Raw genomic sequence first — 57,671 nt, forward strand, 5'->3', positions numbered from 1 at the left:
GGGAGGCGAATTCTACAGCGTTACACGCTGCTGTCAACACCTCTTTTTCTCCGCTTTCGACCGAGAAGATCGAAACGTTAATAGAGCCAAACAACATTGCTCTACCAACTCCTTCCAGGCTTCGATGAACTGAAGCAGGTCGCTGTCGAATCTTGCGTAACTCTTTGTTTACCAAGGAGTTTTCCGTTTCGACTGCGCCGGAAGTGGGGCGAATTATAGACGTCCAGGATTTGCCGTCAAGGGTTAATTACGCTTTTGTTGCAGAAGGTGCTTTTTTCGCAATAAGGCGCGGAATTCGCCGCATCACCGGCGGTATCCGCAGGACAAGAAGCAGCGCACCTATAGAAGCATAGATAGCCCACTCCTTCAGATCCGCCCGCACGATCCACAACATATGCAACAAGCCAAGCCCAAGCACGCCATACACCAGGCGATGCAACTTCTTCCAACGGCTGCCCAACCGACGCTGACTGTAGCGATTCGACGTCAGCGCCAGCACCAACAAAGACAGGAAACCCAGGGCCCCCACAATAATGTAGGGGCGCTTACTCAATTCCACCCCCAACTGCGACCAATCCAGCCCCAGGACAAACACACAATATGCCGCCAGGTGCAGCACCACATAAGCAAAGCACCACAACCCCAACTGGCGCCGCACCGCGATCCACCCTGCCCAACCGCTCAACTTCTGCAACGGTGTCATCGCCAGGGTAATCAGCAGCAGGATCAACGTGCCCAAGCCCAGCCGGTCAACCAGCACCTTGCCTGGGTCCGGCCCCAAGGCAGAACGCCACGCTTCGTACAGCCAGAGCAACGGCCATACCGCGGTGGCGATAAACACGCCGATGCGCCAGATCGGGAAACGCATCAGTAGTTCTTCCGCAGGTCGAGGCCGGTATAGAGCGCCGCCACCTCATCCGAGTAACCGTTGAACATCTGCGTCTCGCGCACATTCGGGCTGAACAGACCACTCGGCAAGCGCCGTTCACGCGCCTGGGTCCAACGAGGGTGGTCGACCGTCGGGTTCACGTTCGCATAAAACCCGTACTCATTCGCCGCAATACTTTGCCAGGTGGTTTTCGGCTGCTCGCTCACCAAGCTGATACGCACGATGGACTTCACGCTCTTGAAGCCATACTTCCATGGCACCACCAAACGCAACGGCGCGCCATTCTGGTTAGGCAACTCGCGCCCATACATCCCCACCGCCAGAATCGCCAGGGGATTCATCGCCTCATCCAGGCGCAGCCCTTCTACATAGGGCCAATCGATCAAGCCAAAACTCGAGCGCTGGCCCGGCATGCTTTTGGGGTCCTGGAGGGTTTCGAAGCGGATGTACTTGGCTTTGGAAGTCGGCTCAACCTGCTTGAGCAACGCCGAAATGGGAAAGCCCATCCATGGAATGACCATCGACCACGCCTCCACACAGCGCAGACGGTAGATTCGCTCTTCCAATTGATACGGCTTCATGAAGTCTTCCAGGGCGTAACGCCCCGGCTTTGCGACCTCGCCATCGATCACCACACTCCAGGGTTCGGTCTTGAGCGAACCTGCATTCGCCGCAGGATCGCCCTTGTCCGTGCCGAACTCATAGAAGTTGTTGTAGTGGGTCGCGTCCTTGAACGGGGTGATGGCTTCGTCCTTGACGGTTACCGCCTGCCATTTCGTACCCGGCAGTTTTTCGGCAAACCAGCCTGGCGCCTTGCCTGGCTCGACATCCGCATAGCGCGCGGCATCGTCAGCGCTGGCCCAGCGCGGCAAGCTGCTGGCGGCAACACCGGCCAGCGCACCACCGAGCAAGCTACGGCGAGACAGGTAGAAGGATTCAGGAGTGACGTCCGATTCATGACAATCGGACGCTTTGGGCAATTTGATTAACATGGCAACTCCGCAGCATTGGAGAACTGATGCACCAATAGACTGCGGAGTATGGGGGAAATTACATTAAGGCAATGTTTTGTCCCGACGCAGTTGCAGCAGATACTGAACTGGCCCGGAAGCGGCATACACCAGGAACACCAGCAGCAGAATACGCGGCGGATCGCTGAAGACCACGGCGAACACCAGCACCACCGCAAGGATGGCCACGAAAGGCACGCGCCCCTTGAGGTCGAGCTCCTTGAAGCTGTTGTACTTGATGTTACTGACCATCAGCATGCCGGCGGCCGCAACCATCAAGGCCACCAGGAACGACATCTTCGATCCCTGGATGCCGTAGTCACTGAACGCCCAGACGATCCCCGCCACCACGCCCGCAGCAGCCGGGCTGGCCAGGCCGATGAAGTAACGCTTGTCAGCGGTCCCCACCTGGGTGTTGAAGCGCGCCAGGCGCAACGCGGCGCCCGCGACATAGATGAAGGCCACCATCCAGCCGACCTTGCCCATGTCACCCAGGGCCCAGGCAAACGCCAGCAACGCAGGCGCGACACCAAAGGCAACCATGTCCGACAGCGAGTCATACTCGGCACCGAAGGCGCTTTGGGTATTGGTCATGCGCGCAACGCGCCCATCGAGACCGTCGAGCACCATGGCGACGAAGATGGCGATCGCCGCAAAACCGAAGTACTTGCTGGCACTCACCGCATCACCCGCCGCCAGCGCACTCTGGGCGCTCATGGAGTTGATGATGGAGTAGAACCCGGCAAACAGGTTCGCCGTAGTGAACAGATTGGGCAGGAGATAGATGCCACGATGCCGGACCTTGCGGCCTTCCGCGTCATGCCCTTCTTCAACATGTTCATCGATCGGTAGCAGGCTATCGGCGTCAGAAGCCTGGTTTGGCTCTTCGGGACGTTCGCTCATGGACTTTACCTTGCAACGGTGTGAAAAAATTCGACAGATACTTGCGGCGAGTGTTCGCCCGCAAACGATGCAGCTTTATACCAGAACCAGCCACCCAAACGAAAAAACGCGGCCTAAGCCGCGTTTTTTCTAGATGCATCCGACTTAGTTTTTGGCTTTGTCGACGATCTTGTTGGCACCGATCCACGGCATCATGGAGCGCAGTTGCTCGCCGATGATTTCGATACCGTGAGCGGCGTTGTTACGACGCTTGGCGGTCATCGAAGGGTAGCCGGTAGCGCCTTCGCTGATGAACATTTTGGCGTATTCGCCGTCCTGAATGCGTTTCAGGGCGTTGCGCATGGCCTGACGGGACTCGGCGTTGATCACTTCCGGGCCAGTCACGTACTCGCCGTATTCGGCGTTGTTGGAGATCGAGTAGTTCATGTTGGCGATACCGCCTTCGTACATGAGGTCCACGATCAGCTTCAGTTCGTGCAGGCATTCGAAGTAGGCCATTTCCGGCGCGTAGCCGGCTTCAACCAGGGTTTCGAAACCGGCTTTGACCAGTTCAACGGTACCGCCGCACAGAACAGCTTGTTCGCCGAACAGGTCGGTTTCAGTCTCGTCCTTGAAAGTGGTTTCGATGATGCCGGTACGACCGCCACCAACGCCGGCAGCGTAGGACAGTGCAACGTTCTTGGCGTTGCCCGACGCGTCCTGGTAGATCGCGATCAGGTCAGGGATACCGCCGCCTTTGACGAACTCGGAACGCACGGTGTGGCCCGGGGCTTTCGGCGCGATCATGATCACGTCGAGGTCAGCGCGTGGCACGACTTGGTTGTAGTGGATCGCGAAGCCGTGGGAGAAGGCCAGGGTGGCGCCCTTCTTGATGTTCGGCTCGATTTCGTTCTTGTACAGCGCGGACTGGAACTCATCCGGGGTCAGGATCATGACCAGGTCGGCAGCGGCAACGGCAGAAGCAACGTCAGTCACTTTCAGGCCGTGGGCTTCAGCCTTGGCAACAGTGGCCGAGCCTTTGCGCAGGCCAACAGTCACGTCAACGCCGGAATCTTTCAGGTTGCAAGCTTGCGCGTGGCCCTGGGAACCGTAGCCGATGATGGCGACTTTCTTGCCCTGGATGATCGACAGGTCACAATCTTTATCGTAATAAACTTTCATGAGGTTCCTCTATATATCCAGGCCTTAAGGCCATTCACTAATTTGGGTTAGATGCTGAGTACTTTGTCGCCACGGGCAATCCCGGTGACACCACTGCGTACGGTTTCCAGAATCGAGGCCGTCCCGATCGACTGGATGAAGCTGTCCAGCTTGTCGCTTGTACCGGTCAATTGCACGGTATAAACGCTGGCGCTCACATCGACGATCTGCCCGCGATAAATGTCGGTAGTACGCTTGATCTCGGCACGTTGGGCGCCCGTGGCCTTGACTTTAACCAGCATCAGCTCGCGCTCGATGTGGGCACTTTCCGACAGGTCGACCAGCTTGACCACTTCGATCAGCTTGTTGAGGTTTTTGGTGATCTGCTCGATCACCTCATCGTGGCCCACGGTGGTCAACGTCAGGCGCGACAGGGTCGGGTCTTCGGTCGGTGCCACGGTCAGGCTTTCGATGTTGTAGTTGCGTTGCGAAAACAAGCCGACAACACGAGACAGAGCGCCGGGTTCGTTCTCCAGAAGCAGGGAGATTATGTGCCGCATGATTAGGTACGCTCCGTCTTGTTCAGCCACATGTCACGCATAGAGCCGTCTTTGATCTGCATCGGGTAGACGTGCTCGCTGGTATCCACCTGAATATCGATGAACACCAGGCGATCCTTCATGGCGAACGCTTCTTCCATCTTCGGCTTCAGATCTTTCAGATCGTTGATGCGAATACCGACGTGGCCGTAAGCCTCGACCAATTTGACGAAGTCGGGCAGCGATTCCATGTAGGAATGGGAGTGACGACTACCGTAGCTCATGTCCTGCCATTGACGAACCATGCCCAACACGCCGTTGTTCAGGCACACGATCTTCACCGGAAGGCCGTACTGCAGGCACGTCGACAGCTCCTGGATGTTCATCTGGATGCTGCCTTCGCCGGTGACGCATGCAACGTCGCTGTCCGGGAAGCTCAGTTTGACGCCCATGGCCGCAGGGAAACCAAAGCCCATCGTGCCCAGGCCACCGGAGTTGATCCAGCGGTTAGGCTTGTCGAACTTGTAGTACTGCGCGGCGAACATCTGGTGCTGGCCCACGTCGGAGGTCACAAAGGCATCGCCCTTGGTCACTTCGCACAGGGTCTCGATCACGGTTTGTGGCTTGATGATGCTGCCGTCGCCCTTGTCATAAGGGAACAGACCGCGGTCACCGCGCCATTCGTCGATCTGCTTCCACCAGCTGGCGACAGCTTCTTTGTTCGGCGTCTCGCCGATTTCCTTCAGCGCAGCGACCATTTCGGTCAACACGCTTTCCACCGGACCTACGATCGGCACGTCGGCCTTGATGGTCTTGGAGATGGACGCCGGGTCGATGTCGATATGGATGATCTTGGCATTCGGGCAGAACTTGCTCGCGCCGTTGATCACCCGGTCATCGAACCGCGCGCCCACGGCCAGGATCACGTCGGCGTGGTGCATGGTCAGGTTGGCGGTGTAGCTGCCGTGCATGCCGAGCATGCCGACGAACTGACGGTCCGTACCCGGGAATGCGCCGAGGCCCATCAGGGTGTTGGTCACCGGCAGGTTGAGCAGCTTGGCCAGTTCGGTCAACGGTGCGGAACCGCCGCCCAGAATCACGCCGCCGCCCGAGTACAGCACCGGACGCTTGGCCGCCAGGAGCATTTCTGCCGCCTTGCGGATCTGCCCCGAGTGCCCACGAACGGCCGGGCTGTAGGAACGCAGCTTGGCTTTCTTCGGGAAGACGTATTCGAATTTCTCGGCCGGGTTGGTCATGTCTTTCGGGATATCGACCACTACAGGGCCCGGGCGACCGGACTGTGCGAGGTAGAACGCCTTTTTCATGACTTCCGGGATTTCCGAGGCATGCTTGATCATGAAACTGTGTTTCACGATCGGCCGGGAGATACCGATCATGTCGGTTTCCTGGAATGCATCGGTACCGACCATGGTGCTAGCGACCTGGCCGGAAATGATCACCATCGGGATGGAGTCCATATAAGCAGTCGCGATGCCGGTAATGGCATTGGTTGCGCCTGGACCGGACGTTACCAGTACCACGCCGGCTTTACCGGTGGCACGGGCATAACCGTCAGCCATATGGGTTGCAGCCTGTTCGTGGCGAACCAGGATGTGGGTAACAGCCGGTTCCTTGAACAGTGCGTCATAGACGTGCAGCAGAGCACCACCAGGGTACCCGTAGATATAGTCAACGCCTTCGTCACGCAAAAAGCGGACGAGCATCTCACCGCCAGATAAAAGCTCCACGTTGTTCACCTCTAAAACGCCAGAATACCGTCCGTTAAAAACCGACGGGTCTTAATAGGTTTACTTCTCAACAGAGCATGAGCGACGGTGGTCGCCGACTACGTCAGCACTGACTGAGCAAGTATTGGGATCGTCCCAAGTGTTGCGGGCTCTTCCCACCCAGCGCGAGGTAACGCGTTGCGGGTGTAACAGGTCGGCGCGGATGTGCGCCTCATGATCTGCTGAGCGGGCCTGCTTCTGGCAGTCCCGATACAGCGGACTTTGGATTCTTCTGTTTCAGGCCCTTCAAGTCAAGCAATAATTGCGCTTTTTTCCAACTAAGCGCATGAGAACGTAGAAGAAAGGGCTTTGAGGAGGGATAAAACTCGCCTGAATGTCGTCAAGCGGTAGAAATGTGCGCAAGACTGCCGGAAAAACCGGCAGCCAGGCAATTAACGAGCGTCGACGATCAATTGGTCGAACTTTTTCAGCGCATTGCGCAAACCCTGGCTTTCCAGCGGCCGGTCGGTGTAGACCATCTCGGCCATCTCCATGATCCCGGAAGCATTTGGCAACGGCAGGTTCTGTTCGAGGATCTGCTTCATTCGCACCAGGAAGATCCACTGCAGCCACTGGTGGAAGTCCAGGGTGTCGACCGAAAAGGGCTCGACGCTGCTGAGCGCCTCGGCGCTGGGGGACACCTCGTCCCACCAGCCCTGCAGGCGCAATTCGCACTCAATCAGCAACAGCTGTTCGGCAATCGCTGGAAAACGCGCATCCATCAGAGGCTGACCTTGGCTTTCTGCCGAGCCTGGGCGGCACCGGCAGCGTCGCCTTGTGCGGCACGCGCATCACCGATCAAGGCCCACAGGCTGGCCTGCAGGTCAGGACGGCCGCTGGCCAGGGTCAGGCCACGACGGGCAAACTGTTCGGCTTGCGGCGCATCGCCCTGGGCCATCCGCACCTGGGCCAGGCGATACAGCACCTGCGGTTCACGCGGCGCAACGCGCTGGGCGCGCTCGAGGCTCGACGATGCACCGTTCAAGTCGCCACCAGCCTGCTGTTGCTGGGCAGTGGTGAGCAAGGCCAGTACCGGGCCGTCCAGTTGCTCGTCAGCCGACAGGCCGCCCGCGCTGGAGGACGACGGAATGCCGCTTGGCGTCGACGGCATGGTGTAGGTGTTCTGGTTGATCGGCGCGGCCTGGACCGGCGTGGAGTCAATCGGCCCCGACGTGCTTGGCCCTGGCGTCCACGGCTCGGCGCTGATCGGCGCCGATGTCGCAGCACCGGCGCCCGGCACCATCACCACCACACCCGAATCCTGCGGCACGGCGCGGGTCGCAGCCTGGGCAGGACGCTTGGTCACGGTCTGGCGGAAACCGCCATTGGCCGAGATCCGATCGTTATTGGAGACGGTTGTGCTCGAGTCCACCACGGGAATGGAGCCGCGCTGAACGCTGGAGCAACCGCCGAGCAAAGCCAGAGCTGTAATAGCTGGAATCCACCACTTGTTCACTTGAAACCCTCTTTGCTTAATTCATCCAGCCCTTGACCCAATCCATCACCGATTCCGCGCTTGCAGGGGCACTGCCACCGCACGCGGCACCGGGAGGTGGTTCGCTGCCGCGAATATACGGCATCTGCACCGCGCCCGGACAGTTGGCATCGGAGCCCTGGCCGGTGTGCGGATCAATCCAGGCCTGCACGATGTTGTCCGGCTGCGGCATGCTCAGCGGCAACGGATCGGCCTTGCGCATGAAACTGGTCCAGACCTGCAACGCACCGGTCGCGCCGGTGAACGGCGTCTTGCCGTTGTCATCACGCCCCAGCCAGACCACGGCCAGCACATCCTGACCGAAGCCGGCGAACCAACTGTCACGCGAATCGTTACTGGTGCCGGTCTTGCCCGCCAGTGTCAGGTTGGAAGGCAGGACCTTGTACACCGAGCTACCGGTACCTTCGCGCATCACACGCTGCATGGCGTTCTGGATCAGGTAGATGGAGCCCGCGTCGAAACGCTGCTGAATCTGGAACGGATAGCGCTTGAGCGGTTCGCCTTCGGCCGTCAGCACGCTGCGAATGCCGCGCATCGGCGTGTTGAAACCACCGTTGGCGAGGGTCTGGTACATGGTCGCCACTTCCATCGGCGTCATGGCACCGGCGCCCAGAAGCATCGATGGGAAGGCCGGGAATTCGCGGGTGATGCCTAGGCGCGCGAGGGTCTTGAGGACGTTCGGCACGCCCACTTCGAGCCCCAGGCGCGAGGTCGAGATGTTGTAGGAATGCGCCAGCCCCTGGTACAGGAACACCGTACCGTGAGAACGACGATCGAAGTTCTGCGGGGTCCAGACCTGGCCGTCAGCACCTTTGACCGACAGCGGGTCGTCCGACAGCCAACTGGTCAGGGTGTATTTGCTCGGTTTTTCCAACGCCGTCAGGTACACCGCCGGCTTGACCAGCGAGCCGATCGGCCGCACCGCGTCCAGCGCACGGTTGAAACCGGCGAAACTGGCCTGGCGGCTGCCGATCATGGCCTGGACTTCACCGGTTTCCGGGTTGGTCACCACCATGGCTGCTTCGACTTCGTCGGAGCCTTTACGGCCCGCCAGACGCTTGAAGGTGTCGTTGACCGACGCTTCGGCTTTCATCTGCAGGATCGGGTCGAAACTGGTGAAGATGCGCAGGCCTTCCTCGGTCAAGTCTTCGTCGCGGTAGTCTTCACGCAACTGGCGTTTGACCAGGTCGATAAAGCCCGGGAAGGAGCTGTCCGCCAGCTTGCCGCGGGTGGTCACGCCCAGTGGCATTTTCTTCGCCGCAGCAACCTGTTCCGCCGTGGCCACGCCCTGCTGCTCCAGCACGTCGAGCACCAGGTTACGCCGCTCAAGCGCGCGTTCAGGATTGCGCCGCGGGTTGTAGTAGGACGGCCCCTTGACCATGCCCACCAGCAACGCGACCTGATGCAACTTCAGCTCGGACAGCGGCTGGCCGAAGAAGAACTGGCTGGCCAGCCCGAAACCGTGGACCGCGCGCTGGCCGTCCTGGCCGACGAACACCTCGTTGAGGTAGGCCTCAAGGATTTCCTGCTTGCTGTAATGCAGCTCCAGCAGCATCGCCATCATGGCTTCGGTGAGTTTACGGGTCAGGCTGCGCTCGTTGGTGAGGTAGAAGTTCTTCACCAATTGCTGGGTCAGCGTACTGCCGCCCTGGGTCATTTTGCCGCCGGAGGTGTTGACCCAGATCGCACGGGCAATGGACTTCGGCGACACGCCCCAGTGGCTGTAGAAATCGCGGTCTTCCACGGCAACCAGGGTTTCAAGCAGATACGGCGGCACCTGATCGAGCTTGATCAGGATGCGATCTTCCAGGTTCTTCGGGTAAATCCCGCCGATCATCAACGGTTCCAGGCGCACCACGGGCAGCTTCGAGCCATTCAGCGACGACAGCTCGGCCACGTAGTCGCCGGAGAAGCGCACGCGCACCGGCTGGGGTTTTTCCAGGCCTTCATAGAACTGGAAGCCGCGGGTGTTCAAGTCCACGGTATTGCCGCTGACGGCCGCAGCGCCGGGGCCATTGCTCACAGGTTCGCGGCGGTAGCCCAAGGCGTCGAGTTCGGTGAGGAAGTCATCCTTGCTCAGCTTCTGGCCGGTGAACAGCTCCAGCGGACGGGCGTACACCTTGGCCGGAATGGTCCAGCGCTTGCCGGAGAATTTTTCCTGGACCACGGCATCGAGGTACACCGCAAAGCCGGCGAGCACCACAAGACCCACCAGGCTGAGCTTGAGCGCCCAGCCCAGCCACGGGCGCAGGCCGCGGGAAGGAGGTTTTTTACGGGAACGGGGAGATCGGGTTCGAGTCATGGCGGCGGATTATACGCACTTTATCGATGATCAACATGAGCCGGACAGCGGTTTGCACAGCAGGCGTCAGCAGCCATAATGCCCGCCATGATTTCCCCTGACTTTGAAGGATCGCCCGTGAGCCAGCCCCTGATTGCCGCCCTGCAGAACCCGGCTTTATACCCCCATCCGGTTGAAGCGTTCCAAGTCATCGAGACCCATATTTCCTGGGTCATACTGACCGGCCCTTACGCTTATAAACTGAAGAAACCGGTGAACTTCGGCTTCCTGGACTTCACCAAACTGGAAGATCGCGGGCATTTCTGCAACGAAGAGCTGCGCCTGAACCAGCGCCTGACCAAAGATTTGTATCTTGAAGTGTTGCCGATCACCGGCACGGCCGAAGCGCCGCAATTGGGCGGTGACGGTCCGGTCATCGAATACGCGCTGAAAATGCGCCAATTCCCGCAAAGCCAGTTGCTCAGCACCTTGCAAGCCAACGGTGAGCTGACCAACGCGCACATCGACGAGATGGCCAAACAGATCGCGCACTTCCACCTCACCGCACCGAAAGTGCCGCAAGAGCACCCGGCCGGCACCCCCGACGAGGTGATGGCACCGGTACGCCAGAACTTCGATCAGATCCGCCCGTTCCTCAGCGACAAAGCCGACCTGCTGCAACTCGAAGCCCTGCAAGCCTGGGCCGAAAGCAGCTTCGAACGCCTCAAGCCGCTGCTGGCACAGCGCAAGCACGATGGTTTCACCCGCGAGTGCCACGGCGATATCCACCTGGGCAACGCCACCTTGATCGATGGTCACGTGGTGATCTTCGACTGCATCGAGTTCAACGAACCGTTTCGCTTCACCGACGTGTACGCCGACACCGGCTTCCTGGCCATGGACCTGGAAGACCGCGGCCTCAAATCCCTGGCACGCCGGTTCATCAGCCAGTACCTCGAACTGACCGGCGACTACCAGGGCCTGGAAGTGCTGAACTTCTATAAAGCCTACCGCGCACTGGTCAGGGCCAAAGTCGCGCTGTTCAGCATGCCCAGCGAAGCGAGCCCGGTGCAGCGCGCCACCACCCTGCGCCAGTACCGCAACTACGCCAACCTGGCGGAGAGCTACAGCATTATTCCGTCGCGCTTCCTGGCGATTACCCACGGCGTTTCCGCTGTAGGCAAAAGCCACGTGGCCATGCGTCTGGTGGAAGCCTTGGGCGCCGTTCGCCTGCGTTCGGACGTGGAGCGCAAGCGCCTGTTTGGTGAACAACAGGGGGAAAACACGCCCCAGGCCGGCATCTATGCTGCCGGCGCCAGCGCGAAAACCTACGCCCGCCTGAACGAGATCGCCGAGACCGTGCTGCGCGCCGGGTTCCCGGTGGTACTGGATGCGACCTTCCTGAAACGCGCACAACGCGATGCCGCCGCCAAAGTCGCCGAAGCGACGGGCGCGCCGTTCCTGATCCTGGACTGCAATGCGCCGCAGGCCGTTATCGCCAGTTGGCTGGCACAACGTCAGGCAGACAAGAACGATCCGTCTGACGCTACATTGACGATCATTGAAGAGCAGCAAGCCCAACGCGAACCGCTGACAGCCGAAGAGCTGTTGCTGAGCAAGCGCGTCGAGACCAATCAAAGCGGAACCCTCGATGCACTGGTCGAGCAAATTCGCCAGCGCATGCCTGGTCTGTAAGAAAAACTTCTTGGTCGCGTCGTCACCTTAGGCGAGCGGCCAAGCAATAGTGGCACTATAATGGCGCCATAAATCCAACAGGTGTCGCTATCATGAGTCAGCCCAAGCTTCTTGATACCCCGCTCTATTCGCTTCTGCATAAAGACGATATCCGCGGTTTCAACCAGGAACGCCCCAAAGACGGCGTCATCGACATGCGCGGTGGCGACTTCCGCGGGCTGGATCTGCGCGATCTGAACGCCAGCGGCGTGGACTTCACCGATGCGTACTTCCGTTCCGCCGATTTGCGCGGGCTGGACTTGCGCGACTGCTCACTGGAAGGCGCGAGCCTGGCCCATGCGCAGATATCGGGCACCTACTTCCCGCCGGAACTGACGGCCGACGAGATCCTCATGTCGGTCAATTTCGGCACGCGCCTGCGCTACCGCACCAAGTAACACGCCCTCCCAAGCCCCCGGTCTCGTGCAAGACGGACCGGGGACTTCGCGCCTGCCCGCAATAAAACGTCGACGCCATCCTTATAAGCTTTTGCGCCATTCCTGACCAAAGAACTACGCTTTTCCTACTGAGCGCTACACTCCTTTTCAGGCTTGCCTGGTCACGACACCCACCGCACCATTCGGCCGTCGCAAGGAGGCTCGATGAACGATGAGCTGCAACACCTGAGAAACCTTGGCAAGACCTCGGCGCAATGGCTGCATGCGGCGGGCATCCACAGTGCGTCAGACCTGCGGCGCCTGGGCGCGGTCGATGCTTATCGAGCCGTTCGCACGCGTGGCTTCCGTGCCTCGAAAGTCTTGCTGTATGCAATCGAAGGGGCATTGATGGATGTGCATTGGAACGACATTCCTGCCGAACGCAAGGAGGCGCTGAACCGCCAATTGGATGCTATCTCGGCGCGCCAGAAGAATTAGATCGACGACCCCACCCGCCGCTGACAAAGATTCCGGACAAGGGCCTGTGAAAACAAATCTTGACTCTCAAATGAGAATTGTTATGATTATCACAACTGGTCGCGAGATCAGCCGATAACTGAAAGACCATTGGTTCGGACTCTCAGATTATCTCCTCATCAGGCTAATCACGGTTATTTGACCCGGCTCTTGCCGGGTCTTTTTTTGCCGGTAAAAAGCCTCAGCGCGCAATGATCAACGGATGCCCGCGCTCCGGATGCGGCTGCACCAGCACATCCAGCCCGAAGACCGCTTTGAGCGGCTCAGGCCGCAGAACCTGTGCCGGGGTATCCAGCGCATGGGGGCGGCCCGCGTCGAGCAACAGAATCCGGTCGCAGTAACGCGCCGCCAGGTTCAGGTCATGCAGAATCACCAGCACTGCTGCGCCACGGTCAGCAAAGCGGCGTATCGCCTGCAAGGTCGTGTGTTGATGCAAAGGGTCAAGCATCGAGGTCGGCTCATCCAGCAGCAACGTCTGCCCCGCCTGCCCGGGCCATAACTGCGCCAGCACCCGCGCCAGGTGAACGCGCTGCCGCTCGCCGCCCGACAAGGCCAGGTAACTGCGACCGCTCAAGTGCCCGACATCCGCGGCCTGCAACGCGGCATCGATAATCTCGTCATCCCGCACGCGCCCGGTCTGATGGGGCAAGCGGCCCATGCCGACCACCTCTTCGACACGAAAGGCGAAATCCAGGGTTGAAGCCTGCGGCAACACGGCCAGGCGTTGCGCGCGTTGCGACCCGCTCCAGTCTTTCAGTTCGTGCTGATCCAGCCACACCTGGCCTTGATCCGGGTGCAGTTCCCCGCACAACGCGCCCAGCAACGTGCTCTTGCCCGCGCCATTCGGGCCCAGTACGCCAAGCACCTGGCCGGGCAACAGGTCCAACGTGACATCCGCCAGTACGGTTTTGCGACCGCGACGAATCCTCAGCCCTTCCACTCGCAGCATCAGGCGCGCCCTCGCAACAACAGGTAAAGAAAAAATGGCGCACCAATCAACGCGGTGACGATACCGATCGGCAACTCCGCCGGCGCCAAGGCCAGGCGCGCGACCAGATCCGCCAACAGCAGCAAGCTCGCCCCCGCCAGCACCGAGGCGGGTAACAGCACGCGATGATCCGGCCCGGCCAACAATCGCACCAGGTGCGGCACCACCAGGCCGACGAAGCCGATCATCCCCGCTGCCGCCACCGCCGCGCCCACGCCCAATGCGGTGCAGAACACCAATTCGCGCTTGAGCCGCTCAACATCGACCCCGAGATGAGCGGCCTCGGATTCGCCGAGCAACAGTGCATTCAATGCCTTCGCCCGCCGCGGCAGCCACAGCGCCACGCCAGCGCTCACCAGCAGCAACGGCCACAGGCGCGAATAGCTGGCGCCATTGAGGCTGCCCAGGTTCCAGAAAGTCAGTGTGCGCAGGGTGGCGTCATCGGCCAGGTAGGTAAACAAGCCCACCGCCGAGCTGGCGAGCGCCGTGAGGGCGATACCAGCGAGCAGCATGGTCGCGACATGGGTCTGGCCGTTGCGCCGCCCCAGCCGGTAGACCAGCGCCGTCACCCCCAACCCACCGAGAAACGCGCACAACGACAACAGATACGGGCCGAACACCTCCGGCAACCCACCCAGAAACGAGCCACCGACAATGGCGAAGGCCGCACCGAGTGCCGCGCCGCTGGATACCCCGACCAACCCCGGATCAGCCAGCGGGTTGCGAAACAACCCCTGCATCGCTACGCCCGACAAGGCCAATACACCGCCCACCGCCAGCCCCAGCAAGGTCCGCGGCAAACGGATCTGCCCGAGAATCAGCTCCGCCTGCTCCAGGCCACTGGCCTCGATCGGCACGCCCATCAGGCGCAAGGCCGCCCTGAGCGTATCCAGCAACGGCAGGCTGACCGGCCCCAGCGCCAATGAAAGCCAGATCGCCAGCACACACAACAGCGTCAGGCCGATAAACAGCGTTCGGGGTTTCACCAGCGTACTCATGGGGCAGACGTGGCCTGGGACGGATAGAAGCCGGCCGACAACTGCACCAGGCTTTGCGGCAGACGCGGCCCGAGCCCGCCGACCAGCAGCGTCGGGTCCACCTCAAACACCCGTGCCTGTTTAGCCGCCGGCGTGGACGCCAGGATCGGGTTCTCCTTGAACAAGGCCGCACGCGCCGCCTCGCCGGTCAGCGCACGGTCGGCAAACACCAGCACCTCGGGGCTCAACCCGGCCAACGACTCCATGGAAAACGGCTTATAACCGCTGTGGGTCGCCAGGTTGCGCCCGCCCGCCTGCCGCAGCATCCAGTCAGCCGCCGTGTCTTTGCCAGCGATCAGCGGCTTGCCGCCGGCATTGCCGAGCAGCATCAACACCCCCGGGGCCTTGTGTGTGGCCTGGGCTGTGGCAACCCAACGTTTCTGCCGGTCAAGCGCCTGTTCATACGCGGTAAACAATGCATGGGCCTTGGCCTCACTGCCCAACAACCTCCCCAGGTGTTCGAGGTTGCCTTTCAACGTCGGCAAATCCGGCTGCGCCGAGAACATTTCCACCTGCACCCCGGCGTTGCGAATCTGCGCCAGCACCGGCGGCGGCCCCATTTCCTCGGTGCCCACCAGGACCTGCGGGCGCAGACTGAGAATGCCCTCGGCCGACAACTGCCGCTGATAACCGACGCTCGGCAATGCCTTGAGCGAAGCCGGATGCTGGCTGGTGGTGTCGACGCCCACCAACTTCGACTCACCGCCCAGGGCCGTCACCCACTCCGATAACGCGCCGCCAGCACTCACCCAGCGTTGCGGCAGTTCCGAGGCGTGCGCCCCAGGGTTGAGCATCAGTCCGACAACAAGCGCGATAGCGCTGGCACTCAAGCGCATAACAGGGTTTCCTTCCAGGGGCGGGGCTGCTGAAACACTCATGGATGTGACAGATACCTCTTGCCGGGCATCGTACTGAGCGCCCAGTCAGCTAACGGGCGAAGCCTGCATTTGATAATTGTTTGCATTTGAACGTCAAGGCACTTAAGGATTGGAATGAAGTTTCTCTGCCCCTCCGACACCCTCGCCCCCAACAGCAGCCGTGGTTTTGATATCGACGGGCACAAACTGTTGGCCGTGCGCCGGGATGGCATCGCCTACTTCTATCGCAATCGCTGCCCCCATCGCGGCGTCCCCCTGGAATGGCAGCCCGATCACTTCCTCGACGCCAGCGCCAGCCTGATCCAATGCGCCACCCACGGCGCGTTGTTCCTGATCGAGAGCGGCGAGTGCATCGCCGGCCCCTGCGCGGGTCAAAGCCTCACGGCCCTGCCCGGCCGCGAAGACGAACAGGGCCTGTGGGTAGAACTCTAGTCGCCGAGCAGCACGTCCAAGCGGCGTTCGACGTAAATTTCCTCGGCCGTGACACGCACACCATACGCCAGCACTTCCACGCCCGCGGCCTTGGCCTCGCGCAGGGCGGCAGCGTAGGCCGCGTCGATTTCCACGGCCGGGCGCACGGCCTCGATCCCGGACAGGTTGACGCAATACAGCTGCACCGCCCGCACACCATCCCGGGCCAGGTGCGCCAGCTCGCGTAGATGCTTGGCACCGCGCTGGGTCACGGCGTCCGGAAACGCCGCAATCGAGGTGCCATCGAACCCCAGCGTCACACTTTTGACTTCGACATAGGCCGCCCCCTCGGGGTAATCCAGGCGAAAATCAATGCGGCTGTTCTCCTGACCGTAAGGCACTTCACGCTTCAACGCGCTAAAGCCGTTGAGTTCGGTGATGACCCCGGCATGCAACGCCTCCTCAACCAGTTGATTGGCACGCGCCGTATTGACGCACGCGAGGCGGCCTTGAGGCGTCTCGGCAATTTCCCAGGTGCCGGGCAACTTGCGCTTGGGGTCAGTGGAGCGACTGAACCAGACCTGCCCGCCCTCGACCATGCAATTGAGCATCGAACCGGTATTTGGGCAGTGAATGGTCAACAACTCGCCGGTAACGGTTTCGATATCGGTGAGAAAACGCTTGTAGCGGCGAATCAGCCGCGCCTCTTCGAGGGGAGGATGAAAGCGCATCAGCCCTGCCAGCTCCGCAGCCCACGGGCGATGCGCTCTACCGCCTCTTGCAGCCGATCAAGGTTTTGCGTGTAGGCAAAGCGCACATGGTGGCCGGCTTGATAACGACCGAAATCCAGCCCGGGGGTGAACGCCACATGTTCGGTCTCAAGGAAATGACGGCAAAACGCGAAGGCATCACCGCCGAACGCGCTGATATCGGCGTACAAATAGAACGCCCCTTCCGGTTCGACGGCAATACCGAAGCCCAACTCGCGCAGGGCCGGCAGCAGGAAGTCGCGACGGCGCCCGAACTCGGCACGACGCGCTTCCAGGATGCTCAGGGTTTGCGGGGTGAAGCAGGCCAACGCCGCGTACTGCGCCATGCTCGGAGCGCTGATGTAGAGGTTTTGCGCGAGCTTCTCCAGCTCACCGACGGCATCGGGCGGTGCCACCAGCCAACCCAGGCGCCAGCCGGTCATGCCGAAATACTTCGAAAAACTATTCAGGACAAACGCATCATCGTCGACTTCCAGCACGCTGGCCGCCTCGGTGCCGTAAGTGAGGCCGTGGTAGATCTCGTCCACCACCAAATGGCCGTTACGCGCCTTGATGGCACTCGACAACCCCGCCAGTTCGTCCCGCGTCAGGATGGTGCCGGTGGGGTTGGCCGGCGATGCGACCAGCGCGCCCACGCTGTCCTGGTTCCAGTGCTTGGCCACCAGGTCGGCGGTCAATTGATAACGCACGTCCGGACCCACGGGCACCAACTGCGCCGCGCCTTCCACCAGGCGCAGGAAGTGGCGGTTACACGGGTAACCCGGGTCGGCCAACAGCCAGTGTTTACCAGGGTCCACCAGCAGGCTGCTGGCCAACAGCAACGCGCCGGAGCCGCCCGGGGTGATCAGGATGCGCTCGGGGTCCACGCTCAGGCCGTAGCGTTGCTGGTAGAAACCGCTGATGGCATGGCGCAGCTCCGGCAGGCCGCGGGCTGCGGTATAGCGGGTTTTGCCATTGGCCAGCGCGGCCTGGCCGGCCTGGATGATCGGCTCGGCGGTGGTGAAATCCGGTTCGCCGATTTCCAGATGGATGACATCATGGCCTGCCGCTTGCAGCTCATTGGCTCGCGCCAGCAACGCCATGACATGAAAAGGTTCGATGGCGCGACTGCGCGCACTGTAGGGCTGAGCCATTAGCCTTCCTTAACGGTGAGGACAAAAACAGCGATTCTACCGAACCCTCGCGGTAAAACATGCTCTATTGCCTGCCAGGCCGTCCACGATGAACCCGGCAAGCGCTTGCAAAACGACTAAAATCAACCTTCGAGACGATTCATACCCAGCCACAGCGGGTTGCTGCTGTTTGCAACCCCTGCGTGATGGGCCTCGACAACCGGGAGTGGCGCACCCTGAATCTATCTGGTAAGTTCGCCCGCTTGCAGCCGCAGGGCCGGCAGGTGTCGGTGACGTTGCAATCCTGCGCAATGGATTAGAAGAGTGAGAGGCGGTCTATTCATGTCCACCCAAGCAAAGCAACAGCAATCCCCAGGCCTCAGCGGCTTCGAACCTTACGTCACGAAGGAAGGTGAGGAGTACATGGGCGAGCCCATGCGCGAGCACTTCACCAAGATCCTTAACAAGTGGAAACAAGACTTGATGCAGGAGGTCGACCGCACCGTTGACCATATGAAGGACGAAGCAGCCAACTTCCCTGATCCGGCCGACCGTGCGAGCCAGGAAGAAGAGTTCGCCCTTGAACTGCGTGCCCGTGATCGCGAACGCAAGCTGATCAAGAAGATCGACAAGACACTGCAGTTGATCAAGGACGAAGAATACGGCTGGTGCGAATGCTGCGGCATCGAAATCGGTATTCGCCGCCTGGAAGCACGTCCTACCGCCGACATGTGCGTGGACTGCAAGAACCTGGCAGAAATCAAGGAAAAACAGGTCGGCAAGTAACCCCTGCCGAGCTGAACGAATGGGGCGTACAAACGCCCCATTTTTGTTTCTGGCGTTTAGCGATTTTCCAGTAGTATCCGGCCCATGACAGCCTCTCCCTATATCGGGCGTTTCGCCCCCACGCCCAGCGGCCACCTGCACTTCGGCTCGCTGGTCGCCGCCCTCGCCTCTTACCTTGACGCCCGCGCCAACCATGGCCGCTGGCTGATGCGTATGGAAGACCTCGACCCTCCCCGCGAAGAACCCGGCGCCCAGGCGGCAATCCTGCATGCCCTGGAAAGCTATGGCTTCGAGTGGGACGGTGAACTGGTCCGACAAAGCGACCGGCACGATGCCTACGCCAAGGTGCTGAACGACCTGTTCAACCACGGCCTGGCCTACGCCTGTACCTGCTCGCGCAAACAGCTGGAGCCCTACCACGGGATCTACCCTGGCTTGTGCCGTAATGCCGGTCATGAGCAGCACGATGCGGCCATCCGCCTGCGCGTCCCGGAGCTGGAGTACCACTTTACCGACCGCGTACAAGGCGAATTCCGACAACACCTGGGCCGCGAAGTGGGTGACTTCATCATCCGTCGCCGTGACGGCCTCTACGCCTACCAACTGGCCGTGGTGCTCGATGACGCCTGGCAAGGTGTTACCGACATCGTGCGCGGCGCCGACCTGCTCGACTCCACGCCGCGCCAGCTGTACCTGCAAGAATTATTGGGGCTGCGCCAACCGCGTTACCTGCACGTGCCGCTGATCGTCCAGCCGGACGGTAACAAGTTGGGCAAATCCTATCGTTCCCCGCCCTTGACCACGGACCAGGCCACGCCTTTGCTGTTGAGAGCCCTGCGCGCCCTCGGCCAGCAACCCGGCGACGAACTGCTGCACGCCAGCCCACGGGAACTGCTGGATTGGGGCATTGCCCACTGGGATGCGCAGCTGATCCCGCGCACACTCACGCTGGCCGAAGCGCAGTTACGCTGAAGGCGCTTGCAGCCGGCCAGGCATCCGTTACCATCGCCGCAGTTATTCAATCAGAGGCCAACATGTACATCTATCGCTTGGTCCTGCTGCTGGTCGTCGGGATCTACCTGTTTTCCCCCGCCATCATGGATTGGTGGATCGACGCCACGGGCGCCTGGTATCGCCCCTATCTGCTGTGGCTGATCCTGATCGTCGTGACTTTCATCCTGCAGAGCCAAAAAGATGCCGATGAGCTTTAGCCTCACCCAGATGCTGCTGATCAGCGCCGCCTACCTGGCCGCGCTATTCGGTGTCGCCTGGATCAGTGAGCGCGGAATGATTCCGCGGGCGATCATTCGCCATCCGTTGACCTACACCTTGTCCTTGGGCGTCTACGCCAGCGCCTGGGCGTTCTATGGCACGGTGGGCCTGGCCTATCAGTATGGGTATGGCTTTCTGTCCAGTTACCTCGGGGTGTCCGGGGCCTTCTTGCTGGCGCCGGTGCTGCTGTACCCGATCCTGAAGATCACCCGCACCTATCAGTTGTCGTCCCTGGCCGACTTGTTCGCCTTCCGCTTTCGCAGCACCTGGGCCGGCGCGCTGACCACGATTTTCATGCTGATCGGCGTGTTGCCCTTGCTGGCCCTGCAGATCCAGGCAGTGGCCGACTCCATCAGCATCCTGACCCGTGAGCCGGTGCAGTATCGCGTCGCCCTGGCCTTCTGCGCGCTGATCAGCCTGTTCACGATTTTCTTCGGCTCACGCCACATCGCCACCCGTGAGAAACACGAAGGCCTGGTCTTTGCGATTGCTTTCGAGTCGGTGATCAAGCTGATCGCCATCGGTGGCGTCGGCCTGTATGCGCTCTACGGCGTATTCGACGGCCCGCAACAGCTGGAGTTGTGGCTGCTGCAAAACCAGACCGCCCTCGCCGCGCTGCACACCCCGCTGCAGGAAGGCCCGTGGCGCACGTTGCTGCTGGTGTTCTTCGCCTCGGCCATCGTGATGCCGCACATGTACCACATGACGTTCACCGAGAACCTCAACCCGCGCTCGCTGGTCAGCGCCAGCTGGGGCTTGCCGCTGTTCCTGCTGTTGATGAGTCTGGCGGTGCCGCTGATCCTGTGGGCCGGCCTCAAACTGGGCGCCACCACCAACCCCGAATACTTCACCCTCGGCATCGGTATTGCGGCCAACAGCCCGGCCCTGGCGCTGCTGGCCTATGTCGGCGGGTTGTCGGCGGCCAGTGGCCTGATCATCGTCACCACGCTGGCGCTCTCCGGCATGGCGCTCAATCACCTGGTGCTGCCGCTGTACCAGCCGCCGGCCGAAGGCAATATCTACCGCTGGCTGAAATGGACCCGCCGCGCGCTGATCGTCGCGATCATCATGGCCGGCTACGGTTTCTACCTGCTGCTGGGCGCCGGGCAAGACCTGGCCAACCTGGGGATCGTCGCGTTTGTCGCCACCTTGCAGTTCCTGCCGGGGGTGTTGTCGGTGCTGTACTGGCCGACGGCCAATCGACGCGGCTTTATCGCCGGGTTGCTCGCCGGGATTCTGGTGTGGCTGGTGACCATGTTGCTGCCGTTGGTCGGCAACCTGCAGGGTTTCTACATCCCGCTGCTGAACATGATCTACGTGCTCGACGACACCAGCTGGCACATGGCGGCGATCGCCTCGCTGGCCGCCAACGTGCTGATGTTCACCCTGATCTCGCTGTTCACCAACGCCAGCCCGGAAGAAACCAGCGCCGCCGAAGCCTGCGCGGTGGACAACGTGCGCCGCCCGCAACGCCGCGAACTGCATGCCGCCTCGCCCCAGGAGTTCGCCACGCAACTGGCCAAGCCCCTGGGCGCCAAGGCCGCGCAAAAGGAAGTCGAACAAGCGCTGCGCGACCTCTATCTGCCGTTCGACGAGCGCCGTCCCTACGCCCTGCGCCGCCTGCGCGACCGAATCGAAGCCAACCTGTCCGGGCTGATGGGCCCCAGCGTGTCGCAGGACATGGTGGAAACGTTCCTGCCCTACAAGGCGAGCGGCGAAAACTACGTCACTGAAGACATCCACTTCATCGAAAGCCGGCTCGAGGATTACCACTCACGCCTCACCGGCCTGGCCGCCGAACTCGATGCCCTGCGCCGCTACCACCGCCAGACCTTGCAGGAACTGCCGATGGGGGTCTGCTCCCTGGCCAAGGACCAAGAGATTCTGATGTGGAACAAGGCCATGGAAGAACTCACCGGCATTGCCGCGCAACGGGTCGTGGGCTCGCGCCTCAATACCCTGGGCGACCCGTGGAAGGAACTGCTGCAAGGCTTTATCAACCTGCCCGACGAACACTTGCACAAGCAGCACCTGGCCCTCGACGGCCAGACCCGCTGGCTCAACCTGCACAAGGCGGCGATCGACGAGCCCCTGGCCCCCGGTAACAGCGGCCTGGTGTTGCTCGTCGAAGACCTGACCGAAACCCAGATGCTCGAAGACAAGCTGGTGCATTCCGAGCGCCTGGCCAGTATCGGTCGCCTGGCGGCGGGCGTGGCCCATGAAATCGGCAACCCGATCACCGGTATCGCCTGCCTGGCGCAGAACCTGCGCGAAGAGCGCGAGGAAGACGGCGAAATCACCGAGATCAGCGGGCAGATCCTCGAACAGACCAAGCGCGTGTCGCGCATCGTGCAGTCGCTGATGAGCTTCGCCCACGCCGGCGCCCATCAGAACCACGACGAAGCGGTGTGCCTGGCCGAAGTGGCACAGGATGCCATTGGGCTGCTGGCCTTGAATCGGCGCAATTTCGAAGTACAGTTCTTCAACCTGTGCGATCCCGACCACTGGGTCGACGGTGACTCCCAGCGCTTGGCGCAGGTGTTGATCAACCTGCTGTCGAACGCCCGCGACGCGTCCCCGGCCGGCAGTGCGGTACGCGTCAAGAGCGAGGCTTTCGAGCACACGGTCGACCTGATCGTGGAGGACGAAGGCAGCGGCATTCCACAGAACATCAAGGACCGCTTGTTCGAACCCTTCTTCACCACCAAGGACCCCGGTGAAGGCACCGGTCTGGGCCTTGCACTGGTCTATTCCATCGTTGAAGAGCATTATGGACAAATCACCATCGACAGCCCGGCTGACACAGAAAGCCAACGCGGCACCCGTATTCGGGTGACCTTGCCGCGTCATGTCGAAGCGACGTCCGCTGTGAACTGAGACCGTCGAGAGAATTGAATCAATGCCGCACATTTTGATCGTCGAAGACGAAACCATTATCCGCTCTGCCTTGCGTCGCCTGCTTGAACGTAATCAGTACCAGGTCAGCGAAGCCGGCTCGGTGCAGGAAGCCCAAGAGCGGTTCAGTATTCCCACGTTCGACCTGATTGTCAGCGACCTGCGCCTGCCCGGCGCGCCGGGCACCGAGTTGATCAAGCTCGGCCAGGGCACCCCGGTGCTGATCATGACCAGCTACGCCAGCCTGCGCTCGGCGGTGGACTCCATGAAGATGGGCGCGGTGGACTACATCGCCAAGCCGTTCGACCACGATGAGATGCTCCAGGCCGTGGCCCGCATCCTGCGTGACCGCCAGTCGGCCAGCAGCGCTACGGCCGAACAGCGTCCCGCCGGCAAGGCGGCCAACGGCGCCGACAAGCCGGGCGTCGACAACAGCAATGGCGAGATCGGCATCATCGGCTCCTGCCCACCGATGCAGGACCTGTACAGCAAGATCCGCAAAGTGGCGCCGACGGACTCGAATGTGCTGATCCAGGGCGAATCGGGGACCGGTAAGGAACTGGTGGCCCGCGCCCTGCACAACCTGTCCAAGCGCGCCAAGGCACCGATGATCTCGGTGAACTGCGCGGCAATCCCCGAATCCCTGATCGAGTCCGAACTGTTCGGCCACGAGAAAGGCGCGTTTACCGGCGCCAGCGCCGGGCGCGCGGGCCTGGTGGAAGCGGCGGACGGCGGCACGCTGTTCCTCGACGAAATCGGCGAGTTGCCCCTGGAAGCCCAGGCGCGCCTGCTGCGTGTACTGCAAGAAGGCGAAATCCGCCGGGTGGGTTCGGTGCAATCGCAGAAGGTCGACGTGCGCCTGATCGCGGCCACTCACCGCGACCTCAAGAGCCTGGCCAAGATCGGCCAGTTCCGTGAAGACTTGTATTACCGCCTGCATGTGATCGCACTCAAGCTGCCAGCCCTGCGGGAACGGGGTGCCGACGTCAACGAGATCGCCAATGCGTTCCTGTTGCGCCAGAGCGCGCGCATCAACCGTACCGACCTGCGGTTCGCCGCAGACGCCGAGCAGGCGATTCGGCACTACTCATGGCCGGGTAACGTGCGGGAGTTGGAGAATGCGGTCGAGCGTGCGGTGATTCTGTCGGAGAGCCCGGAAATTTCCGCCGAACTGCTGGGTATCGATATAGAGCTCAGTGACCTGGAAGACGACGACTTCATCGGCCTGGCCCCGCAACAGGGCGCCGCCGGCAATACCAGCCATGAACCGACGGAAGATTTGTCACTGGAAGACTACTTCCAGCATTTCGTCCTCGAGCACCAGGACCACATGACCGAGACCGAACTGGCGCGCAAGCTGGGCGTAAGCCGCAAGTGCCTGTGGGAACGGCGCCAACGCCTGGGCATTCCACGACGCAAGACCGGAGTGGCCAGCGAAAGCTGAGGGCGCGCGCCCACAGGTAACACCCGCCAATGTGAAAAAACTGTTACCGCGGATATTTCGCGTAACAAAAGCCGGGGCTTACGGTAACGAAGCCCCGGCTTTTTTTCGCCGCCAAACAGCCAAAAACCCCTCAACCCCCTGGTTTTGCTGGTCGGCGCAAAAGTTGGCACGCACCCTGCTATATGCTTAGTACAAAAACAATAACAAGCTTTGTACAAGACAATAAAAATAAGACGAATCGACTCACGCACAATAAAAACAACACGGCGGAGGCGCAGCTAACTGATTCTTTTGGAGAGGCGTTGCATTTGGGGCTTGCCCCGCAACCAGGCCGAGAACAACAAAAACTGCCCTAAGGCAGAGCCTGAACTGGTTGGATCGTAGATCAGCAACACAGCGACCAAAGCAATCCGTTTGCTCTTGACTCCCGATTGGGAGTGTCATGAAGGTCACACTTCATGGCGAGGGCGATCAACAAAAACAAAAAGCCCGAAACCAATAATAAAAATAGAGCACGCAACTACTTCTGGGGGAGCTTCGGCTCCCCTTGTAGTTTCCGGTATTTGACGTTTTTAGGCTTATGGCGCAAGGCCTGTAGCTTGTTCCTACACCATCCCCCGACTAAATGCTAGAATCCCGGCCCATCATGCGGTCATTCTTCGTTATGGCCGAACATTCCTTCAAACAGTGCATCCCATGCTGAAGAAGTTGTTCCAGTCATTCCGTTCTCCCTTGCGTCGAACGCAACACAAACGCAGCACGCCTGAAGTGCTCAACAGCAGCCAACATTCGCTGCAACGCGCTCAGTTCAGCCGTTATGCAGTGAACATCGTCGAACGTTTGCAGAACGCCGGTTACCAGGCTTATCTGGTGGGCGGCTGTGTACGCGACATGTTGCTCAATATCACGCCCAAGGACTTCGACGTCGCCACCAGCGCCACGCCCGAGCAAGTGCGCGCCGAGTTTCGCAATGCGCGCATCATCGGCCGCCGCTTCAAGCTGGTGCATATTCACTTTGGCCGCGAAATCATCGAGGTCGCGACCTTCCGTGCCGGTCATCCGCAAAACGATGAGGAAGAAGACACCAATCAGTCTTCCCGCAACGAAAGCGGACGCATCCTGCGCGACAACGTCTACGGCACCCTGGAAGAAGACGCGCAGCGCCGCGATTTCACCATCAACGCCTTGTATTACGACCCGGTCAGCGAGCGCATCCTCGATTACGCCAACGGCGTACACGATATTCGCAACAACCTGATCCGCCTGATCGGCGACCCGACGCAGCGCTACCAGGAAGACCCGGTACGCATGCTGCGGGCGGTGCGTTTCGCCGCGAAGCTGAACTTCGGTATCGAGCGCCACACGGCTGCACCGATTCGCGAACTGGCGCCGATGCTGCGGGAAATCCCCTCGGCGCGCCTGTTCGAAGAAGTGCTCAAGCTGTTCCTCTCGGGCTACGCCGCCGATACCTTCGAAATGCTCGTCGACCTGCAGTTGTTCGATCCCTTGTTCCCGGCGAGCGCCGAAGCACTGGAATACAACCCGACGTATACCCACACCCTGATCAGCGAAGCGTTGATCAACACCGACCTGCGCATCAAACAGAACAAACCGGTCACCCCGGCGTTCCTGTTTGCCGCCCTGTTGTGGCCGGCCTTGCCCAAACGCGTACTGCGCCTGCAAGACCGTGGCATGCCGCCGATCCCGGCCATGCAGGAAGCCGCCCACGAGTTGATCGCCGAGCAGTGCCAGCGCATCGCCATCCCGAAACGCTTCACCCTGCCGATCCGCGAGATCTGGGACATGCAGGAACGCCTGCCGCGTCGCAGCGGCAAGCGCGCCGACCTGTTGCTGGAGAACCCGCGCTTCCGTGCCGGCTACGACTTCCTGCTGCTGCGTGAAAGCGCCGGCGAGCAGACCGACGACCTGGGCGAATGGTGGACCGACTACCAGGACGCCAATGACAGCGAGCGCCGCGAGATGATTCGTGAACTCGGCAGCAAAGGCGATGGCGTCGGCGAAGGGCCCAAGAAGCGTCGTCGCAGCGGGAGCAAACGCAAGCGCAGTGCCGCCGATGCCTCGGGCGCCGCAGGCGAATAAACGTGGAACGCATCTACATCGGCATGGGCAGCAACCTGGCGGCCCCGGAGCAACAATTGCGCAATGCTATCGAGGCGTTGGCGCAATTGCCGGGCACTACCGTCGCCGGGGTGTCGGCCTTCTATCAAAGCGACTCCCTGCTCCCCGGCCAACCGCGCTACACCAATGCGGTCGCGGCCCTGGACAGCTGCCTGGCGCCACTGGAACTGCTCGATGCGCTGCAAGCCATCGAGAACGACCAAGGCCGCGAGCGCCTTGAGCGTTGGGGCCCACGCACGCTCGACCTGGATATCCTGCTGTTCGGCGACCGCCTGATCGACGAACCACGCCTGCAAGTGCCGCACTATCAGATGCACCTGCGCGCCTTCGTGCTGTACCCGCTGGCCGAACTGGCCCCAGCCACCCTGCAATTGCCCGATGGCCGGCGCCTCAGCGACCTGCTCGCAGCCTGCCCGTTTGTCGGCCTGGAACGCATGCCTGCGCTCAGCACCCAGCGTTGATCAGCCACTGCTGAATCGCATCAGTAACAGCGGTAACACCACCGTCGTAACAATGCGGTAACACATGCAATTGACTTCCCGTGTCCTCCTCACGACTATAGGCGTCCCGCTGCCGCCAACCGGCGCTAAAGGGCGCAATCCAGGCCTTATAAGCACTGCTCTCAAGAAAGTGCGCCTGTATAAACGAAGACTCACGCGCGTTACTCGCTGTTTCCATGCGCCTGAACGAGGACCCTTTTCATGCCAGACGTTACCCTGACCACCTTGCAGAGCCTCAAGCTCAAAGGTGAAAAAATCACGATGCTGACCTGCTATGACGCCACCTTCGCCCACGCCTGCTGCCAAGCCGGTGTCGAGGTGTTACTGGTGGGCGACTCCCTCGGCATGGTGCTTCAAGGGCATGACAGCACCCTGCCCGTCACCACGGATGAACTTGCGTACCACACCGCCAGCGTCAAGCGCGGTAACGACGGCGCCTTTATCATCGCCGACCTGCCGTTCATGGGTTACGCCACCGTCGAACAGACCTTCCACAACGCCGGCAAATTGATGCAAGCCGGCGCGCACATGGTCAAGCTCGAAGGGGCCGCCTGGCTCGCCGACTCGATCCGCATGCTCGCTGAACGCGGCGTGCCGGTGTGCGCGCACATGGGCCTGACACCGCAGTCCGTGAACATCCTCGGCGGCTATAAAGTCCAGGGCCGCAACGAAGCCCAGGCGCGCCAGATGCGTGCCGATGCCATCGCCCTGGAACAAGCCGGCGCCGCGATGATCGTGCTCGAGTGCGTGCCCAGCGAACTGGCCGCGGAGATCACCCATGCGGTCAAAGTGCCGGTGATCGGCATTGGTGCCGGGTCGGCCACCGACGGCCAGGTCCTGGTGCTGCACGACATGCTCGGCCTGTCGATGACCGGCCGGGTACCGAAGTTCGTGAAAAACTTCATGACCGGCCAGGACAGCATCCACGCCGCGTTGAGCGCATACGTCGCCGAAGTCAAAGGCGTGACCTTCCCAGGCGCCGAACACGGATTCTCTGCATGAACACCGTAAAAACCCTACGTGAACTGCGGGCCGCCGTTACCCATGCCCGCAGCGCCGGCAAACGTATCGGCTTTGTGCCCACCATGGGCAACCTGCACAGAGGCCACGCGGCCCTCGTGGCCAAGGCGGCCCAACAGGCGGATTTCGTGGTCGCGAGCATCTTCGTCAACCCGCTGCAATTTGGCGCCGGCGAAGACCTGGACAAGTACCCGCGTACCCTCGCCGCCGACCAGGAAAAACTCCTGCAAGCCGGCTGCAACCTGTTGTTCGCGCCAAGCGTCGAGGAAATGTACCCCAGCGGCATGACCGGCCAGACCCGCGTCAGCGTGCCGCAATTGTCCGAAGGCCTGTGCGGCGCCAGCCGTCCCGGGCACTTTGAAGGTGTGGCCACGGTGGTCAACAAGCTGTTCAACATGGTCCAGCCGGATATGGCCGTGTTTGGTCAGAAGGACTACCAGCAACTGGCCGTGATTCGCGCCATGGTCCATGACCTGAACATGCCGATCCAGATCATCGGTGAACCGACCGTGCGCGCCGAGGATGGCCTCGCGCTGTCATCGCGCAACGGTTACCTCACCGCCGAGCAGCGGGCCGTTGCGCCGACGTTGTACCGCAGCCTGAGTCAGATTGCCGCCGCCATCAAAGGCGGCGACCGCGACTTCGCCAAACTGCGTGCCGAACAGGTCCAGCAGATCGAAGCCGCCGGCATGCGCGTGGATTACCTCGAAGTGCGCCAAGGCGTCCACCTGCGCCCGGCCACGGTCGAGGATCGCGATGTAGTGATCCTGGTCGCGGCCTACCTGGGCGCGACGCGCCTGATCGACAACCTGCATCTGACCCTCGACTGACCCCCTGCCTGTTGCCCAGCCTGATGCGCCGGTATAAAAAAGTACCGGCCACAGCGCAGACAAAGCCAAGACATATCGACACGCTAGGTTTAATGTATTCGCCCTGCGCTATGGTTAGCGCTGTCCGGAACCCATTGCTTGATGAAAGACTGGATGTTTCGGGCTTTGAAGTGTCCTAAAGGCAGTCCCCGTAATAAAAGGAAACCCGCAGCGATGGCGTACTACCGCACCCCTCATGACGTTACCGCTCTGCCCGCCTGGCGAGCGCTCAATCAACATCGCCAAGCCATGCAGGATTTCAGCATGCGCGACGCGTTCAATGCCGATCCTCAGCGTTTTTCCCAATTCACCTTGAGCAGCTGCGGGCTTTTCCTCGATTACTCGAAAAACCTGATCACCAGCGAAACCCGCAACCTGCTCGTGGACCTGGCCAAGGAAGTCGACCTTAAAGCCGCGATCGACGCGCTGTATGCCGGCGAGCCGGTGAACTCGTCCGAGGGTCGCCCTGCCCTGCACACCGCCCTGCGCCGCCCAGTGGGCGACAAGTTGTCGGTCAACGGCGTGAACATCATGCCGGACGTACACAAGGTGTTGAACCAGATCACCGACCTCGTGGGCCGCATCCACGACGGCCTGTGGCGCGGCTACACCGAGAAGCCGATCACCGACGTGGTGAACATCGGCATCGGTGGCTCGTTCCTCGGCCCGGAGCTGGTCTCCGAAGCGTTGCTGTCCTACGCCCACAAAGGCGTGCGCTGCCACTACCTGGCGAACATCGACGGCAGCGAGTTCCACGAGCTGACCATGAAGCTGCGCGCCGAGACCACGCTGTTCATCGTCTCGTCGAAATCCTTCAACACCCTCGAAACCCTGAAAAACGCCCAGGCCGCCCGCGCCTGGTACCTGGCCCAGGGCGGCTCGGAAGCCGAGCTGTATCGCCACTTCATCGCCGTATCGAGCAACAACGCGGCCGCCGTGGCCTTCGGCATCCGCGAAGAAAACATCTTCCCGATGTGGGACTGGGTCGGCGGCCGTTACTCGCTGTGGTCGGCCATCGGCCTGCCCATCGCCCTGGCCATCGGTATGTCGAACTTCAAGGAACTGCTGTCCGGTGCCTACACCATGGACCAGCATTTCCAGAACGCGCCGTTCGAACAGAACATGCCGGTGCTGCTCGGCCTGCTGGGTGTGTGGTACGGCAACTTCTGGGGCGCGCAGAGCCATGCGATCCTGCCCTACGACCACTACCTGCGTAACATCACCAAACACTTGCAACAGCTGGACATGGAATCCAACGGCAAGAGCGTGCGCCAGGACGGTACACCCGTGTCCACCGATACCGGCCCGGTGATCTGGGGCGGCGTGGGCTGCAACGGTCAGCACGCGTACCACCAGTTGCTGCACCAGGGCACCCAACTGATCCCGGCCGACTTTATCGTGCCGATCGTCAGCTTCAACCCGGTCTCCGACCACCATCAGTGGCTGTACGCCAACTGCCTGTCCCAGAGCCAGGCGCTGATGCTCGGCAAGACCCGCAGCGAAGCCGAAGCCGAGCTGCGCGACAAGGGCCTGCCGGAAGCCGACGTGCAGAAGCTGGCCCCGCACAAGGTGATCCCGGGCAACCGTCCGAGCAACACCCTGGTGGTCGAGCGCATCAGCCCGCGGCGCCTGGGCGCACTGGTCGCGATGTATGAACACAAAGTGTTCGTGCAAAGCGTGATCTGGGGCATCAACGCCTTCGACCAATGGGGCGTGGAGCTGGGCAAGGAACTGGGCAAGGGCGTCTACAACCGCCTGACCGGCGCCGAAGAAAGCCTGGCCGACGATGCGTCGACCCAGGGCCTGATCAACTACTTCCGCGGTCGTCACCGCGGCTAACGTCGGTCACACAGGGCCGGCGTCCATTCGGACGTCGGCCTTGAACCCGCCCCCGACTGGGTGCATCTTTATGACTTGTCGCAAAAACAAGAATAAGGATCGCTCATGTTCGATATCAGCATGTTTCCCATCGCCGATGCCGTCCGCCGGGCTGCGCAACTGAGTCAAGAGGACTATCAGCGCCTCTATCGCCAATCCATCGAACAGCCGGACACGTTCTGGGCCGAACAGGCCAGGCGCTTTCTCGACTGGACCACGCCCTGGCACACCGTCAATACCTCGGACATCCAGACCGGCGCCACCCAATGGTTTGCCGGCGGCCAATTGAACGTCAGCTACAACTGCATCGACCGCCACCTGGCGCAACGCGCCGAGCAACCGGCCTTCATCTGGGAGGGCGATGATCCGACAGCGTCTTCCACCATCACCTACCGCCAACTGCATCAAAACGTCAGCCGCCTGGCCAATGTGCTGAAAAGCCGTGGCGTGAAAAAAGGCGACCGGGTGTGCATCTACATGCCGATGATTCCGCAAGCGGCCTACGCCATGCTCGCCTGTACGCGGATTGGGGCGGTGCATTCGGTGGTGTTTGGCGGTTTTTCACCCGACGCCCTGCGCGACCGCATTCTCGACGCCGACTGCCGCACGGTGATCACCGCCGATGAAGGCGTGCGCGGTGGCAAGCCGGTGGCGTTGAAACAAAATGTCGACAAGGCCCTGGCCAGTTGCCCGAACGTCAGCACCGTGCTGGTGGTAGCGCGCACCGGGGCCGCCGTGAACTGGAGCGAAGGCCGCGACCTCAACTATCAACAGGCCGTGGATGCCGCCAGCGATGACTGCCCACCCGAGCCGATGGACGCCGAAGACCCGCTGTTTATCCTCTACACCTCCGGCAGCACCGGCAAACCCAAGGGCGTGCTGCACACCACCGGCGGCTACCTGCTGCAAGCCGCGATGACCTTCAAGTACGTGCTCGACTACCGCGACGGCGAAGTGTTCTGGTGTACCGCCGATGTGGGCTGGGTCACCGGCCACAGCTACATCGTGTACGGCCCGCTGGCCAATGGCGCCACCTCGCTGATGTTCGAAGGCGTGCCCAGCTACCCGAGCAGCTCGCGCTTCTGGCAGGTCATCGACAAGCATCAGGTCAATATCTTCTACACCGCGCCGACGGCCCTGCGCGCATTGATGCGCGAGGGCCACGCTCCGTTGGAGAACACCTCCCGCGCCAGCCTGCGCCTGCTCGGCAGCGTCGGCGAGCCGATCAATCCGGAAGCCTGGGACTGGTACTTCAACGCCGTCGGCGAACAACGCTGCCCGATTGTCGATACCTGGTGGCAGACCGAAACCGGCGGCATCATGCTCAGCCCGCTGGTCAGCGCCCAGCGCATCAAGCCCGGCTGCGCGACCCAACCGATGTTCGGCGTGCTGCCGGTGCTGCTCGATGAGCACGGCAAGGAAATCCACGGCCCGGGCAGCGGCGTGCTGGCGATCAAATCCAGCTGGCCGGGGCAGATCCGCAGTGTCTATGGCGACCCGCAGCGCATGATCGACACCTATTTCAAACCCTACCCCGGTTATTACTTCACCGGCGATGGCGCGCGGCGTGACGAAGACGGCGACTACTGGATCACCGGGCGCATCGACGATGTGATCAACGTCTCCGGCCACCGTATCGGCACCGCCGAGGTGGAAAGTGCCCTGGTGTTGCATGACTGGGTCGCCGAGGCTGCGGTGGTGGGCTATCCCCATGACGTCAAAGGCCAAGGCATCTATGCGTTCGTCACCCCGATGAATGGCGTGGAGCCCAGCGAGACACTGAAGAAACATCTGCTCGAACTGGTCAGCAAGGAAATCGGCAGCTTTGCCAAACCGGAACTGATCCAATGGGCCCCGGCCTTGCCGAAAACCCGCTCGGGTAAGATCATGCGACGCATTTTGCGCAAAATAGCCTGCAACGAGTTGGACAGCCTCGGAGATACCTCCACCCTGGCCGACCCCAGCGTGGTCGCCGGCCTGATCGACAAACGCCTGAACCGATAGGAACCCGCGCGTCGCCATGGAATTTATCCGCAGCCGTATCGAAACCCAGTTGATGAGCCTCACCGGCTTGTCGCTGGGCCAGTTGGACCTGGAAAACCCCAAGGGCGACCCCGGCCTGTTCGGCCCGGACTCGGTCAGTTGGCAAGTGCATGGCGATTTCAGCAGCATGCTCATCGGCGGCATCAGCGCCTTGATGCTGCAAGCCTTGCACCCATTGGCGCTGGCTGGCGTGTGGGACCATTCGAACTTTCGCCAGGACATGCTCGGGCGCCTGCGCCGCACGTCGCAGTTCATTTCCGGCACCACCTTCGGCTCGCGCAAAGACGCCGATTGGCTAATCGAGAAAGTACGCACCATTCACCTGCAGGTTGTCGGCCATGCGCCCGACGGCCGCGCCTACGCGGCCAGCGACCCGCAGTTGCTGACCTGGGTGCATGTGGCGGAGGTCAGCAGCTTCCTCGCCGCGCACGTGCGTTATCGCAACCCGCAGCTGTCGGGGCGCGATCAGGATCGTTACTACAACGAAATCGCCCTGGTCGCCGAACGCCTGGGCGCGCGGAATGTGCCGCGCTCACGCGAGGAAATTGCGGATTATCTGGCGCGTATCCGTCCACAATTGTTGTGCGACGCGCGCAGCCGCGAAGTGCTGCGCCTGCTGCTCGAAGCCCCGGCGCCCAGCACCCTGGCCAAACCCTTTGGCGCCCTGATGATGCAGGCCGGGATCGACCTGCTGCCGGCCTGGGCCGCCGACATGCTGGGGCAACACCCGAGCCCGCTGCAACGCCAGCTGGTGCGTGCCGGGGTCAAGCGTAGCGCGCCGGTGCTGCGTTGGGCGATGCGCAATGGCTCGGTGCAGCGCGCGCATCGGCGGATGGGGTTGATGTAGGCGACGCTCCATAACTGCTAAACTCCGCGCCCACATTTACCCAGCAAGGCGCGCTCCATGTCTCCCCTGAACCAGGCGCTGCGCGCCGCCCTCGATCATCGTCAAGGCCTGATCAGCGAGTTGCACGCCCAAGGCACCGACTGTTACCGGCTGTTCCACGGCAGCCAGGAAGGCGCCGGTGGCCTGACCATCGACCGCTATGGCCCGCAATTGCTGGTGCAGAGCTTCCACCAACCGCTGGAAAGCGCAGACCTGCTGGACCTGCATCAACTGATCAGCCAGTACATGGGCCTGGAATTGCTGCTGGTGTACAACGACCGTTCCCGTGGCAACTCGCGGATCGACCGCGAAGACACGGTCTACCGCGCCACACCGCAAGCGCTGCAGGACCTGGTCGGCCACGAATGGGGCCTCAATTACCGCGTGCGCGGGCGCCATGCAGGGCAAGACCCGTTGCTGTTCCTCGACCTGCGCAACACCCGCGGCTGGGTCAAGACACACAGTGCCGGCAAAAGCGTACTGAACCTGTTCGCCTACACCTGTGGCGTGGGCCTGAGCGCCGCGGCCGGCGGTGCGCGTGACGTGTGCAACCTGGATTTTGCCGAAGGCAACCTGGCGGTCGGCCGCGAAAACGGCCTGCTCAACCCGCAACTGGCACCCATGACGTTCGTGCAATCCGATTATTTCCCGGCGATTCGCCAGCTGGCCGGCCTGCCGATCACTCAGCGGCGCGGACAGAAACTGCCGGGCTATCCGCGCCTGGAACCGCGTCAATATGACCTGGTGTTGCTTGACCCGCCGGCCTGGGCCAAGAGCGCCTTCGGCACCGTCGACCTGTTGCGCGACTATCAAAGCCTGCTCAAGCCGGCGCTGTTGGCAACCGCCGATGACGGCGTGCTGATCTGCTGCAACAACCTGGCAAAAGTGAGCATGGACGATTGGCGTGAGCAGGTGCTACGTTGCGCCGAGAAAGCCGGGCGTCCGGTGCGCGACTGGCAAATCATGCCTCCTGGCGCCGACTTTCCGTCGCAAGACCAGCAACCTCCATTGAAGACTCTGATCCTGCAGTTATAGGAATTTTCTGAAAGAGGGTGGCTCTTCGGAACCGAAAACCCGTGCCATACTCCAAGGCACTCCTGTTCGACATAGATGGCGCCGCCCCATGCCCAAAGGATTGATTCGCGCCACTGGCGCCTTGTTGACTGCCGTTGCCCTGTACAGCTTGCTGGGCTTTTTGATTTTGCCCGGCATTGCCCTTCGCATAGCCAACCAACAGCTGGCCAACTACGCCACGGTGCCGGCCCGCATCGAGCGTATCGAGCTCAACCCGTTCAGCCTGGAAGTGACGCTGTGGGGCCTCAAGATCGGCGATCCCGGCAAGGAACAAGTGGGTTTCGAGCGGCTCTACGCCAACCTGCAGCTCGACAGCCTGTGGACCCGCGCCCTGCACCTGGCCGATGTGCAACTCGACAAACCCAAGACCGAGTTGCTGTTCGACAAGTCCGGCCAGTTGAACCTGGCGCAGTTGTTCAAACTGCCACCCAGCGAACCGACACCGGCAGACCCCAACGCCAAGCCGTTCCCGTTGCGGATCGAGCGGATCAAGCTGGCGGGCGGTTATCTGCACTTTGAAGACCTGCGCCCCAGCGAGCCAATCGAGTTCCTCTACGACAAACTCGACTTCGAGCTGAAAAACCTCAGCACCCTGCCGGAAGACAATGCCGACATGACCCTGGTCGCCGCCGGCCCGGAAGGCGGGCAGATCGACTGGAAGGGTAACGTCAGCCTGGTGCCGATCACGTCCAAAGGCACCCTGAAAATCACCGATGGCAAGATGAAAGCCTGGTGGCCCTATGTGCGCGACGCCCTGCCCCTGGTCCTCGAAAACGGCGTGCTCAACTTCAGCACGGACTACACGTTCAGCCTGGCCAAAGAAACCGAACTGAACCTGACCAACACCGCCGCCAGCATCGCGCCGTTCGCCATCAAGGCGCCGGATGGCCGGCCGTTGGTGCGCCTGGAGCGCCTGGACGTCAGCGAAACCACGATCGACCTGGCCAAGCAGCAGGTGGTGGTCGGCAAGATCCGCAGCAACAAGCTGGAAACCTGGGCCGCCCGCGAAGCCGATGGCCAACTGGACTGGCAGAAACTGTTCGCCAGCCAGCCGAGCAAGCCGGCCAAGGCGCCGGAAGCAGCCAGCGCGCCAGCAGCTGCCGACTCGCCCAAAGCCGCGCCCGCAGCGCCGAGCAAGCCTTGGCAAGTGCTGCTCAAGGATGTGCAACTGCGCAACTATCAGGTCCACCTGGCCGACCGCCAGGCCCAACCTGCGGTCGCGCTGGAACTCGGCCCGCTGAACGTCGATGTGCAGAACTTCGACAGCCTCAACGGCAGCCCCTTCACCCTCAAGGTCGACACCGGCCTGGGCAAGCAAGGCAAGATCCAGGCAACCGGCGAGGTCAACCTCAACCCGATCAGCGCCAAGCTGAAAGTGAACACCCAGGACATCGACCTGCGGGTCGCGCAGTCCTATATCAGCCCGTTCATCCGCCTGGAACTGCGTAGCGGCATGCTCGGCAGCAACCTCGATGTGAACCTCAAAAGCACCGAGCCGCTGGCCCTACAGATCACCGGCCGGGCGCAGGTCGATCAGTTGCACACCCTCGACACCCTCAAGACCCGCGACTTCCTCAAATGGCAGCGCCTGGTGCTGGAAGGGCTGAACTACCAGCATGGCGACAGCCTGTCGATCGACAAGGTCAACCTGCAACAGCCCTATGTGCGCTTCATGATCAACGATGATCGCACCACCAACGTCGACGACCTGCTGATTCCCCAGCCGGCCGACAGCGGCGCCAAGCCAGCGGCCAAGCCGGCCGCAAGCAAAGAAAAACCGCTGGGCATTCATATCGGGCAGATCGCGATCAACGACGGTTCGGCCAACTTCGCCGACTTCAGCCTCACGCCCAACTTCGCCACCGCGATCCAACAGCTCAACGGGCAGATCGGCACCATTGACAGCCGCCAGGCCAAACCGGCAGCTGTCGACATCAAGGGCAAGGTGGATCGCTATGCACCGGTGACCATCAAAGGCAGCGTGAACCCGTTTGATCCGATGGCGGCACTGGATATCGCCACCAGCTTCAAACGTGTCGAACTGACGACCCTGACGCCCTACTCGGGCAAGTTCGCCGGTTTCCGGATTCGCAAGGGCCGCCTCAACCTCGACCTGCATTACGTGATCACCAAAGGCCAGCTGAAGGCCGAGAACAAAGTGGTGGTCGAGCAACTGCAACTGGGTGAGAAAGTCGACAGTGCCGATGCGGTAGACCTGCCGATTCGCCTGGCGATCGCCCTGCTCAAGGACTCTGACGGCAAGATCTCGATTGAACTGCCCATCAGCGGCGACTTGAACAACCCGCAATTCAGCGTGATGCCGATCGTCTGGCAGACCCTGCGCAACCTGGTGGTGCGCGCGGCAACGGCGCCGTTCAAGTTTATCGGTGGGCTGGTGAGCGGCGGCGGTTCGGAAGACCTCGGCAATGTCTCGTTCGCCGCAGGCTCCAGCGAACTGAACAAAGACGCCGAGGGCGCCCTGAACACCTTGGCCAAGGCCCTCAAAGAACGCCCTACCCTGCGCCTGGAAATCGAAGGCACGGCAGCGGCCGACAGTGACGGCAAGTTCCTCGCCGAGCAGCGTCTGGAGCGCGAATACCAATATAACTATTACAAGATCCTGCAGCGCCGTGGCGACAAGGTTCCGGCCCAGGCGTCCTTGCTGCAAGTACCGGAAAAGGAAAAAGCCCCCTTGCTCGAAGGTATCTACCGCACCCGCCTGAAACAACAACCGCCGGCGGAGTGGAAAAACCTGAGCGACGATGAACGCACGGCCAAACTCAAGGGCGGCGTGATCACGTTCTGGAGCAGCAGCGACGTGCTGTTGCGCCAGCTCGGTCAGGACCGCGCAAGCACCATCAAGGACTACCTGGTCGACAAAGGGCAGCTGGAAGATGACCGGGTGTACTTCGTCGACGCCAAACTGGGCCAGGCCGAGAAGGATGGCCGGGTGGTAACGCAGATGCATCTGGACGCCGAATGACCCCACGCGCCAGCGCAAGCTGGCGCCCACTTCGAAAGCATTCCTGGCCGGAATAGAACAGGCCCCGACACATGTGTGCCGGGGCCTGTAATGACCACATCCCTATGGTCGGTCGCATGAACCCGTGAGGTGCATTGAGTGGATATCTAACTCACTCGTTGCCGCCGCCGCCTAGTTCAGCGATTGGTTGGGCGTTACTCTGCTTTCAGGCCATCGGCCGATACAGCTTTCACGCCTTTGATTTTCTTGGTGATGTTCACCGCGGTAGTTTTCTGCGCTTCGGTCACTGCGACGGAAGAAGACAGGGAAACTACACCCTTGTTGGTTTCGACTTTGATGTCGGTACCCGGAATGCCTTTCTCGGTAACCAGGTCAGCCTTCACCTTGGTAGTGATCCAAGTGTCCGAAGTGGCCTCTTTGGATTTGTCGATGTTGTCGGCTTTTACCGCACCGCCAGCCAGCAGGCCGTCAGCGGATACAGCGGTCACACCTTTGATACGCTTGGTGATGGCGACAGCGGTAGCTTTCTGCGAGTCAGAGATGGCAACGGTCGAAGACAGGGAAACCACACCTTTGTTGGTCTCAACCTTGATGTCCGAACCTGGAATGCCCTTTTCGGTCAGCAGGTCAGCTTTGACTTTGGTGGTGATCCAAGTGTCCGAGGTGGACTCTTTGGCTTTGGTCATTTCGCCAGCTGCCAGCGTCATCGGCGCCTGCGCGGTTTGAGCGAAGGCAACGTTGGCCATGGCCAGGGTCAGGGCGGTAGCAGTTGCGGTAGCGAGAGCGAACTTCTTCATACGAGTAACTCCTGTTTTATTAAAATTCTGCAGTGTGTGAACCTTGATGCTGCAGCATTAACAGGACTATTGCAGGCACTGTGCCAAGTCGAACTCTTCAAATAAACCCCTTAAAAACAATGAGTTATAGATTGAGCGAATTTTCGGATTCGTGCAATTTGCATGAAGCAGAGCGTGCCTGCATGCAAGTTGCGGCTTTTGGCTGTGATTAAGCGTCTGATTTTTCGGCATTTTCCTGCACGCATAAAAAAAGGACTCCGAAGAGTCCTTTTTTCAGCGTGAAGCCTGCGGGTATTTAAGCGCCCGAAGCCTTGGCTGCTGCCACGTCTTTGATGGACAGCTTGATACGGCCGCGGTTGTCCACGTCCAGTACCAGCACTTCCACTTCCTGGCCTTCTTTCAGAATGTCGGTCACTTTCTCAACACGAGCGTCGCTCAGCATGGAGATGTGAACCAGACCGTCTTTGCCCGGCAGGATGTTGACGAATGCGCCGAAGTCGACGATGCGCTCAACTTTACCGACGTAGATCTTGCCGATCTCGGCTTCGGCAGTGATGCCCAGAACGCGCTGACGCGCCGCTTCTGCAGCTTCCTTGGTTTCGCCGAAGATCTTGATCGAGCCGTCGTCTTCGATATCGATCGAAGCCTTGGTCTCTTCACAGATCGCACGAATGGTCGCGCCGCCTTTACCGATGACATCACGGATTTTGTCGGTGTCGATTTTCATCGCGATCATGGTCGGAGCATTTTCCGACAGTTCGGTGCGGGACTGACCAATGATCTGGTTCATCTGACCGAGGATGTTCAGGCGCGCTTCCAGGGCTTGGCCCAGAGCGATTTCCATGATCTCTTCGGTGATGCCTTTGATCTTGATGTCCATCTGCAGCGCGGTAACACCTTTAGCGGTACCGGCTACTTTGAAGTCCATATCGCCCAGGTGGTCTTCGTCACCCAGGATGTCGGTCAGGACGGCGAACTTCTCGCCTTCTTTGACCAGGCCCATGGCGATACCGGCAACCGGCGCCTTCATCGGCACACCAGCGTCCATCAGTGCCAGGGAAGCACCGCAGACCGAAGCCATGGAGCTGGAACCGTTGGACTCGGTGATTTCCGACACTACACGGATGGTGTACGGGAACACGTCGGCGGCTGGCAGCATGGCCTGAACCGAACGACGGGCCAGACGGCCGTGACCGATTTCGCGGCGACCGGCGCCACCCATGCGACCACATTCGCCCACCGAGAACGGCGGGAAGTTGTAGTGCAGCATGAACGGGTCTTTTTTCTCGCCTTCCAGGGTGTCCAGCAGCTGTGCGTCGCGGGCAGTACCCAGGGTCGCAACGACCAGGGCCTGGGTTTCGCCACGGGTGAACAGCGCGGAACCGTGAGTCTTCGGCAGAACGCCGACTTCGATGTTCAGCGGACGCACGGTGCGGGTGTCGCGACCGTCGATACGTGGCTTGCCGTTAACGATGTTTTCGCGAACGGTGCGGTATTCGATTTCGCCGAATGCTGCTTTGACGTCGCTGGCAGAAGGCTGGCCTTCTTCACCGGACAGCTTGGCAACGACCTGATCCTTCAGCTCGCCCAGGCGAGCGTAACGGTCGGCCTTGACGGTGATGGTGTAGGCCTGGGAGATCGCTTCGCCGAACTCGGCACGGATCGCGCCCAGCAGTTCGGTGGCTTCGGCTTGCGGAGCCCAGGCCCAAGTTGGCTTGGCGGCTTCGGCAGCGAGTTCTTTGACGGCGTTGATCACAACCTGGAACTCGTCGTGAGCGAACAGTACCGCGCCCAGCATCTGGTCTTCGGTCAGCTCTTTGGCTTCCGATTCAACCATCAGTACGGCTTCCGAGGTACCGGCAACGACCATGTCCAGGCTCGAGGCTTTCAGTTGCTCGTAAGTCGGGTTCAGCAGGTAGCCGGTGCTTTCGTGGAAAGCCACGCGCGCGGCGCCGATCGGGCCATCGAAAGGAATGCCGGAGATAGCCAGGGCAGCCGAGGTACCGATCATCGCAGCGATGTCCGGATCGGTCTTTTTGCTGGTGGAGACGACGGTGCAGACAACCTGCACTTCGTTCATGAAGCCTTCTGGGAACAGCGGACGGATCGGACGGTCGATCAGTCGGGAAGTCAGGGTTTCTTTCTCGGAAGGACGGCCTTCGCGCTTGAAGAAACCGCCAGGGATCTTACCGGCAGCGTAAGTCTTTTCCTGGTAGTGAACAGACAGAGGGAAGAAGCCCTTGCTCGGGTCTGCGGTCTTGGCGCCTACAACGGTCACCAGTACGGTAACGTCGTCGTCAACGGTAACCAGCACTGCGCCGGAGGCTTGACGGGCGATACGGCCTGTCTCGAGGGTAACGGTCGACTGACCGAACTGAAATTTTTTGATAACCGGGTTCACGGTGTCCTACCTTCTTTGTGGCTCTTGGGGAACTTGTCTTCTTGCGAAATTCTTGGGCAATGTCGGGAATCGGCCCAACCCTTGTCCAGGGGTAAAACGTGTATCCAGATAAAACTTGAGGCTGGAAGCCTGCCATGGGCCAGCGGGAATCCCACTGACACACGGCAAACAACCAACCTCTAGCGCAATCGCTTATTAGCGACGCAGACCCAGGCGACCGATCAGAGCCTGATAACGACCCAGATCCTTGCCTTTCAGGTAGTCCAGCAGCTTACGGCGCTGGTTTACCATGCGGATCAGACCACGACGGGAGTGGTGATCTTTACCGTTGGCCTTGAAGTGACCTTGCAGTTTGTTGATGTTGTGGGTCAGCAGTGCAACTTGCACTTCTGGCGAACCAGTGTCACCAACAGCTTGCTGATAGTCAGCTACGATTTGTGCTTTTTCTTGAACGTCGAGAGCCATGAGGCAATCCTTTTTTCAGGAAACCACCCAAAGGGCAGTTTCAACAGGCCAGGGACAAATCCCTGTATCTAAAAATGAGTAGTGACCGTGCCTGTTAACAGCCACCCTCGTTCCAGCTTGCGTAAAGGCTGATACGCTTTTACCACAAACTGGTTTCGGTCATTCTGACCGAATCAGTCGACGCGGCGCGATGCGCCCGTCTTCGCTCACTTCACCGATACCGATAAAGCGACCGTTATGATCCTGTACCCGCACCATGCCGAATTTCGGCGCGTCCGGGGCACGTACCGGCTGGCCGTTGAGCCAGTAGAACGCGCTATGCTCCGAGAAGTGCAGCAATGGCCAATCGAGCAAACCGCTGTCCGATGGCATCAAGAAGCGATCGACCGCTTCATTGCCGCCTTCGGCGTGTACCGCTTCCAACTCTTCCAGCGTCACCGTCTGGGCCAGGCTGAAAGGGCCGGCCTGGGTGCGTCGCAGTTCTGCGACATACGCGCCGCAACCGAGCTTTTCACCAATATCTTCCACCAGGGTACGGATATAGGTGCCTTTGCTGCAGTCCACGGCCAGGCGTGCGGTGTCGCCTTCACAGGCGAGCAATTCCAAGCGCGCAATAGTAACAGAACGCGGTTCGCGCTCCACTACTTCACCCGCACGAGCCAGCTTGTAAAGTGGTTGCCCATCGCGCTTGAGCGCCGAGTACATCGGCGGTATCTGACTGATTTGCCCACGAAAAGCGGGTAAAGCAGCCTCGATATCAGCACGACCAACGGTCACGTCGCGAACCTGCAAAACATCACCCTCGGCATCGGCCGTGGTGGTGGTCTTGCCCAGTTGCATCAGGGTTTCGTAACCCTTGTCGGAATCGAGCAGGTATTGCGAGAACTTGGTGGCCTCGCCAAAGCACAACGGCAACACACCGGTGGCCAGGGGGTCGAGGCTGCCGGTGTGCCCGGCTTTCTCGGCATTGAGCAGCCAGCGGACCTTCTGCAAGGCGGCATTGGAGGTAAAGCCAATGGGCTTGTCGAGCAGAATGATGCCGCTGACGTTGCGACGGATACGTTTGACCTGAGCCACCGCTTACTCCTTGGCGTCTTCAGGTGTGGACGGATGCTGATTATCCTCAGCCACGGCGCGTTCGATCAATGCCGACAGGTGCGCGCCACGCACGACGCTTTCGTCGTAGTGGAAGTGCAACTGAGGCACGCTGCGCAGCTTCATTTCGCGGGCCAACTGCATGCGCAGGAAACCTGCGGCCGAGTTGAGCACCTTGATGCTTTGCGCGATTTCTTCGCTGCTGTCCTCACCCATCACGGTGATGAAGATTTTTGCGTGACCTACGTCACGGCTCACTTCAACGGCGGTGATGGTGACCAGGCCAACACGAGGATCTTTGACTTCGCGACGGATCAGTTGGGCCAGCTCGCGCTGCATCTGATCGCCGATACGTTGGGTACGGCTGTATTCTTTTGCCATGTCTTGTTACCTGTTACTGCCACACGGTGAAACCCGTGGGGTCTGAAAGCGGCAAACGCCCGGCCTGACAAAAGCCAGACCGGGCGTTGCGTTTAGAGTCCGGACGTTGCGCGGGGCATTTGCATGCCCACACGCGGCGTGGCTCCTGAAGTGCGCGAGTTAGAGGCTGCGAGCAACCTGAACCTTCTCGAAGACTTCGATCTTGTCGCCAACCTTGACGTCGTTGTAGCTCTTGACGCCGATACCGCATTCCATGCCGGCACGTACTTCGGAAGCGTCATCCTTGAAGCGGCGCAGGGATTCCAGCTCGCCTTCGAAGATAACGATGTCTTCACGCAGTACACGGATCGGACGGTTACGGTGAACGGTGCCTTCGATAACCATGCAGCCGGCGATCGCGCCGAATTTCGGCGAGCGGAACACGTCACGCACCTCGGCGATACCCAGGATGTTCTCCCGGACGTCGCTGCCAAGCATGCCGGTGAGGGCTTTCTTGACGTCTTCGATGATGTCGTAGATGACGTTGTAGTAACGCATGTCCAGGCCTTCCTGCTCGACGATCTTGCGAGCGCCAGCATCGGCACGCACGTTGAAGCCGAACAGTACAGCGTTGGAAGCCAGTGCCAGGTTGGCGTCGGACTCGGTGATACCACCGACACCGCCACCGACCACACGCACTTGCACTTCGTCGTTACCCAGGCCATTCAAGGCGCCGTTCAACGCTTCGAGGGAACCACGGACGTCAGATTTGAGGACGATGTTAAGCGTCTTCTTCTCTTCCTGGCCCATGTTCTCGAAGATGTTTTCCAGCTTGCCGGCGTGAGCACGGGCCAACTTGACTTCGCGGAACTTGCCTTGACGGAACAGAGCCACTTCACGGGCTTTCTTCTCGTCGGCAACCACGCTCATCTCGTCGCCAGCGTCCGGGGTACCGTCCAGGCCGAGAATCTCGACAGGGATGGACGGACCGGCTTCCTTGATGGACTTGCCGTTCTCGTCGAGCATGGCACGTACACGGCCATAGTTCGAACCGACCAGCACCATGTCGCCTTGGCGCAGGGTACCGTCTTGAACCAGAACGGTCGCCACCGGGCCACGGCCCTTGTCGAGGCGGGACTCAACCACAACACCACGGCCAGGAGCCGATGGCGTAGCGGTCAGTTCCAGGACTTCGGCTTGCAACAGAACAGCTTCGAGCAGTTCGTCAACGCCAGTACCGACTTTCGCCGAGACCGGTACGAATGGAGTGTCGCCACCCCATTCTTCGGAAGTCACGCCGTGAACCGACAGTTCGCTACGGATGCGATCGAGATCGGCGCCCGGCTTGTCGATTTTGTTCACCGCAACCACCAACGGTACGCCAGCTGCCTTGGCATGCTGAACGGCTTCGATGGTTTGTGGCATCACGCCGTCGTCTGCTGCAACGACCAGGATCACGATGTCGGTCGCCTTGGCACCACGGGCACGCATCGCGGTAAACGCGGCGTGACCAGGGGTGTCGAGGAACGTCACCATGCCGCGATCGGTTTCAACGTGGTAGGCGCCGATGTGCTGGGTAATACCGCCAGCCTCGCCTGCCGCAACCTTGGCACGACGGATGTAGTCGAGCAGGGAAGTCTTACCGTGGTCAACGTGGCCCATTACGGTCACGACCGGCGCACGGGAAACGGCTTCACCTTCGAACTTCAGGGACTCGGCCAGGGAATCTTCCAGGGCGGTGTCGCTGACCAGGGTCACTTTGTGGCCCAGCTCTTCGGCAACCAGTTGGGCAGTTTCCTGATCCAGTACCTGGTTGATGGTGGCCGGAGTGCCCAGCTTGAACATGAACTTGATGATTTCAGCTGCCTTGACCGACATCTGCTGGGCGAGATCGCCCACAGTGATGGTCTCGCCGATCTTCACTTCACGCACGACAGGGCCGGTTGGGCTCTGGAAACCGTGGGCGTTGCGTTTTTTCAGCTTGGCCTTGCCGCGACCACCACGACGGAAGCTGTCGCTTTCTTCGTCGGTAGTACGTGGGGCAACGCGTGGCGCAGGCGCTTTCTCTTTGACCGAAGCACGATGCGGAGCGTTTTTGCGCTCACCATCACCGCCGCCACCGCGACGACTGTTATCGTCGGCACGTGGTTTGTCCGGACGACGAGGTTCGTCGCGTTTACGCGCATCAGCAGCAGGTGCTGGTGCAGCGGCCACCGGAGCGGCCTCACGCACAGCTTCTACAGGCGCGGCAGCAGGAGCAGCGACCGCATCAGTGGCAGCAGGTTGCGCAGCAGCAGGCTGGCGACGCGCTTCTTCTTCGGCGCGACGCTTGGCTTCTTCTTCAGCCTTCTGACGAGCAGCATTTTCTACTGCGCGACGTTCTTCCAGTTCGCGTTTGCGCTCGGCTTCGATTTCTTCCGGGCTGCGCTGTACGAAGACTTTCTTCTTGCGTACTTCAACGCTGATGCTCTTGCTACCAGCAACACGCAGGGTGCTGGTGGTTTTGCGCTGCAATGTAATCTTGCGCGGTTCTTCCACTTTCGCCTTGTGGCTGCTCTTCAAGTGAGTCAGCAAAGACTGCTTCTCACTATCGCTCACACCTTCATCGGCGGCGGTGTGCGGCAGACCTGCCTCACGCATCTGCTGCAACAGGCGCTCTACCGGTGTTTTGACCTCATCGGCCAGTTGTTTCACCGTGACTTGCGTCATGCACTTCTCTCCTCAGGCCGCGCCTAATTACTCGAACCAATGGGCTCGGGCGGCCATGATCAACTTGCCGGCACGATCATCGTCAATGCCGTCGATGTCGAGCAGATCGTCAATAGACTGCTCGGCCAGGTCTTCGCGGGTAATTACGCCGCGCACCGCCAGTTCCATCGCCAAATCCTTGTCCATACCCTCAAGCGAGAGCAGGTCTTCGGCCGGATGGGCGTCTGCCAGCTTTTCCTCAGTAGCGATGGCTTTAGTCAACAAACGATCCTTGGCCCGAGCGCGAAGCTCGTTGACGGTGTCTTCGTCAAAGCCATCGATGTTGAGCATTTCTTCCAACGGTACGTAGGCAATCTCTTCCAGGCTGGTGAAGCCTTCATCTACCAGCACCTGCGCCAGGTCTTCGTCGACTTCCAGCTCGTCGATGAAGTTGCGCAGGATGTCACCGGTTTCAGCTTGCTGCTTAGCCTGGATGTCCGATTCGGTCATCACGTTCAGGGTCCAGCCGGTCAGTTGGCTGGCCAGACGCACGTTCTGACCACCACGACCAATGGCCTGAGCCAGATTGTCTGCGCCAACGGCGATGTCCATGGCATGGGCATCTTCGTCAACGATAATTGCCGCCACTTCAGCCGGCGACATGGCGTTGATCACGAACTGCGCCGGGTTATCGTCCCACAGGACGATATCCACACGCTCACCGCCCAACTCGCCCGACACTGCCTGGACGCGCGAACCGCGCATACCAATGCAAGCGCCCTGCGGGTCGATGCGTTTGTCCTTGGAACGGACCGCGATCTTGGCGCGCGAACCCGGGTCGCGGGACGCAGCCATGACTTCGATCAGGCCTTCGGCGATTTCCGGCACTTCGATGCGGAACAGTTCAATCAGCATTTCCGGCGCGGTACGCGACAGGATCAGCTGAGGACCGCGGTTCTCGGTGCGGATTTCCTTGAGCAGCGCACGCAGACGCACGCCGACACGGAAGGTTTCGCGAGAAATGATGTCTTCGCGGGCCAGCAACGCTTCGGCGTTGTTGCCCAGGTCGACGATCACGTTGTCGCGGGTAACTTTTTTCACGGTGCCGGAGATGATTTCACCCAGGCGCTCGCGATAGGCGTCAACGACTTGAGCGCGCTCGGCCTCGCGAACCTTCTGCACAATGACCTGCTTGGCAGTTTGTGCAGCAATACGGCCGAACTCGATCGATTCGATCTTTTCTTCGACAACATCACCGACCTTGGCGCCAGGGTGCGTTTCAGCGACCTTGCTCGGCCAGGTTTCGATGGCCGGATCATCAAGATCGGCTTCTTCAACGACCGTCCAGCGACGGAAAGTTTCATAGGCACCGGTGTGGCGGTTGATTTCCACACGCAGATCAACTTCGTCTTCAAAACGCTTTTTGGTCGCAGTGGCCAGGGCCAGCTCCAGCGCTTCAAAAATCACGTTTGCCGGTACGCCCTTTTCATTGGATACCGACTCAACAACCAGCAGTACTTCTTTGCTCATCGTACGCCTCGCCTTTCGCAAGCCATTGGATCCGCGGGATCCGCGTCTCAGTCAAAACTGGGAATAATGTTGGCCTTGTCGATCATATCGATCGGCAACAGGAACTCATGGTCTTCTACTTGCACCACGACATCCTGCTCTTCTACACCGCGCAGAAGGCCCTGAAAATTGCGTCGCCCTTCAAAGGGAGATCGCAGCTTGATTTTCACTTGTCCACCGGCAAATTTTGCAAACTGCTCGAGAGTGAACAGTGGGCGTTCCATGCCAGGCGAGGAAACTTCGAGGGTGTACTCAACGGCGATTGGATCTTCAACATCCAGGACACCACTGATCTGACGGCTGACAATGGCACAATCGTCCACCAGCACGCCGCCCTCTTTATCAATATAAACGCGCAACATTGAGTGGCGACCTTGAGCCGAAAACTCAATACCCCAGCATTCATAGCCCAGGGCCACGACCACCGGGGCCAGCAAGGCCTGCAACTCTTCTAGCTTGCTCGACACCTGAACCCCCTCGTGCATGTATGTGCATGCTGTGCAAAATAAAAAAATGGGCGAAACGCCCATCCTTGAAACGCCGTCGAATAGCGGCGTTGAAAGTGTCCAGCTAACAAAAAGCCCCTTAATAAGGGGCTCCGCTAAAACTGGTTGCGGGGGCCGGATTTGAACCGACGACCTTCGGGTTATGAGCCCGACGAGCTACCAGACTGCTCCACCCCGCGACAAAGCTGGGGCGGAAGTATACGACCGATCCCTTACAGGGTCAATGTAACCTTCCACCTACAAGAAAGCCCGCAACAGCGGGCTCTCCTGATAATTGGTACCGAGAAGGGGACTCGAACCCCTACACCCTATGGGCACAACCACCTCAAGGTTGCGTGTCTACCAATTCCACCACCTCGGCAATACAGCGTTTACAACCCTTCTTACTTCTGCTCTTGAGCTGGAGGCACGTCAGTCGCTGGAGTAGCCGACTTTTGCTCTTGAAGCACCGGGACATCATCAGAAGCCGGTTTTGCTTTTGGTACTTCCAACACTGCTGGGTTTGGCAAACCTACTTGAGTCAGCACATGAGCTTTCTCTTTAGCAAAGTAACCTAACCCTAAGCTGGTTATGAAGAAACCTGCGGCAAGTATAGCAGTAAACTTACTAAGAAAGGTAGAGGAACCTTGGCTTCCGAACACAGTATTTGAAGCACCTGCACCGAAAGACGCACCAGCATCCGCACCTTTACCCTGTTGCAACAAAACCAGGGCAACTACGCCCAGGGCAGCCAACAGATGAAAAACGACTACGACTGTTTCCAGCATTTTTTCAGTTTCCCGCGGCGCGACAAATCGCACCGAACTCATCTGCATTCAGGGAAGCTCCACCAATGAGCCCCCCATCGATATCCGGCATGCCGAACAGTTCGACCGCATTGGCCGCCTTCACGCTGCCGCCGTATAGAAGCCGCACACCTTGTGCGACCTCAGAATTCTCTGCCGCCAACTGCGCGCGGATAGCTGCATGCACATCCTGCGCCTGTTGCGGTGTTGCAGTCAGCCCGGTGCCAATGGCCCAGACCGGCTCGTAAGCGATGACTGCCTTCGCAAACGCACCAACACCCAGCTCCTCGATGATGCTGCCCAGCTGACGCGAGACAACTTCAAGAGTCTTGCCCGATTCGCGCTGCTCAAGGGTCTCCCCTATGCACAACACCGGAATCAAGCCACAAGCCTGTGCCGCTGCGAACTTGCGATTGAGTGTCCCATCCCGCTCGCCCATCAACTGACGGCGCTCGGAGTGCCCGACAAGCACGTAGGAACAACCCGCATCAACCAACTGACTTGGCGAAATCTCACCTGTCAGCGCACCTTGCATGGGTTCCATTGCGCAATTCTGCGCGCCGACCTGAATCGACTTACCTTTCAAGCCATCAACCACTTGGTTGATATGCAAGCAAGATGGAAAAACCGCGACATCAACACCGCTCGGCAAGGCCAAGTGACGAAGGCCATTGATCAGCTCAGCGACACTGGCGCGGGTACCGTGCATCTTCCAGTTACCAGCTACCATAGTGCGACGCATGCTGTACCTCGTCGGTCAAAGTGGGCGCAGATGTTACCCAACCACACCATCACTGGCAAGCCGAATTCAGGAGCAAACTTCAGTTACTAGTTTTGCCAGGTCTTCGGCATGCCCGCGAACCAGGGTTTCGTCCTCACCTTCGACCATGACGCGCACCAGCGGCTCTGTGCCGGACTTGCGCAGCAACACGCGCCCACGCCCCGCCATTGCCAGGGTCACGCGCTCGCAGGCCGCTTTGACAGCCGGGTGTTCGATCGGGTTGTCGCCACCGGCAAAGCGCACATTGAGCAGCACTTGCGGGCACTTGCGCAGGGCTTGACGCGCCTGGGCCAGGCTTTCCTGGCGACGGCGCAACGCCAACAGCACCTGCAGCGCGGCGATGATCGCGTCGCCCGTGGTGGTGTGCTGGAAGCACACGACATGCCCGGAGTTCTCGCCACCGATCTGCCAATTGCGCTCCAGCAGTTCGGCAATCACATAACGATCCCCGACATTGGCACGCACAAAAGGAATGCCCAGCTCGCCCAGTGCCAACTCCAGCCCGAGATTGCTCATCAGCGTACCGACGACACCGCCCTGCAAGCGGTTACGCTCATGCAGGTCGCGGGCAATGATGAACATCAAGTCATCGCCATCAACCACGGCGCCGGTGTGATCCACCATCAGCACGCGGTCACCGTCGCCATCAAAGGCAATACCCAGGTCGGCATGCTCGGCCAGGACGGCAGCCTGCAATTGCTCCATATGCGTGGAGCCGCAGTTTTCGTTGATGTTCAACCCGTTTGGCTGGGCCGACAGCACCGTCACTTCCGCACCCAGCTCCTTGAACACGCTCGGCGCCACTTTATAGGTCGCACCATGGGCACAGTCGACGACGATCTTCAGCCCGGCGAAATTGGTGCTGCTTGGCACACTGCTCTTACAGAATTCGATATAACGGCCAGAGGCGTCGTTGATCCGCGACACCTTGCCCAGCTTGCTGGACTCGACCACCGTCATCGGCGCATCCAGCAGCTCTTCGATCATCAGCTCGATCTCATCCGGCAGCTTGGTGCCCTGCCCCGAGAAGAACTTGATGCCGTTGTCATCATGAGGATTGTGCGAAGCACTGATCACAATGCCGGCTTCGGCATGGAAGGTACGCGTCAGGTAAGCGATCGCCGGGGTCGGCATCGGGCCCAGCAGCATTACATCGGCACCGGCGGCGGACAAACCGGCCTCCAGCGCAGACTCAAACATATAGCCTGAGATACGCGTGTCCTTGCCCACCAGGATGCGGCACGCGCCCATGCTGCGGAACGCCATGCCTGCCGCCCAACCCAGCTTGAGCATGAAATCGGGGGTAATCGGAAACTCGCCGACCCGACCACGGATACCGTCGGTGCCAAAGTATTTCTTTGTCATAAGTGCTCCATCATTCTTATTCGGCCGATTCTACTGCGGCAATCATGCGGACAACATCCACGGTCTCAGCGACATCATGCACACGCAAGATACGCGCACCCTTGGTCACAGCAAGTGCCGCCAGCGCCAACCCACCATAAAGCCGCTCGCCCACCGGGCGATTCAGCGCCAGACCTATCATGCTCTTGCGCGAAACGCCGACCAACAAAGGTCGACCCAGGGCATGCAAGGCTTCCATATGCTTGAACAGACTTAGATTGTGCTGCAGGGTCTTGGCGAAACCAAACCCCGGATCGAGGATAATCTTGTCGGCAGCGATCCCTACGGCGGCGCATTGAGCAATGCGATCAGCCAGGAACCCGCTCACTTCGCCAACCAGATCATCGTAGTGCGGATTGTCCTGCATGGTGCCGGGCTCGCCCAGCATATGCATCAGGCACACCGGCAGGCCGGTCGCCGCGGCGGCGTCCAGCGCGCCATCACGCTGCAACGAACGCACATCGTTGATCAGCCCCGCGCCCAGGCGCGCCGTTTCGCGCATCACCGCCGGGGTCGATGTATCCACGGAAATGATCACATCCAGCTCGCGAGCGATGCGCTCGACGATCGGCGCCACCCGCTCCAGTTCCTCCACGGGAGAAACCACGCGAGCACCGGGCCGGGTCGACTCGCCGCCGACATCGATCAAGGTCGCACCCGCCGCCACCATCGCCTCGGCGTGACGCAACGCAGCATCGAGCTGATTGAAGCGACCACCATCGGAAAAGGAATCGGGGGTTACATTAAGAATGCCCATGACATGCGTATGGGCCAAATCAAGAACCCGGCTGCCGCAAGGCAACCGGGTGGAGGACGACGCAAAAGTCATTTCAAACCTTAGTGGTCAGCTGCAGGACCGCCGATCGGGTTTTCGGGGCGTTCGTTCTGAACCACTGGCGGCGTGCCAGAGGTGCCCGAACCACCTTCCCAATCGCGAGGTTCACGCGGTGTACGGCCCGCCATGATGTCGTCGATCTGATCGGCATCAATGGTTTCGTACTTCATCAGCGCATCCGCCATGGCATCCAGCTTGTCGCGGTTGTCGGTGAGGATCTGCTTGGCCGTGCCGTAGCACTGGTCAATGATGCTGCGCACTTCGGAGTCGATCAGCTTGGCTGTCTCACCGGAGAAGCTGGCACTTTGACCGCCACCGCCACGTCCCAGGAACACTTCGCCTTCTTCCTCGGCGTACATCAAAGGACCGAGTTTTTCCGACAGGCCCCACTTGGTCACCATGTTCCGCGCAATCTGGCTGGCACGCATGATGTCGTTGGAAGCGCCGGTGGTGACACCGTCGAAGCCCAGGGTCATCTCTTCAGCAATCCGGCCGCCGTACAGCGAGCAGATCTGACTGATCAACGCACGCTTGGAGAGGCTGTAGCGATCCTCTTCCGGCAGGAACATGGTCACACCCAGCGCCCGACCACGAGGAATGATCGACACTTTGTAGACCGGGTCATGCTCAGGCACGACGCGCCCTACGATAGCGTGACCGGCTTCGTGATAAGCGGTGTTCTGCTTCTCTTTCTCGGACATGACCATGGATTTGCGCTCGGCGCCCATCATGATCTTGTCTTTGGCCAGTTCGAACTCTTTCATTTCCACGATGCGCTTGCCGGTGCGGGCCGCAAACAGCGAAGCCTCGTTCACCAGGTTGGCCAGGTCGGCACCGGAGAAGCCAGGCGTACCGCGGGCAATCACGGCCGGAGCGACGTCGTCGCCCATGGGCACTTTACGCATGTGGACTTTCAGGATCTGTTCACGACCACGGATATCCGGCAAGCCCACCACGACCTGACGGTCGAAACGGCCTGGACGCAGCAATGCAGGGTCCAACACATCCGGACGGTTGGTTGCGGCAATGACGATGATGCCGTCATTCATTTCAAAGCCGTCCATCTCCACCAGCAACTGGTTGAGGGTCTGCTCACGTTCATCGTGACCACCGCCCATGCCAGCACCACGATGGCGACCAACGGCGTCGATTTCATCGATGAAGATGATGCATGGCGCGTGCTTCTTGGCCTGCTCGAACATGTCGCGAACACGGCTGGCACCGACGCCGACGAACATTTCGACGAAGTCCGAACCGGAAATGGTGAAGAACGGCACCTTGGCTTCACCGGCAATCGCCTTGGCCAGCAAGGTTTTACCGGTGCCCGGCGGGCCGACCATCAGCACACCGCGTGGAATGCGGCCACCCAGGCGCTGGAACTTGCCCGGATCACGCAGGAACTCGACCAGCTCACCCACTTCTTCCTTGGCTTCGTCGCAACCGGCGACGTCAGCCAGGGTGGTCTTCACCTGGTCTTCAGAGAGCAGGCGCGCCTTGCTCTTGCCGAAACTCATCGGCCCGCCCTTGCCTCCTGCACCGCCTTGCATCTGGCGCATGAAGAACATGAACACGGCGATGATCACCAGGATCGGGAAGCTTGCCACCAGGAGTTGAGTCCAGATGCTCTGCTGCTCAGGCAGCTTGCCTTCGACGATCACGTGGTTATCCACCAGGTCGCCGATCAGACCGTTGTCCTGGATTGCCGGACGAATGGTCTTGAAGCCGTCGCCATCGTTGCGCTTGCCGGTAATCACGTAGCCATCAACCGCTACGCGCTCGACCTTGCCATCCTTAACTTGCTGGATGAAGTCGGAATAGTTGAGGGTCTGCGGCTCGTTAGGGCTGGAGAAGTTGTTCATCACCGTCACCAGGACAGCCGCGATGATCAACCACAGGATCAGATTCTTTGCCATATCGTTCAATTAACTACCCTCTGAAGCAAGCTCCGCTACTGGCGCGCGCTTCGCATGATATTCACCGGCCTAACTTACTACATTACCTACAACTCTGGCAGGCGCCGTCTGTAACCCTTTGTGAAACTTTGACTACACAATATTCGTAAAGCTTCGTGACGAAAGCGATATAAAAAAACCTATCGACTCCCCTCAAACCTTCAAAGGCGCTCATCACTCGCTGCACCTTCGATACCGCGGAACCCCCGCGCCAGCAGATATTGCTCGCGAGACCGGTCCCGTGAGGAGTCCGGTTTACGCATCTGCACCTTATCGAACAGCTTGCGGATGTTCTTGTGGTACTCGTCGAAACCTTCGCCCTGGAAGACCTTGACCAGGAAATCACCACCCGGACGCAATACCCGCCCCGCCAGATCCAGCGCCAACTCGCACAGGAACATGGCTCGCGGCATATCAACAGCCGGTAATCCACTCATATTGGGGGCCATGTCGGAAATCACAAGGTCCACCTGCGAATTTCCCACAGCCTGCAGGATCTCAGCTAACACCGCATCCTGGGTAAAGTCACCATGGACGAAGGTCACATCCGGGATGCTGTCCATCTCCAGGATGTCGGAAGCGATCAACCGGCCTTGCCCGCCAATCAGACGACTGGCCACCTGGGACCAGCCACCCGGGGCGGCGCCCAGGTCGATCACGCTCATGCCGGGACGGAACAGTTTGTCCTTGTCCTGAAGCTCCAGCAGCTTGTAGCTGGCCCGGGAACGGTAGCCGTCCTTTTGCGCCTTTTTGACGTAAGGGTCGTTGAAATGCTCTTGCAGCCACTTAAGGCTAGTTTTGGAACGGGCCACGGGCCACCTCGAAAATAAAACGGGTCGTGATTAACTGGGCGGTCCCGGACTCGCTCGGGTAAACTGGCCGCCGCTTTTTACAAGATCAGACGCAGGGGTCAGATTATGCCGCTCACTCAAGAGCAGAAGAAACAGTACAAATCCATTGGCCACCATCTGAAACCAGTTTTGATCGTGGCCGACAACGGTTTGACTGAAGGTGTGTTAGCCGAACTTGAACGCGCATTGGGCGATCACGAACTGATCAAGATCAAGGTCAACATCCTTGACCGCGAAGCGCGCCTGGCCGCCATTGCAGAACTGTGCAAGGTTGGCAAGGCAGACCTGGTTCAGGTCATCGGCAAGATGGCACTGCTGTATCGCAAGAACTTCAGCGTCAACAAGCAACTGTCGAACGTTCATCGCTTCAAATGACAACAAGGGTCACGGGCGTGCTTCGCGCGCCCCGCCACTCCACCCAGGCGCCGGTTGCATCACCAGCACCAGGCCGGAAAACCCTAGCACAAGATAGCTGAATAGCTGCCAGCGCAACGCTTCCGGCAGCCACACATGCACGATGCAATACATTGCACATGCATACAGCGCCATCAACAGCAGTTGGCCGCGAATATCCCGCCACAAACTCCCCAAGCCTTCGGCCTTGATCAGCACCAGCGCCTGAAGCGTCACGCACGCCGCCGCAAAACCCACCAGCAGCGCACTCAGTAATCCATCGATCTCATCGATCAACAACGGCGCCAGGCCAATCAGGCCCAACGCCGGTAACACGCCAATATGCAACAACCACAGGCCGCCCACCCACAGCATCTGGGCAAACTGCCAAAGCATGGCGCCCGCACGAAGCGGGCGCCGCCTTTCAGACATGGCGAACTTCAACAATCTCGTACTCGATCACGCCACCGGGCGTTTTCACAACCACCACATCACCCTCTTCCTTGGCAATCAAGGCACGGGCGAGTGGCGAACCGACGGAGATCTTGCCGAGTTTGAAGTCAGCTTCGTCTTCACCGACGATGTGGTACACCACGCTTTCGTCGGTTTCGACATTGGCGATTTCCACCGTGGTGCCGAAAATCACTTTGCCGGTGTGCGGGATGGTCGTGACGTCGATGATGACCGCATTCTGCATACGGCCTTCGATGTCACGGATCCGCGCCTCGACCATACCCTGCTGCTCGCGGGCAGCGTGGTATTCGGCGTTTTCCTTCAAGTCACCCAGCTCGCGGGCCGTACCGATGTCCTGGCTCAGCTTTGGACGTACGACCTTGGTCAGATGGGCGTGCTCCTCTTCCAGGGCCTTGGCGCCCCGAACGGTCATTGGGTATTTGATCATGCCTTCAATCCTGCGTGTAGATCCTGCAAGCGACGCACGGTCTTTTCCGGACCGAACTTGAGCGCTTCGCAGATAGCTTCGCCAGCAGCAATGGTCGTGGTGCAGTAGATCTTGTGCTGCAAGGCATTACGACGAATGGAGTAAGAATCCGCAATCGACTGACGACCCTCAGTGGTGTTGATGATCAGAGTGACTTCGTCATTCTTGATCATATCGACCACATGCGGACGGCCTTCCGTCACTTTGTTCACGCGACGCACTTTCAGACCCGCCGCTTCAATCAGCCTGGCGGTCCCGGCGGTGGCCACGATCTCGAAGCCCAAGTTGATCAGATCACGGGCCACGCCTGCAACCAGTGGCTTGTCATCGTCGCGCACGCTGATGAAAGCAGTACCGCCGGTCGGCAGCACTTCGCTGGCACCCATCTGGGCCTTGGCGAACGCTTCACCGAAGGTATCGCCCACGCCCATCACTTCACCGGTGGACTTCATCTCTGGGCCCAGGATCGGGTCCACGCCAGGGAATTTGGCGAATGGGAACACCGCCTCTTTCACACTGTAGAAGTTCGGAATGATTTCCTTGGTAAAGCCGATTTCCTTCAGGGTCTTACCGGCCATCACGCGGGCAGCGATCATGGCCAGGGACACACCGATGCACTTGGACACGAACGGCACGGTACGCGAGGCGCGCGGGTTGACTTCGATGACGTAGATGTCTTCGCCTTGCAGCGCCAACTGTACGTTCATCAGGCCGACCACACCCAGTTCCAGGGCCATTTTCTTGACCTGTTCGCGCATCTCGTCCTGGATGTGCAGCGGCAGCGAGTAAGGCGGCAGCGAGCACGCGGAGTCACCGGAGTGAACGCCCGCCTGTTCGATGTGCTGCATGATTGCGCCGATGACCACGTCAGTACCGTCGCAAACCGCATCCACGTCCATCTCGATGGCGCAGTTGAGGAAGTGGTCCAGCAGCACCGGGCTGTCGTTGGACACTTTCACCGCATCACGCAGGTAACGCTTGAGTTCTTCTTCTTCGTAGACGATTTCCATCGCCCGGCCGCCCAGTACGTAGGACGGACGCACCACCAGCGGGTAGCCGATCTTGCTGGCCGCACGCAGGGCTTCGTCTTCGCTGCGCACGGTAGCGTTTGGCGGCTGACGCAGGTTCAGGCGCTCGACCATTTGCTGGAAGCGCTCACGGTCTTCGGCACGGTCGATGGCGTCTGGGCTGGTGCCGATGATCGGCACGCCAGCGGCTTCCAGGGCACGGGCCAGTTTCAGCGGGGTTTGGCCGCCGTACTGGACGATCACGCCTTTAGGCTTCTCGACGCGCACGATTTCCAGCACGTCTTCCAGGGTGACCGGTTCGAAGTACAGGCGGTCGGAAGTGTCGTAGTCGGTGGAAACGGTTTCCGGGTTGCAGTTGACCATGATGGTCTCGTACCCGTCTTCGCGCAGGGCGAGGGCGGCGTGTACGCAGCAGTAGTCGAACTCGATGCCCTGGCCGATACGGTTCGGACCGCCACCCAGGATCATGATCTTGTCGCGACCCGACGGCGCAGCTTCGCACTCTTCCTCGTAGGTGGAGTACAGGTAGGCGGTGTCGGTGGAAAACTCGGCGGCGCAGGTGTCAACGCGCTTGTAGACCGGGAAGATGTCCAGCTTGTGGCGATGAGTGCGCAGGTTTTTCTCAGTCACACCCAGCAACTTGGCCAGGCGCTGGTCGGAGAAACCTTTGCGCTTGAGGCGGAACATGGTGTCGCGGTCGATGCTGGCCAGACCCAGGGTCTTGACCTTCTCTTCTTCCTTGATCAGATCTTCGATCTGCACCAGGAACCACGGATCGATCATGTTCATGCCGAAGATGTCTTCGACGGTCATGCCGGCGCGGAACGCGTCAGCAACGTACCAGATACGCTCGGCGCCCGGCACGGTCAGCTCGCGCTTGAGCACGCTCATGCTTTCCGGATTGCTCAGGTCGAGCTTCTCGTCCAGGCCGCAAACGCCGACTTCGAGGCCGCGCAGGGCTTTCTGCAGGGATTCCTGGAAGGTCCGGCCAATGGCCATGACTTCGCCGACCGACTTCATCTGGGTGGTCAGGCGCGCGTCTGCCTTGGGGAACTTCTCGAAGGCGAAACGTGGCAGCTTGGTCACGACGTAGTCGATGGACGGCTCGAAGGACGCCGGGGTCTTGCCGCCGGTGATGTCGTTC

General features: G+C 60.3%; 50 protein-coding genes and 2 tRNA genes (1 of these 52 running past the window's edge). 19 read left to right on the plus strand and 33 right to left on the minus strand.

The features are described from left to right. Positions 1 to 247 precede the first annotated feature (247 nt). The 9 genes from msrQ to mrcB all read right to left on the minus strand — a co-directional run bounded on the left by msrQ (position 248) and on the right by mrcB (position 10,065). Positions 248 to 868 (minus strand): protein-methionine-sulfoxide reductase heme-binding subunit MsrQ, encoded by a 621-nt coding sequence (gene msrQ, locus C8K66_RS16590; protein WP_046382059.1) that lies wholly within the window; start codon positions 866 to 868, stop codon positions 248 to 250. Beyond that, complete coding sequence (gene msrP, locus C8K66_RS16595; protein ID WP_017847455.1) at positions 868 to 1,881, minus strand: protein-methionine-sulfoxide reductase catalytic subunit MsrP; 1,014 nt, start codon at positions 1,879 to 1,881, stop codon at positions 868 to 870. Before msrP ends, msrQ begins: the two co-directional genes overlap by 1 nt. Positions 1,882 to 1,944: 63 nt before the next feature. Then, a complete protein-coding gene (gene pssA, locus C8K66_RS16600; RefSeq protein WP_017847454.1) occupies positions 1,945 to 2,802 on the minus strand; it encodes a CDP-diacylglycerol--serine O-phosphatidyltransferase in 858 nt (285 codons plus the stop codon). Between the two features lie 144 nt (positions 2,803 to 2,946). After that, on the minus strand, positions 2,947 to 3,963 hold the full coding sequence (gene ilvC, locus C8K66_RS16605) for a ketol-acid reductoisomerase (protein ID WP_003212125.1): 1,017 nt from the start codon (positions 3,961 to 3,963) through the stop codon (positions 2,947 to 2,949). Between the two features lie 47 nt (positions 3,964 to 4,010). Further along, positions 4,011 to 4,502 (minus strand): acetolactate synthase small subunit, encoded by a 492-nt coding sequence (ilvN, locus tag C8K66_RS16610; RefSeq protein WP_003176102.1) that lies wholly within the window; start codon positions 4,500 to 4,502, stop codon positions 4,011 to 4,013. A 2-nt stretch (positions 4,503 to 4,504) separates the two neighbouring features. Beyond that, complete coding sequence (locus C8K66_RS16615) at positions 4,505 to 6,229, minus strand: acetolactate synthase 3 large subunit (RefSeq protein ID WP_046385175.1); 1,725 nt, start codon at positions 6,227 to 6,229, stop codon at positions 4,505 to 4,507. Positions 6,230 to 6,660: 431 nt separating this feature from the next. Then, positions 6,661 to 6,990, minus strand: a complete 330-nt coding sequence (locus C8K66_RS16620; RefSeq protein WP_108525425.1) for a YqcC family protein — start codon at positions 6,988 to 6,990, stop codon at positions 6,661 to 6,663. Beyond that, positions 6,990 to 7,724, minus strand: a complete 735-nt coding sequence (locus C8K66_RS16625) for a M48 family metallopeptidase (RefSeq protein WP_046382058.1) — start codon at positions 7,722 to 7,724, stop codon at positions 6,990 to 6,992. The genes C8K66_RS16620 and C8K66_RS16625 overlap by 1 nt, the downstream gene beginning before the upstream one ends. Before the next feature lie 16 nt (positions 7,725 to 7,740). Next, positions 7,741 to 10,065: a penicillin-binding protein 1B gene (gene mrcB, locus C8K66_RS16630; protein WP_026140090.1), complete on the minus strand. Its 2,325-nt coding sequence runs from the start codon at positions 10,063 to 10,065 to the stop codon at positions 7,741 to 7,743. Between the two features lie 117 nt (positions 10,066 to 10,182). On the opposite strand from mrcB, the gene C8K66_RS16635 reads away from it, so the two are divergent. The 3 genes from C8K66_RS16635 to C8K66_RS16645 all read left to right on the plus strand — a co-directional run bounded on the left by C8K66_RS16635 (position 10,183) and on the right by C8K66_RS16645 (position 12,653). After that, the gene (locus C8K66_RS16635; protein ID WP_108525427.1) at positions 10,183 to 11,739 is read left to right on the plus strand and encodes a bifunctional aminoglycoside phosphotransferase/ATP-binding protein; all 1,557 of its coding nucleotides are present in this window, start codon (positions 10,183 to 10,185) and stop codon (positions 11,737 to 11,739) included. Positions 11,740 to 11,831: 92 nt separating this feature from the next. Further along, positions 11,832 to 12,176, plus strand: coding sequence for a pentapeptide repeat-containing protein (locus tag C8K66_RS16640; protein WP_017847447.1), 345 nt, complete (start codon positions 11,832 to 11,834; stop codon positions 12,174 to 12,176). A 204-nt stretch (positions 12,177 to 12,380) separates the two neighbouring features. After that, positions 12,381 to 12,653 (plus strand): TfoX/Sxy family protein, encoded by a 273-nt coding sequence (locus tag C8K66_RS16645; protein ID WP_017847446.1) that lies wholly within the window; start codon positions 12,381 to 12,383, stop codon positions 12,651 to 12,653. A 220-nt stretch (positions 12,654 to 12,873) separates the two neighbouring features. Here C8K66_RS16645 and C8K66_RS16650 read toward each other — a convergent pair whose 3' ends face one another. The 3 genes from C8K66_RS16650 to C8K66_RS16660 are packed head-to-tail and all read right to left on the minus strand — an operon-like array spanning position 12,874 to position 15,553. Next, positions 12,874 to 13,641 (minus strand): heme ABC transporter ATP-binding protein, encoded by a 768-nt coding sequence (locus C8K66_RS16650; RefSeq protein ID WP_046382057.1) that lies wholly within the window; start codon positions 13,639 to 13,641, stop codon positions 12,874 to 12,876. Further along, positions 13,641 to 14,624, minus strand: coding sequence for an iron ABC transporter permease (locus C8K66_RS16655; RefSeq protein WP_164887008.1), 984 nt, complete (start codon positions 14,622 to 14,624; stop codon positions 13,641 to 13,643). Before C8K66_RS16655 ends, C8K66_RS16650 begins: the two co-directional genes overlap by 1 nt. A gap of 50 nt (positions 14,625 to 14,674) precedes the next feature. Beyond that, the gene (locus tag C8K66_RS16660) at positions 14,675 to 15,553 is read right to left on the minus strand and encodes a hemin ABC transporter substrate-binding protein (protein WP_046382055.1); all 879 of its coding nucleotides are present in this window, start codon (positions 15,551 to 15,553) and stop codon (positions 14,675 to 14,677) included. 156 nt (positions 15,554 to 15,709) lie between these two features. Here C8K66_RS16660 and C8K66_RS16665 point away from each other — a divergent pair, with 156 nt between their 5' ends. Continuing rightward, on the plus strand, positions 15,710 to 16,027 hold the full coding sequence (locus C8K66_RS16665) for a Rieske 2Fe-2S domain-containing protein (protein ID WP_046382054.1): 318 nt from the start codon (positions 15,710 to 15,712) through the stop codon (positions 16,025 to 16,027). Here C8K66_RS16665 and sfsA read toward each other — a convergent pair. Beyond that, positions 16,024 to 16,737: a DNA/RNA nuclease SfsA gene (gene sfsA / locus C8K66_RS16670; protein ID WP_017847441.1), complete on the minus strand. Its 714-nt coding sequence runs from the start codon at positions 16,735 to 16,737 to the stop codon at positions 16,024 to 16,026. The genes C8K66_RS16665 and sfsA overlap by 4 nt on opposite strands. Beyond that, positions 16,737 to 17,909 carry a pyridoxal phosphate-dependent aminotransferase gene (locus C8K66_RS16675; protein ID WP_046487535.1) on the minus strand — a complete coding sequence of 391 codons (1,173 nt, stop codon included), beginning with the start codon at positions 17,907 to 17,909 and terminating at the stop codon, positions 16,737 to 16,739. The genes sfsA and C8K66_RS16675 overlap by 1 nt, the downstream gene beginning before the upstream one ends. Before the next feature lie 321 nt (positions 17,910 to 18,230). On the opposite strand from C8K66_RS16675, the gene dksA reads away from it, so the two are divergent. The 14 genes from dksA to C8K66_RS16745 all read left to right on the plus strand — a co-directional run bounded on the left by dksA (position 18,231) and on the right by C8K66_RS16745 (position 37,677). Continuing rightward, the gene (dksA, locus tag C8K66_RS16680) at positions 18,231 to 18,674 is read left to right on the plus strand and encodes an RNA polymerase-binding protein DksA (protein ID WP_017847439.1); all 444 of its coding nucleotides are present in this window, start codon (positions 18,231 to 18,233) and stop codon (positions 18,672 to 18,674) included. An 84-nt stretch (positions 18,675 to 18,758) separates the two neighbouring features. Beyond that, positions 18,759 to 19,646 (plus strand): tRNA glutamyl-Q(34) synthetase GluQRS, encoded by an 888-nt coding sequence (gene gluQRS, locus C8K66_RS16685; protein ID WP_017847438.1) that lies wholly within the window; start codon positions 18,759 to 18,761, stop codon positions 19,644 to 19,646. 62 nt (positions 19,647 to 19,708) lie between these two features. Beyond that, positions 19,709 to 19,885: a hypothetical protein gene (locus tag C8K66_RS16690; protein ID WP_003176118.1), complete on the plus strand. Its 177-nt coding sequence runs from the start codon at positions 19,709 to 19,711 to the stop codon at positions 19,883 to 19,885. Continuing rightward, positions 19,869 to 22,823, plus strand: a complete 2,955-nt coding sequence (locus C8K66_RS16695) for a sensor histidine kinase (RefSeq protein ID WP_026140088.1) — start codon at positions 19,869 to 19,871, stop codon at positions 22,821 to 22,823. The genes C8K66_RS16690 and C8K66_RS16695 overlap by 17 nt, the downstream gene beginning before the upstream one ends. 22 nt (positions 22,824 to 22,845) lie before the next feature. Next, on the plus strand, positions 22,846 to 24,285 hold the full coding sequence (locus C8K66_RS16700; protein ID WP_017847436.1) for a sigma-54 dependent transcriptional regulator: 1,440 nt from the start codon (positions 22,846 to 22,848) through the stop codon (positions 24,283 to 24,285). A gap of 696 nt (positions 24,286 to 24,981) precedes the next feature. After that, positions 24,982 to 26,385 carry a polynucleotide adenylyltransferase PcnB gene (locus C8K66_RS16705; RefSeq protein WP_046382050.1) on the plus strand — a complete coding sequence of 468 codons (1,404 nt, stop codon included), beginning with the start codon at positions 24,982 to 24,984 and terminating at the stop codon, positions 26,383 to 26,385. Positions 26,386 to 26,387: 2 nt separating this feature from the next. Continuing rightward, entirely contained in the window at positions 26,388 to 26,885 is a 498-nt protein-coding gene (gene folK, locus C8K66_RS16710; RefSeq protein WP_017847434.1) for a 2-amino-4-hydroxy-6-hydroxymethyldihydropteridine diphosphokinase, read from the plus strand. Positions 26,886 to 27,125: 240 nt separating this feature from the next. Then, positions 27,126 to 27,926 (plus strand): 3-methyl-2-oxobutanoate hydroxymethyltransferase, encoded by an 801-nt coding sequence (panB, locus tag C8K66_RS16715; protein ID WP_046382049.1) that lies wholly within the window; start codon positions 27,126 to 27,128, stop codon positions 27,924 to 27,926. Beyond that, the gene (gene panC / locus C8K66_RS16720; RefSeq protein ID WP_108525429.1) at positions 27,923 to 28,774 is read left to right on the plus strand and encodes a pantoate--beta-alanine ligase; all 852 of its coding nucleotides are present in this window, start codon (positions 27,923 to 27,925) and stop codon (positions 28,772 to 28,774) included. The genes panB and panC overlap by 4 nt, the downstream gene beginning before the upstream one ends. A gap of 213 nt (positions 28,775 to 28,987) precedes the next feature. Beyond that, positions 28,988 to 30,652: a glucose-6-phosphate isomerase gene (pgi, locus tag C8K66_RS16725; RefSeq protein ID WP_017847431.1), complete on the plus strand. Its 1,665-nt coding sequence runs from the start codon at positions 28,988 to 28,990 to the stop codon at positions 30,650 to 30,652. 105 nt (positions 30,653 to 30,757) lie between these two features. Beyond that, positions 30,758 to 32,695 (plus strand): acetate--CoA ligase, encoded by a 1,938-nt coding sequence (gene acs, locus C8K66_RS16730; RefSeq protein WP_108525431.1) that lies wholly within the window; start codon positions 30,758 to 30,760, stop codon positions 32,693 to 32,695. A gap of 16 nt (positions 32,696 to 32,711) precedes the next feature. Further along, positions 32,712 to 33,581 carry an oxygenase MpaB family protein gene (locus tag C8K66_RS16735; protein WP_046382047.1) on the plus strand — a complete coding sequence of 290 codons (870 nt, stop codon included), beginning with the start codon at positions 32,712 to 32,714 and terminating at the stop codon, positions 33,579 to 33,581. A gap of 57 nt (positions 33,582 to 33,638) precedes the next feature. Next, positions 33,639 to 34,655, plus strand: a complete 1,017-nt coding sequence (locus tag C8K66_RS16740) for a class I SAM-dependent rRNA methyltransferase (protein ID WP_046487567.1) — start codon at positions 33,639 to 33,641, stop codon at positions 34,653 to 34,655. 88 nt (positions 34,656 to 34,743) lie between these two features. After that, positions 34,744 to 37,677: a DUF748 domain-containing protein gene (locus C8K66_RS16745; RefSeq protein ID WP_108525433.1), complete on the plus strand. Its 2,934-nt coding sequence runs from the start codon at positions 34,744 to 34,746 to the stop codon at positions 37,675 to 37,677. A 194-nt stretch (positions 37,678 to 37,871) separates the two neighbouring features. On the opposite strand, the gene C8K66_RS16750 is transcribed toward C8K66_RS16745, so the two are convergent. The 16 genes from C8K66_RS16750 to rlmE form a co-directional block, all read right to left on the minus strand. Then, entirely contained in the window at positions 37,872 to 38,474 is a 603-nt protein-coding gene (locus C8K66_RS16750) for a BON domain-containing protein (RefSeq protein ID WP_046382044.1), read from the minus strand. A gap of 295 nt (positions 38,475 to 38,769) precedes the next feature. After that, the gene (gene pnp / locus C8K66_RS16755) at positions 38,770 to 40,875 is read right to left on the minus strand and encodes a polyribonucleotide nucleotidyltransferase (protein WP_017847425.1); all 2,106 of its coding nucleotides are present in this window, start codon (positions 40,873 to 40,875) and stop codon (positions 38,770 to 38,772) included. 195 nt (positions 40,876 to 41,070) lie between these two features. Continuing rightward, positions 41,071 to 41,340 (minus strand): 30S ribosomal protein S15, encoded by a 270-nt coding sequence (gene rpsO, locus C8K66_RS16760; protein WP_003176135.1) that lies wholly within the window; start codon positions 41,338 to 41,340, stop codon positions 41,071 to 41,073. A 159-nt stretch (positions 41,341 to 41,499) separates the two neighbouring features. Beyond that, positions 41,500 to 42,417, minus strand: a complete 918-nt coding sequence (truB, locus tag C8K66_RS16765) for a tRNA pseudouridine(55) synthase TruB (RefSeq protein WP_014719950.1) — start codon at positions 42,415 to 42,417, stop codon at positions 41,500 to 41,502. Positions 42,418 to 42,420: 3 nt separating this feature from the next. Further along, a complete protein-coding gene (gene rbfA, locus C8K66_RS16770; RefSeq protein ID WP_017847424.1) occupies positions 42,421 to 42,816 on the minus strand; it encodes a 30S ribosome-binding factor RbfA in 396 nt (131 codons plus the stop codon). Between the two features lie 159 nt (positions 42,817 to 42,975). Next, positions 42,976 to 45,504 (minus strand): translation initiation factor IF-2, encoded by a 2,529-nt coding sequence (gene infB / locus C8K66_RS16775; protein ID WP_046382043.1) that lies wholly within the window; start codon positions 45,502 to 45,504, stop codon positions 42,976 to 42,978. A gap of 27 nt (positions 45,505 to 45,531) precedes the next feature. Next, the gene (gene nusA / locus C8K66_RS16780; RefSeq protein ID WP_008057419.1) at positions 45,532 to 47,013 is read right to left on the minus strand and encodes a transcription termination factor NusA; all 1,482 of its coding nucleotides are present in this window, start codon (positions 47,011 to 47,013) and stop codon (positions 45,532 to 45,534) included. 47 nt (positions 47,014 to 47,060) lie between these two features. Further along, the gene (gene rimP / locus C8K66_RS16785; RefSeq protein WP_026140087.1) at positions 47,061 to 47,519 is read right to left on the minus strand and encodes a ribosome maturation factor RimP; all 459 of its coding nucleotides are present in this window, start codon (positions 47,517 to 47,519) and stop codon (positions 47,061 to 47,063) included. Positions 47,520 to 47,660: 141 nt separating this feature from the next. Next, a tRNA-Met gene (locus C8K66_RS16790) sits at positions 47,661 to 47,737 on the minus strand. Between the two features lie 96 nt (positions 47,738 to 47,833). Next, a tRNA-Leu gene (locus C8K66_RS16795) sits at positions 47,834 to 47,919 on the minus strand. A 22-nt stretch (positions 47,920 to 47,941) separates the two neighbouring features. Continuing rightward, entirely contained in the window at positions 47,942 to 48,325 is a 384-nt protein-coding gene (secG, locus tag C8K66_RS16800; protein WP_010206600.1) for a preprotein translocase subunit SecG, read from the minus strand. Between the two features lie 4 nt (positions 48,326 to 48,329). Further along, positions 48,330 to 49,085, minus strand: coding sequence for a triose-phosphate isomerase (tpiA, locus tag C8K66_RS16805; RefSeq protein WP_046382042.1), 756 nt, complete (start codon positions 49,083 to 49,085; stop codon positions 48,330 to 48,332). A 66-nt stretch (positions 49,086 to 49,151) separates the two neighbouring features. Then, a complete protein-coding gene (gene glmM / locus C8K66_RS16810; RefSeq protein WP_017847420.1) occupies positions 49,152 to 50,489 on the minus strand; it encodes a phosphoglucosamine mutase in 1,338 nt (445 codons plus the stop codon). Between the two features lie 16 nt (positions 50,490 to 50,505). Then, positions 50,506 to 51,357 carry a dihydropteroate synthase gene (folP, locus tag C8K66_RS16815; RefSeq protein ID WP_026140085.1) on the minus strand — a complete coding sequence of 284 codons (852 nt, stop codon included), beginning with the start codon at positions 51,355 to 51,357 and terminating at the stop codon, positions 50,506 to 50,508. Positions 51,358 to 51,365: 8 nt separating this feature from the next. Beyond that, on the minus strand, positions 51,366 to 53,276 hold the full coding sequence (gene ftsH / locus C8K66_RS16820) for an ATP-dependent zinc metalloprotease FtsH (RefSeq protein WP_017847418.1): 1,911 nt from the start codon (positions 53,274 to 53,276) through the stop codon (positions 51,366 to 51,368). A 200-nt stretch (positions 53,277 to 53,476) separates the two neighbouring features. Beyond that, positions 53,477 to 54,127, minus strand: a complete 651-nt coding sequence (gene rlmE, locus C8K66_RS16825) for a 23S rRNA (uridine(2552)-2'-O)-methyltransferase RlmE (protein WP_017847417.1) — start codon at positions 54,125 to 54,127, stop codon at positions 53,477 to 53,479. 105 nt (positions 54,128 to 54,232) lie between these two features. Here rlmE and C8K66_RS16830 point away from each other — a divergent pair, with 105 nt between their 5' ends. Continuing rightward, positions 54,233 to 54,541 carry a YhbY family RNA-binding protein gene (locus C8K66_RS16830; protein ID WP_017139256.1) on the plus strand — a complete coding sequence of 103 codons (309 nt, stop codon included), beginning with the start codon at positions 54,233 to 54,235 and terminating at the stop codon, positions 54,539 to 54,541. Positions 54,542 to 54,550: 9 nt separating this feature from the next. Here the strand turns inward: C8K66_RS16830 and C8K66_RS16835 are convergent, their stop codons facing one another. The 3 genes in view from C8K66_RS16835 to carB are tightly spaced (at most 28 nt apart) and all read right to left on the minus strand, a layout consistent with a single transcriptional unit that may run on beyond the window. Continuing rightward, entirely contained in the window at positions 54,551 to 54,955 is a 405-nt protein-coding gene (locus tag C8K66_RS16835; protein ID WP_017847416.1) for a hypothetical protein, read from the minus strand. A 28-nt stretch (positions 54,956 to 54,983) separates the two neighbouring features. Then, positions 54,984 to 55,460 (minus strand): transcription elongation factor GreA, encoded by a 477-nt coding sequence (gene greA, locus C8K66_RS16840; RefSeq protein WP_017847415.1) that lies wholly within the window; start codon positions 55,458 to 55,460, stop codon positions 54,984 to 54,986. Continuing rightward, positions 55,457 to 57,671: the 3' portion of a carbamoyl-phosphate synthase large subunit gene (carB, locus tag C8K66_RS16845; protein ID WP_017847414.1), read on the minus strand. It continues 1,007 nt past the right edge of the window; 2,215 of the gene's 3,222 nt are visible here — the last part of the coding sequence; its start codon lies off the right edge, out of view — the gene reads right to left on this strand; the stop codon is at positions 55,457 to 55,459. The genes greA and carB overlap by 4 nt, the downstream gene beginning before the upstream one ends.

It is taken from the genome of Pseudomonas sp. GV105, from assembly GCF_003058185.1.
Taxonomy (GTDB): domain Bacteria; phylum Pseudomonadota; class Gammaproteobacteria; order Pseudomonadales; family Pseudomonadaceae; genus Aquipseudomonas; species Aquipseudomonas veronii.

What these genes read in the sequence shown, in the direction of transcription:
- secG (WP_010206600.1), bottom strand. Translation starts at nt 48,325, where the DNA reads ATGCTGGAAACAGTCGTAGTCGTTTTTCATCTGTTGGCTGCCCTGGGC.
- mrcB (WP_026140090.1), bottom strand. Translation starts at nt 10,065, where the DNA reads ATGACTCGAACCCGATCTCCCCGTTCCCGTAAAAAACCTCCTTCCCGC.
- C8K66_RS16740 (WP_046487567.1), top strand. Translation starts at nt 33,639, where the DNA reads ATGTCTCCCCTGAACCAGGCGCTGCGCGCCGCCCTCGATCATCGTCAA.
- pgi (WP_017847431.1), top strand. Translation starts at nt 28,988, where the DNA reads ATGGCGTACTACCGCACCCCTCATGACGTTACCGCTCTGCCCGCCTGG.
- C8K66_RS16650 (WP_046382057.1), bottom strand. Translation starts at nt 13,641, where the DNA reads ATGCTGCGAGTGGAAGGGCTGAGGATTCGTCGCGGTCGCAAAACCGTA.
- C8K66_RS16700 (WP_017847436.1), top strand. Translation starts at nt 22,846, where the DNA reads ATGCCGCACATTTTGATCGTCGAAGACGAAACCATTATCCGCTCTGCC.
- C8K66_RS16620 (WP_108525425.1), bottom strand. Translation starts at nt 6,990, where the DNA reads ATGGATGCGCGTTTTCCAGCGATTGCCGAACAGCTGTTGCTGATTGAG.
- nusA (WP_008057419.1), bottom strand. Translation starts at nt 47,013, where the DNA reads ATGAGCAAAGAAGTACTGCTGGTTGTTGAGTCGGTATCCAATGAAAAG.
- C8K66_RS16660 (WP_046382055.1), bottom strand. Translation starts at nt 15,553, where the DNA reads ATGCGCTTGAGTGCCAGCGCTATCGCGCTTGTTGTCGGACTGATGCTC.
- folP (WP_026140085.1), bottom strand. Translation starts at nt 51,357, where the DNA reads ATGACTTTTGCGTCGTCCTCCACCCGGTTGCCTTGCGGCAGCCGGGTT.
- C8K66_RS16705 (WP_046382050.1), top strand. Translation starts at nt 24,982, where the DNA reads ATGCTGAAGAAGTTGTTCCAGTCATTCCGTTCTCCCTTGCGTCGAACG.
- C8K66_RS16645 (WP_017847446.1), top strand. Translation starts at nt 12,381, where the DNA reads ATGAACGATGAGCTGCAACACCTGAGAAACCTTGGCAAGACCTCGGCG.
- panB (WP_046382049.1), top strand. Translation starts at nt 27,126, where the DNA reads ATGCCAGACGTTACCCTGACCACCTTGCAGAGCCTCAAGCTCAAAGGT.
- C8K66_RS16830 (WP_017139256.1), top strand. Translation starts at nt 54,233, where the DNA reads ATGCCGCTCACTCAAGAGCAGAAGAAACAGTACAAATCCATTGGCCAC.
- glmM (WP_017847420.1), bottom strand. Translation starts at nt 50,489, where the DNA reads ATGACAAAGAAATACTTTGGCACCGACGGTATCCGTGGTCGGGTCGGC.
- C8K66_RS16735 (WP_046382047.1), top strand. Translation starts at nt 32,712, where the DNA reads ATGGAATTTATCCGCAGCCGTATCGAAACCCAGTTGATGAGCCTCACC.
- C8K66_RS16695 (WP_026140088.1), top strand. Translation starts at nt 19,869, where the DNA reads ATGCCGATGAGCTTTAGCCTCACCCAGATGCTGCTGATCAGCGCCGCC.
- dksA (WP_017847439.1), top strand. Translation starts at nt 18,231, where the DNA reads ATGTCCACCCAAGCAAAGCAACAGCAATCCCCAGGCCTCAGCGGCTTC.
- ilvN (WP_003176102.1), bottom strand. Translation starts at nt 4,502, where the DNA reads ATGCGGCACATAATCTCCCTGCTTCTGGAGAACGAACCCGGCGCTCTG.
- C8K66_RS16750 (WP_046382044.1), bottom strand. Translation starts at nt 38,474, where the DNA reads ATGAAGAAGTTCGCTCTCGCTACCGCAACTGCTACCGCCCTGACCCTG.
- acs (WP_108525431.1), top strand. Translation starts at nt 30,758, where the DNA reads ATGTTCGATATCAGCATGTTTCCCATCGCCGATGCCGTCCGCCGGGCT.
- rbfA (WP_017847424.1), bottom strand. Translation starts at nt 42,816, where the DNA reads ATGGCAAAAGAATACAGCCGTACCCAACGTATCGGCGATCAGATGCAG.
- greA (WP_017847415.1), bottom strand. Translation starts at nt 55,460, where the DNA reads ATGATCAAATACCCAATGACCGTTCGGGGCGCCAAGGCCCTGGAAGAG.
- gluQRS (WP_017847438.1), top strand. Translation starts at nt 18,759, where the DNA reads ATGACAGCCTCTCCCTATATCGGGCGTTTCGCCCCCACGCCCAGCGGC.
- msrQ (WP_046382059.1), bottom strand. Translation starts at nt 868, where the DNA reads ATGCGTTTCCCGATCTGGCGCATCGGCGTGTTTATCGCCACCGCGGTA.
- rpsO (WP_003176135.1), bottom strand. Translation starts at nt 41,340, where the DNA reads ATGGCTCTCGACGTTCAAGAAAAAGCACAAATCGTAGCTGACTATCAG.
- C8K66_RS16640 (WP_017847447.1), top strand. Translation starts at nt 11,832, where the DNA reads ATGAGTCAGCCCAAGCTTCTTGATACCCCGCTCTATTCGCTTCTGCAT.
- infB (WP_046382043.1), bottom strand. Translation starts at nt 45,504, where the DNA reads ATGACGCAAGTCACGGTGAAACAACTGGCCGATGAGGTCAAAACACCG.
- C8K66_RS16690 (WP_003176118.1), top strand. Translation starts at nt 19,709, where the DNA reads ATGTACATCTATCGCTTGGTCCTGCTGCTGGTCGTCGGGATCTACCTG.
- C8K66_RS16665 (WP_046382054.1), top strand. Translation starts at nt 15,710, where the DNA reads ATGAAGTTTCTCTGCCCCTCCGACACCCTCGCCCCCAACAGCAGCCGT.
- panC (WP_108525429.1), top strand. Translation starts at nt 27,923, where the DNA reads ATGAACACCGTAAAAACCCTACGTGAACTGCGGGCCGCCGTTACCCAT.
- C8K66_RS16835 (WP_017847416.1), bottom strand. Translation starts at nt 54,955, where the DNA reads ATGCTTTGGCAGTTTGCCCAGATGCTGTGGGTGGGCGGCCTGTGGTTG.
- tpiA (WP_046382042.1), bottom strand. Translation starts at nt 49,085, where the DNA reads ATGCGTCGCACTATGGTAGCTGGTAACTGGAAGATGCACGGTACCCGC.
- pssA (WP_017847454.1), bottom strand. Translation starts at nt 2,802, where the DNA reads ATGAGCGAACGTCCCGAAGAGCCAAACCAGGCTTCTGACGCCGATAGC.
- ilvC (WP_003212125.1), bottom strand. Translation starts at nt 3,963, where the DNA reads ATGAAAGTTTATTACGATAAAGATTGTGACCTGTCGATCATCCAGGGC.
- ftsH (WP_017847418.1), bottom strand. Translation starts at nt 53,276, where the DNA reads ATGGCAAAGAATCTGATCCTGTGGTTGATCATCGCGGCTGTCCTGGTG.
- msrP (WP_017847455.1), bottom strand. Translation starts at nt 1,881, where the DNA reads ATGTTAATCAAATTGCCCAAAGCGTCCGATTGTCATGAATCGGACGTC.
- C8K66_RS16745 (WP_108525433.1), top strand. Translation starts at nt 34,744, where the DNA reads ATGCCCAAAGGATTGATTCGCGCCACTGGCGCCTTGTTGACTGCCGTT.
- C8K66_RS16675 (WP_046487535.1), bottom strand. Translation starts at nt 17,909, where the DNA reads ATGGCTCAGCCCTACAGTGCGCGCAGTCGCGCCATCGAACCTTTTCAT.
- sfsA (WP_017847441.1), bottom strand. Translation starts at nt 16,737, where the DNA reads ATGCGCTTTCATCCTCCCCTCGAAGAGGCGCGGCTGATTCGCCGCTAC.